This is a genomic window from Nostoc sp. UIC 10607, from assembly GCF_047228265.1.
Taxonomy (GTDB): domain Bacteria; phylum Cyanobacteriota; class Cyanobacteriia; order Cyanobacteriales; family Nostocaceae; genus Nostoc; species Nostoc foliaceum_A.
On sequence record NZ_JBIQNW010000043.1, the window covers coordinates 1 to 55,318 of the forward strand.

Consider the following 55,318-nt stretch of genomic DNA (forward strand, 5'->3'; position numbering starts at 1 on the left):
TATACTATTCAAAATCGTGCAAACAATGGTAATTATTCAGTTGAGCGTTTTATATTTAATCATGTCTAGCTACTTAACTGTTCTTTGAATATTTCAGTTTGTACACCCAGGTGGGTGAGAAATAATTCAGCCACTTGGGTGAGCCAGATGTGCGAGGTTACATTTTGTAAAAAAAGAGATTCTAGTACTAGAGAACATTGATTTTACCTAACTCTAGTGAGAAAAATCCTATGAAACTTACAAAATTAGCTGCCTCTTTCCTAGCTGTTGCTTCCATTGTCCTCTCGGCCGGAATTGCTTCTGCTCAAACAGCTGGTACTAACGGTAACTACATCGGTGCTGGTGTTGCGGCTGGTGCAACCAGTGGCGGACAAGGAAACGATGAAGCACAATTTGGTGGTAATATTCAAGGACGCTACGCCGTTCCCAATGCACCTGTTTCAGTGCGGGGTTCTGTGCTGTATGGTGGTGATGCTGCCGCAATTATGCCCATAGTGACTTACGATGCGCCTATCGCCAGAAACACTAACCTTTACTTCGGTGGTGGTTATTCTTTTGTAACTGATGAAGGTCAAAAAACTCCATTGGGCAATCAGAATGCACCTGTAGTTACCCTTGGTATTGAATCAGAAGTTAGCAACAATGTCATTGCCTATGGCGATACTAAATGGGGCATTGACGCTTACAGAAATAGTGATGCTGATGCCGTCAGCTTTCAAGCCGGATTAGGCTATCGTTTCTAGTGATTCCGAGCTAGAAAACAGCTTATTCGGAAGCTAGGGCGATGATGTTAGCCAGGCGTGAGATTGATTCATTCTGTCATATCTGAGTAACCGTACTCAGATATGAACCCTTTTTCAATCATTTTTATTTATGATTTTAAGAAAAAATTATATTGGTTATTATTGATAGTTTCTCTTAAAGTGAAATGAGCAATTTCAAATACGTCTACGTATAAGATATTACTCATGAAAAATATGAATCCCATTCCAGAAATACTGGGTGAAACCACTGATGTAGAATCTTGGCTGATTCGGGCTGGGCTAAGATTTTCAGACTTAGGTAACGATGCTGCAAGTATTGCAATCCGTAAGCAATGGCGAGAGTATCAAGCCGCAGTTCAAAGATGCTGTGCAACGCTACACCAACCACCATCACGTGTTCAATTATGCGGCAACTATGCCAACCTGAGAATACCTAGTGTAGCCTGTCGAGTTGTGCCAAATCCTTAAACTAGGCAAAAGATAGAAAATCTGTAAACAACAAGTATCAATTGCGGTTAGAGAATTCAAGTGTCGATTAGGGCAACTTATAACTGTTTGACCAAAAATAATTCAGAAGTCAGGAGCCAGAATTCATACTGAATTCTGTGCGCCTGTGTGGCAAATCGAGGTTACAGAGCCAGCAGATTTACCCGTCCAGAAGAATAAATCTTAGTAACTTTATTGAAACCCTGAATTCATTCATGGGGTTATTCTAAATACTGAATTCTGACTCGTTCTCATTAATAATCCTGTTGCACGCCACCTACCACTGGCTTAACTTCAGAAAATGGATCAGTGCCGCCACCCCAGTTAAAATCACTAATTCGGACGCTGAAGCCGCCTAACTCCAGCACCGGATTGTAACGCAAGGTGATGCCATAGGTGCGACGGCTATATTCCAAAATGTAGTCAGTGCTAGTTTCTCTACCAGTATCCAAGTTAACAGAAGTTTGAAAGCCTAAGCGAAAAGGGCCATAGATTTGCTGTGATATCCCAGCGCTCAACACTTTGTTATCAACAGAGCGATCAAACAAAAAGGGTGATAATCCGTTATTTAAGCCTTGAGAATAACTAATATTAAAGGCGGTATAGTCGAAAAAAGGTCGAGAAAAATGACCAATTTGCCCTTGTAAGCCAATTGTACCAGTTAGAGTGCTTTGATTATCACCATTGGTGTAATAACTGGAAGTGCCTGTGAGGCTAGCGATCGCTTGCAAGTAAGGAACTACAGGAGTAGCCGTGTATCGTAATCCCTCACTGGCAGTGGGTGCTAATGGTTTTCCCTGCCACAGCAACAACCCTCTACTGAGGGAAGCACTGCCTTGTAAACGACCTAGTGAGATGCGATCATTTTCCCGCTGCGGTTCTAGCAAGTCTTGGCGATCGGTGTTGGCATTGATATACTGAGCGCCTGCCTGATAGGTGAGGTTGATGCCACTCTTTCCTAAAGGAATCACAGGAGAGGTAATAATACCGCCAAGACTGCTCTGGACGGTTTGAAAGCCGAGAGTACCGTTGTAGAGACGATCACGGTAGTTATATTGCAGATTCAATGTATGGGGAAGAGAAGTCCCTAATATCTGGCGCAATCCCAAATTCACCCGCAAATTTTCTTCCACCTTGTTCAAGTCCAAGCTGGTTAACTCCCCAGTCCCTTCAATTACTGCTCGTGGACTCAAAACAGAATTTATCTTCGTCTTGACAGCAAACAGTGCGCCTAAGTCACCCGTACCTCCTTGCACAGCTTTTTGTACTAGCAACTGAGGCGTGATCGTCCAGCTTGTCCGCTCTGTATCGATCACTGGAAAGCCACGCTCAATATACAAACCACCCCGATCTTCTCCGTCATAGCCGGGGGAGACTATTGCAGGTGTAACGTCCCGCTCCCGACGGTCAATAGTCCGCTGATTCACGGGAATTGGTAAGGAGATTGTTTGATCCAATACCAAACGCTGCCCTTGTGTCCTGATGCGGTCTACCAAGGGTGTCTCTCGCGTCAGAGTTACTGTATCTGCGCGTAATTCTAGTTCTGGGGGCGAAAAAGGATCATTTGTGATGCGGACATCCCTTGCTTGCCACCCTTGTGGATAGAAGTCAATGTTTTCAGCTTCAAACCTGAGCCGATTAACTGCACCCCCTGCTTTCGGTGGTGGGATGTTGCTAGCATCTGACTGACCACCAAATGTCACATCAATTCCTCCAGGGCTGCTCACACCGGAAAGGGGCTGATTGGCTCTAATGCGATCGCTGGGCGGACGTTTTGGAACTCCACCAGCAGTTATACCCGTGGGTGAAAAAGCAAAATCTGTTTGTGCTGAGGGTACGTAAATTTCTCCTCTACCATTTTCCAGTTCCCCATTATCTTGAACAAAGTTATAGGTAAAGCGTTGTCCGCGCAGTACCTGATCGCCCCGTGTTAAAGTTACGTTGCCTTCCCCCGCAGCAATCAAGTTGTCTAAATTGACTTGCAGGCGATCGGCATCCACCACCGCCCCATCAAATCGCACAACTACATTTCCAACAGCTGTAATAATTCGCCGTTGTTCGTCATACTCTTGCCGATCTGAAGTGACTTCTACAATTCTCGGTTTGGTCGGCGGCGTGCTAGCTGGCGCTTGTGGCTGATTGGTGGTGTCTACCTCTGGTGTAGGCGTTGGTGCTTGAGTTTGTTGTTGGACTTGGGAATTGAATTCTACAGTGATGGGCGCAGATAGTTGGTTTGTCGGGTTACGAGACTTGAATTTGATAAAATTTTGTACTGATTGAGAACTCGGTGCAAGATCAGCAGCAGATACAGAGATATTGTCTCTTTCTGAAGACTGTGGTGCAGTAATATCACTTTGCTGTTTTTGCTGGGTTAACTTCTCAGTTAAAATTTCCCTCTTGGACTCGACATTGCTATTTGTGGCACTTGGGGCATTTTGAAGAGGACGCGGAGATTGAGCGACAACGGGACTAGGGGCAACTCTAAAGCTACCAGAGTCCAAAAAGGTTTGTTTTTCTTCACTACTAGAATTGGAATCTGGCGTAGACGCAAAGCAGCTTGTCGTTAGACATCGCTCACCGAGTTTTTGAGAAGATTCACGTTTTACATTTACAGAGGAAGCCTCCGCTCCAACTTTTCTTGGCAACGCAGTGGCTTCTCTTTGCGTCTCCCGTTTGCGTAACGCCGCTCTTAGGACAAGTTCCGAACGCCGAATGCCGATGCTCGAACTTGTCTTTGTGTCTTCTTTATCTTGGCGATTAGAGGTTTTAACCTCCTGCGTGGGATAACCAACGACCAGCGATCGCCCCAAAAGTGCGGCAGATCCAGAATCGCTCAGTGGGGAAGTTTTTGGTGGGAAGGTTTCTGGTGAATCAGGTACAGAGGAAGTTTCGCTAACTACCAAGTCATCCTGAGTTGAGTTGATCGAAGTTGGCAATTGCGGATCACTCTTTGCATTATCCGTAATTGCCAATTGAGCCAAAACCTTGGGCTGCTTGGATTTATCTGTCTTTTCGTTTATTCCAGTATCTACACCTGAAAGAAACCTTATATGACTAGCAGATGAGGCGGGATTTACAGGTTGTAAAGATTCGACGATAGGAGGCGGATCGGGCGGCAGAACTGGATGAAGCATATTTGAGCAAAATCGGGCTAACAAACAGCCAAATGACGAAGGGAAGGATAAACATACATTTTGCCTTCCGACTGTCGCCTTCTGCTACCTACAGCAAGCTACCTGGAGGAAGAAACTTACTAACTTTCGCTTAGTAAGTTTCTGTGGCGTTTAGTATTTTCCGCCTTCCAAAGTCGCGGATAATTTATCGCCCTTTTACTCTAAGTCCCGGCGACCGGGGTTACGAGCGGGATCGTTCGATAAAAATCCGAAGATGAAGATAGTTACGAAGAAGGCAACAACAATATAAACAGCGATTTTTAAAGTCAGCATAGAAATATCTCCAACTGGTAAGACAAAGAAAGCTTTTCTTTCACGATCTGCGATGCAGAAAAGATAGCTACTTTATATTACCCAAATCTTGCCCCTTTTTTAGAGGACTCTAGGGACTTGGGACTGGGGACTTGGAGATTAGGGACTAGCAGTGCCTACCCTACGGTTATTGAGAATGGTGCAAGATGTCAGTTGTCTGACTTTTAGATGACCCTAAGAAATAACTCAGAGGCTGGCTACTCTTGTGACGTTGACTGACGGCAAAAGTTTCTTAAAAAGGGAACATAGTTACTGTCACCTGTTCCCTATCCCCTATTTTTCGGTTTGAACTTTTACTAGGTCTTTGCCAATTCGGTTTTTGATTACTCGTGCAGGTATGCCTACAGCAACAGAAAAAGGAGGAATATCTCTATTGACAACTGCTCCCGCACCAATAACACTGCCTTTACCGATGGTAACCCCATCTAACACCGTTACTCCATGCCCTAGCCAACAGTCATCCTCAATCACAATTCCCTTGCGAGTAACACCTTGGTATTTAATCGGCTTCATCGGATCGGCAAAATTATGATTATTGGCGTATATCCCTGAGTGGGAAGCAATCAAGCAGTGTTTACCAATTTTAATGTCTCCTGGCCCCTCAATACACACGTTGGGAGCAATGAAGGTGTCTTCATCAATATGTATACAGGTATTTTCCAAAGACCCTATATCAACGTTACGCTCAATGGCGACTCTATTTCCTAGATGAATTCTATTATTTTTGTGTCCTCTAGCATCCATCCGCACACCCTTGAAAATATATACTCCACTATCTATCTCAATACAAGGAGTACCGTTAAATTCAACACCATTTTGAATAAAAACTGGGCTGCCTATTCTGGCAAAAATACTACGATATCCCAAATTACGCAACTTTGGACCGAGAATAAGTGTAGGAATATCTCCTAATACAGTAGTTACTAAAAGTTCTTGCACGCGCTGCAATTTTGAAAAATATTTCTGATTATGCATGGCTACATATCTCTTAAGTCAATTTTTGTTGGGAGTCTTGAAAGTTGTTTTCGTTGTATCCTAATCTTCTGCCAGCACCAAAAAATTTTGTATTTATTAATACGTTAAATTTATCTGGCAATATTACCGAATTTACCCATATTTATAGATGGTTTTCCAATATTTGAAAAACCATAGTCTGGCTTTGACTATGTGAGCAATTCTTGAACTTAGATGTGTATAATCACCCAATTGATATGCATAATTGCGTTAAGTCGTTAGAAGCTTTTGTACTATAGGTACGTAAAAATTCGGCTTCTTTTTAACCATAACAATTAACAAAACAATTTCAGTATATTGCAGAGTCAAACCTCAGACTATTAAATTGTCTGATGAGCAAAATTGCTGGTTTAGATAGGCTACTGTTTTGGTTTTCCGGCAAATTTGCAAAGCTTGTTACACAATTAGAGATTGAGTTGTTTACGTTGAAGCTACTTTCTTTCAGGCGGTTTTAGTCTTTTTAAACAACTCAGCTCGACAAGCTATTTTGCAACAAACAATACATTTAACTAGACTATATTCAAAGTTCAGATAAAATTTATGCCTAGCATGACAATGTAATTATTGCTGGATTTTTATGGGAATTTTTCCCAAATTAAACCCAACTAGGGTGGATTATCTCCCACATCAGCCATCACATTGAAGTTAACCATCGGTGCAAACAAGTAAGCGCTTCCCCGACTGCTATGACGGCTTTCTTGCAACGAATTTCTAGAGTATGCTGCTCCAATCATGTTGCACACAGATGATTTACGGACTAACCAATTCATATTTGTAATTACATGAATGGCTTTTAATAACAATTGTTTTTAACGATAACACATTTTATTTTTAGTGGAACAATCTTATTAAATAAGTTTATTTCCCAGTTGGTTGTTGATGAGAATAGAGGAAATCAGTTAATTTTTTTACTGGAGCGATGCCTACGGCGGGCAAAGCCTACGCTACTCTTAAATAATTTTATACATTTAGAAAAAATCCCTTAAGTAGGGAGAGCAGAGAGGGCTGTAGTTCAATCAGTTGAAAAATGCTCTAAGGGGTTAATTGGCACTTTTGTCTATATTTTTCAAGTTGTTTGTGTAAGTAATTTTATAATTAAATGTTAAACTCAGAATGATATCTACTATACTTATGACACCCTCTTTGTTAAAAAGCTAAAAATTTTCCTCTTACCTATTACTTATATCTAAAAATTTGTAAATCACCCATTCGGGTGAGCCAAGCGGGTGATGTGTGCTTGGGACTACTTGTTATAAATTTTATTGAAAGAAAGCTAAAACGCAGTTTAGTTTCCAGGAGAAGTCCCCAAAACAACATCAAATGCCCACATTGAGGTATCGGTTTTAACTCACACACTTGGTTCAAATTATGGCTTTAATTAAAGAAATTGTCCAAGAAGCTCTAACTATCGGCTATCTGAGTGTTGTAGCCGAAGATCAACTGCGATCGCAACTTCAAAGTAATTATGACTCAGAAGACCTAGATGCCTGGATCATTTTACAGCGATCTGTTGTGGCAGGTGATGTCAAACAAGAGTCGCGCCGAAAAAAAGCTTCTCTCTCTCCTAAAGCCAAGGACGCTTCATCGAGTATCAAACTTGCTTATCAAATGGCAGCGGAGATTGCCTATGCAGCAGCTGTAGCTTTGTCGATGACAAAAAATACTAAAGATCAACCTTCACTAGGCGCTTAAAATAACACCTTCGTAAGTTATTTTCCTGGTTTGGCATCAAAATTTATACCAAGTAGTTAGCATAGGCGTAGCCCGCCGCAGGCATCGCTTTTCCTAGTTAACTGCTTGGTGTTGTTTTTACACCAGCCAATTTTAGGCGATGTTTACAACAAGCTATTTGGTGTCTCATGACCTTGAGCTAACCTTGACCGAAGAATTATTATATTAAGTCTTTCTTCTCACACTGTCTCTACACTAGGACAATTTTATTAAAAAATAATTAAAGTTTTAAGTGTTCCTGTAAGCCGCTATGCAGAATTTTCACCCTCAGCCAAGGACTTAGATTGATCCCCGGAATCAATTCTAAAATAAATATAAATTATTTCTTCAAAACTAAATTTTTTTTCAGTTATATATGGCAGTAAATGATTAAATTTTAATATACCAAGTATATGGCTGAGGCTAACGCATAGAATTAGAAACACCTTGGTGTAAACTTTAGCAACGAGGTTAAAAAGAATTCTCAATGCTTAACAAAGTCATCGCTTTTTCACAAACTACTGTATAAAGAATTGGCAACATTGGTAAAGAGAGTAAACAATAACCATAGCTAAACTTGGAGTTTTGCCAACTTATGCAGCCAATTCGCACATTTAACGTATCCCCTTCACTACCGCCACGACTCGAACCACTACGGCGGCTGGCATATAACTTGCACTGGGATTGGAACGTTGACACTAAAGATTTATTCCGTCGCTTAGACTCTGACCTGTGGGAGTCTAGCCATCATAACCCGGTGTTGATGCTCGGTACTATCTCTCAATCGCGGCTTCTGGAAGTTGTCGAAGATGAAGGCTTCCTAGCGCAAATGGATCGATCTGCTCGTCAGTTAGAAGATTATTTGCAAGAGCGCACTTGGTATCAGAAACAACGGGAGCAGAAACCCAAAGAATGCTACGCCTATTTTTCGGCGGAATTTGGACTTGTAGATTGTTTGCCAGTCTATTCAGGGGGTTTGGGCGTTCTGGCGGGGGATCACCTCAAATCTGCCAGTGACTTGGGGCTACCCCTTGTGGGCGTAGGTTTACTGTATCAGCAAGGCTATTTTGCCCAGTATCTCAATGCCGATGGCTGGCAGCAAGAACGCTACCTGCTCAACGATTTCTACAATATGCCCTTGCATTTAGAGCGCAATGCCGATGGTTCAGAACTGCGGATTGCGGTAGATTATCCAGGACGCAAGGTGTATGCCAGAGTTTGGCGCGTACAGGTAGGAACGGTTCCCCTGTATTTGATGGACACTAACATTGAACCCAACAACACTTACGATCACGACATCACAGATCAGCTGTACGGTGGCGACATCGATATGCGTATCCACCAGGAAATCATGCTGGGGATCGGTGGTGTGCAAATGCTCAAAGCTTTGGGGCTGAAAGTTACCGCCTACCACATGAATGAAGGCCACGCCGCCTTCTCTGCCTTAGAACGCATCCGCTTGCTGATTCAGGAAGAAGGACTGAATTATGCCCAAGCTAAACAGGTAGTGGCTTCCAGTAACATCTTTACTACCCACACGCCAGTACCGGCAGGAATTGACTTGTTCGCTCCTGACAAAATGCTGCATTACTTGGGGTACTATGCAGAGATATTTGGGTTGCCCAAAGAGCAATTTTTAGGGCTGGGGCGCGAGAATACAGGTGATTTGTCTGGGCCTTTCAGTATGGCGGTGCTGGCGCTGAAGATGGCAACATTTTCTAATGGTGTCGCACAACTGCATGGTGTGGTATCGCGGCAAATGTTCCAGGGCTTGTGGCAGAAAGTGCCAGTAGAAGAAGTGCCGATCGCAGCAATTACCAACGGTGTCCATGCTCGGAGTTGTGTGGCTAAATCGACTCAAGAATTGTACGATCGCTACCTCGGCCCAAATTGGTCATCAGCACCACCAGATAGCCCATTGTGGGATCGGATGGACGCCATACCCGATGAAGAATTGTGGCGCAATCATGAACGCTGCCGTTTGGATATGATTTTGTATGTGCGGGAGCATTTAGTTAAGCATTTAACCGATCGCGGCGCTTCGGCTTCCGAAATTGTCCAAGCCCAAGAAGTTTTAGATCCTTACGCTTTCACCATTGGCTTTGCTCGTCGCTTTGCCACCTACAAACGCGCCACCCTCTGGATGCGTGATTTGGATCGCATTAAGCGGCTTTTACTAGCTAACAAAGACCGGAAAGTGCAATTTGTGATTGCTGGTAAGGCACATCCTAAGGATATTCCCGGTAAAGAACTGATCCGCGAGATAAATCACTTTATCCGCGAACAACATTTAGAAAAACAGGTAGTGTTTGTTCCCAATTACGACATTCACATATCCCGGTTGATGGTTGCGGGTTGCGATATCTGGTTAAATACACCGCGTCGTCCACGAGAAGCCTCTGGTACTAGTGGCATGAAAGCCGCAATGAATGGCTTGCCGAATTTAAGTGTACTAGATGGTTGGTGGGATGAAGCTGATTACGTCCGCACGGGCTGGGCAATTGGACATGGAGAGAATTACGACGATCCTAACTACCAAGATGAAGTAGAAGCAAATGCTCTTTACGAGTTGTTAGAGAAGGAAGTTGTACCGCTATTTTACGAACATCGTGATAGTGATGGCTTACCCCGTCCGTGGGTTGCCAAAATGAAGGATGCAATTCGGTTGAATTGTCCGTTCTTTAATACAGCGCGGATGGTAGGAGAATATGCACAAAGAGCTTATTTCCCGGCTAGCGATCGCTATCATACTCTGACTGTTGATAACTATGCCCCAGCAAAAGAACTAGCTGCTTGGAAAGAAAAACTAAGCGAACACTGGTTCAACATCAGAATCAAAGATGTTGATGTATCGGCAGCTTCAGACATTGAAGTTAACCAAACCGTTGCTGTCAAAGCCAAGGTTGACTTAGCAACTTTGACAAATGATGATGTGCAGGTGGAATTATATCAAGGTGCGATCGATGCCAATGGTGAGATTGTCAACGCTATACCAGTGGTGATGGATTACCAAGGCGAAGATGCACAGCAATTGAGCATTTACACGGGTAATATTACTTATACCGCTTCTGGTTTGCAAGGCTTATCGTTGCGTGTATTGCCGAAAAATCCACACCTGGCTAATCCTTATGAACCAAGGTTGATTGCTTGGGCAGAGTAAGAGTGCTGGGTAGTTATTGAATACTCAAGAAAAGGCGTTGCTGATTTAGGTTTAGCAACGCCTTTTATTTTACAAGTTTTCAGGTAGATAATTAATATCTACTAGCTGTTCTAAGGTATAAGTACAATATTGAGGCAACTTATATAGTTTGCCTTCGGTTTTCTCAATTACATATCCTAAAGCATCATCATAAATTGATACTAGTTCATTTTCTAAATATTGATATAAGTTCGTTGTCAAATTACGTTTTAATGGATTTCTAAAACTTCTAATTTCTGCTTTCCAATGTCCAGAATTATATTGAGATTTTTCTGTACAATATTGCAGCAATAAAAGATGTCTAATAATTTGTTCTAATAAACTAGCAACCTGGGCTTTGTCTCTACGACCCAAATTTTCTAGCTCCTCAATTAAATTTTCTAAATCTAATTTTTCTAAATGTTTAGCTTTCAATAGCTTGATTGTTTCCTCTAACCAGAGATGATCATCAATTTCATAAAGATCTTTTAAACTCAAGTTAGAACTAACTCCTTGCATAAAACCTCCTGGACTTAAATCTTAGGATATTACAATTTTAGGATAATATTCTCTGGGGAATGATAATGTAGCCAGTGGTGCGATCGCCTAATACTAAATTACGTTGTTCTCCCCAATACCACCAATAAGCGGCAACATAGGCGCAAATTAAGCTATCTAGTTTATCTTCAACTGCTTTGAGGGCTGCGCCTGTCGTGGGGATTTCAAGAAGAAACGAAGCGCAGAGGTGCAGAGGAGGAGAGAAGGAGGGGAGAATATCGAGAAGATAATTTTGGAGTTTGATTAGTTCTAAGCGGCGTTCACTGATGCGTCCTTTTTTGTATTTGAGGATGCGTTCTAAGTTAAATAGATTAACGATTGCTGGGTGGGGAAAAACTTCTATTTGATATCTGCTGAGTTTTTGCGGTTCAATGGTGGGTGCATGTGCAAAACCACGGGATTCTAATTCTAAACCAAAGTTGAGGGTGCGCTCTGCGAAGGGTAGGTTTTGATTAGCTGGGTAGCATCCCGCATGATATTTACCAAAGTACTTATGGCTGAGTTTGTCGGGGAGGCGACTCCCGCTAGCGTTGGGTATGAGGGTAGGTGCATCTACGGCGATGATGGCTGGTTCGTCTGGTTGTACACTTTGATCGATCCAGGTGAGAATGTCTGCAATGGCTTCTTTGCGGTCTAGATCAAGTAGTTGCAGTTGTCCGTCTATCCATTCTAAGCAGCATAGTCCACTTGGTTGAGATTTCCAGCCAAAATCAATGCCAATAAATTTCATGGTCATAACACGAATTTGCGATTATTTTCGCATTTTCGGGTAACCATTTATCTAAATTTACTTGCTAAAAATCGTGATAAATAATCTTATAATCTTAAGCAGCTTGCCTTAATTTATTTTATCTCGCAATAAATTAATCAAGATTATTCCAATGAAAATTTTATTTTTACATCCCAATTTTCCCTCGCAATTTCGCAACCTAGCGACAGTTTTAGGTAAAGATCCTAATCACAAAGTCGTCTTTGGGACAAATCGTCGTGAAGGGGAAATACCTGGCGTTTATAAAGTTATTTACACTCCTTCTCGTGAAGCTGCTCCCCAAACTCACCACTATGTTCGCAACCTGGAAAATGCTGTTCTTACCGCTCAGGCTGTCTATCGCGTAGCAGAAAAATTAAAAGCCGAAGGTTTCGTTCCAGATATAGTTTATGGCCATTCTGGTTGGGGGCCGACTTTGTTTATGAAAGATGTTTTCCCCAAAGCAGAATTATTGTGTTATTTTGAGTGGTTTTACCATGCTCACGGTTCAGATGCAGATTTTGATCCCAATGAACCACTTAATGCTGATGATGAATGCCGCATCCGCGTCAAAAATGCGCCGATTTTGACTGATTTATATAGCTGCGATCGCGGTCTTTCTCCGACGAATTGGCAGCGTCAGCAGTTTCCCAGAGAATATCATAGCAAACTCACTGTAATTCACGATGGTGTTGATACCAAATATTTTGTTCCCAAACCAGATGCAAAGTTAGTTTTACCAAGAATAAATCTTGACCTTTCCCATGTGGAAGAGTTAGTAACTTACGTGGGACGGGGAATGGAACCTTATAGAGGTTTTCCGCAGTTTATGGAAACGGTAGCGCTACTTCAGCAGCGACGACCTAAGTGTCATGTGGTAGTTGTGGGAGAAGATAGGGTTGCTTATGGTAAAAATCTCCCCGATGGTAAGACTTATAAACAATTAATGCTAGAAAAATTATCTTTGGATTTATCTAGACTGCACTTTACAGATAGGCTTCCTTATAATGAGTACCTTCAGGTTTTGCAAGCTTCTTCTGCTCATATTTATTTAACCCGTCCTTTTGTTCTATCCTGGTCAATGTTGGAAGTAATGGCAGCAGGATGTTTACTAGTCGCTTCTAAGACTCCACCAGTATTGGAAGTCGTACAGGATGGAGTGAATGGACTGCTGGTAGATTTCTTTTCTCCTCAGAATATTGCTAATAGAGTTGAAGAAGCGCTGAATCATCCTCAGGAGATGAACGCTATTCGTGCAAAGGCGCGAGAGACAATTCTGAAGCGTTATGATTTGGCGAAACTGTTACCACAGCATTTGCAATGGATGTTGGCTGGTAAAAGTTCTGACAGTTTGAAAAAGCGCCCACATCCTAAAGGATTTGGCATAAATTAGATGTCATTAGTCATTAATTATTAGTCATTAGTTACAACCAACAAAGGACAAATGACAGAGAAGTATCAAAGCGATATTTAAAATGCGAATTATTTTTACTATTGCCCATTTTTTTAAACCTAGCAGTGAGGGTCGCCATGCTTCCCAATGCAAAGACCCCCAACCACGCTTGCAGGCTTTAGCTAAAAGCCTTGTCGCTTTACACCAATTATTTGGTAAATCTCAAAGTATCATCAACATTGCTCAACGAATAGCTTTTCCTGCCAACCAACCACAGTCTCACGAACTAGATATTGTTATTTGTACAACCAAAGATAATCATCTTTTGAATCAGCTTCCTTTACCATCATCTTTATATAAGCATCATTCTACTAATGTAGAACCTCTGCTTTTGGGTTTTGAGTGTCAAGCTGTTCTGCAAAGTTGTCTCGGCCAATATGATTACTATTGCTTTTTGGAAGATGACCTAATTATCCATGATCCTTGGTTTTTTATAAAATTAAACTGGTTTACTCAACAAGCAGGTGATTTAAATTTGCTCCAGCCAAATCGTTATGAAGTCTCCCCTTACGGTTTGGTTAATAAAGCTTACATTGATGGGGATTTGGCTTTACGAGTAACGGCTCCCTTTCAAAATGTGCAGGAGCAACAGGAACTCAAAGGTACAATTATGAATGCACCAATTACCTTTTGTCGTGCCCTCAATCCTCACGCAGGCTGCTATTTTTTGAATGAAAATCAGATGACTCATTGGGCTAATCAAACTTCTTTCCTTGACCGGGATATTAGCTTTGTTGGGCCTTTAGAAAGTGCTGCAACCTTGGGAATTATGAAGACATTTCGGATTTATAAAACCTCATCAGAGCAAGCAAGTTTTTTGGAGATTCAGCACTCTGGAACAGGATTTTTGGGGCTAATTGGTGGACAGGTGGGTTTAGCAGAGAGGTAAATCGAATTTAAAAGTTTGGTTTTTGTGAATAAAATTAATGCGATCGCTATTTATAAAAACACATTAGCGATCGCTCGACAATCAACTAATACCAATTCAATTAATGGTTGCAACACGTCCTTGGGTAAAGACGCGATGAATCGCGTCTCTACAAATAGACCATTTGCCGCATTATTATTTCAAATTGGTATAATCTCAAATTGTGACTAATGGTTGTTCAACAGGGATAGGCGTGGTCAGCGGATCAAATCCTAATTGCTCAGTAATGCGCTCTCTGGCTAAAAGGCGGTATTCCCAAAAATGCTCACCAGCAGCACATAAACCCAAATACATATTCACGAATTGGGGCTTGGTACGGAGAATAGCCCAAAGCTGTTGCCAAAATTGACCCCGAATTTCCTGCCGTTGCCAGCCTTGTCGCCAGAGCAAGTGTGCAAGTAGTCGCAGTCCTTTACCAGGAGGAAAATACATTGTCTGCTGTAGTTGCGGATTAGGTGTAATCTTCAGACATTGTTCAAAACAACGTCGGAGATAGTTTTTGGGTTCGTATATTTTCCAAATTGCCTCTAAATATTCTTTAGCAACTTCAGCCATCGGCCGGGTAGGAACAAAATTCATTAAGGAATTCTGATCCCCCACCTCCAAACCTCCAAATCCTTCTAATAATCGCTCCTCTCGTTTTAGTCTTTCCCAAAGGGCAGTATTGGGAAGGGCTTGTAGTATACCGAGCATCGGTTGAGGAATGCTGGTTTCTTCAATAAAAGCTTGAATTCGCTCTCCAGCGCCAGACTTTTCGCCATCAAAACCAATGATAAATCCTGCATAGATCAACAATCCAGCTTCATTGATGGTACGACAGGCTTCTAACAGGGGATTGCGGGTATTTTGAAACTTGCGGGTGACTTGCAGGCTGTCTTGATCTGGTGTTTCAATACCCAAAAAGACTGCGTAGAAGCCAGCTTTAGCCATTAGTTCTAATAGCTCAGGATCTTCTGCTAGGTTGACGGAAGCTTCAGTCAGGAAGGTGAAGGGATAATTGCGTTCTTGCATCCAGGGGATTAATTCTTGTAAGAGGCGTTTCACATTGCGTTTATTGCCAATGAAGTTATCATCTACTACGAACAGAGATCCACGCCAGCCTAAATCATAGAGGGTTTGCAGTTCTGCTAGAGTTTGACTGGGTTCTTTGGTACGTGGTTTGCGACCGTATAGATTGATAATGTCACAGAATTCGCATTCAAAAGGACAACCGCGAGAAAACTGGATTGCCATCATTAAGTAATCATCTCGTTTGAGTAAATCAAAGCGAGGTATGGGGCTTTGGGTGACATCTGGTTTTTCAAGAGCGCGAAATGTTCCTTGTTCTTCACCTTTAGCGATCGCATCTAAAAATTGCGGAACTGTAATCTCCCCTTCATCTAAAATCAAATAGTTAGCTCCTGCTTTTTGGGCAGGTTCTGGTACTGAGGTCGGATAAGGGCCACCCACAGCAACTTTTTTTCCCAGTTGCGCTGCTTTGTGAATTTGGGCGAGAAAATCTTCTTTCTGTGCAAGCATCGCTGAAAGAATCACGATGTCGCACCATTGCCAATCAGCATCTGTTTCTTGATTAACATTGCGGTCATAAAACCGAACTTCCCAGTCTGTTGGTAGCATAGCGGCAACAGTTAGAATCCCTAACGGTGGGATAAATGCTTTAAGCCCCGCTATTTTCATGAATTCGTCGTAAGACCAAAACGTTTTAGGAAAGCGAGGGTAAAGTAAGAGTACTTTCATTGCTGTAGTCCTCTAATTAAATTTTGGTTGGAAAATTTTTACTTTTGATCAATCCGTGTTTTGGATGCTGATTGCAGAGATGATGCTACGATCCCATTACCCCTATTCTTTATCTATCTGTCTTTAGATAGACATTTGCAGATGCAAATGTAATTTTTAATTAATTAGCAGGATTACCGCCGTTGTAATAAAACGTCGAAATCATGTTTAATTGCGGCGTTTTGCGATTTAGTATTTGTATTGCCGTGTTATGTAAACGCAACCTCTTGCAATGCAATTGTATTGACTAACAATGTGATTGTATTGAATAACAATGCGATTGTATTGACTAACAATGCGATTGTATCGACCAACAATGCCATTGCATCAACTAACAATGCGATTGTATTGACTAACAATGCGATTGTATCGACCAACAATGCCATTGCATCGACCAACAATGCCATTGCATCGACTTCAACAGACTACAGTAAAGCATTGCAATGCCCCACTCAACAAGCTGTGGTTAACACACTAAGTTATCGTTTTCTTTCGTGAAGAGTTTTTATAGCAATCCGAGTTGAGTTAAAATCTCTCATCCCACAACGGCGAGTTGACCTGGAAAATGTCAAAATTAAATGAGTTTTGCGTAGGCGCAAGCGACTTGTCGCCAGACATCGCCATTTTACTAGCGCGGATTTGAGATAATTAAATTGGAATTTATGGGCAAGCAACGTGTTCTTTCTGGAGTTCAACCAACGGGCAATTACCATCTAGGTAACTACTTGGGAGCCATTCGCAACTGGGTAGAAGGTCAGAGCGAATACGAAAATTACCTTTTTGTGGCTGATTTGCACGCGATTACAGTGCCACACGACCCAACACAGTTGGCAGCTGATACCTACACTCTTGCTGCTCTCTATCTAGCCTGTGGTCTTGATTTAAATCACTCCACCATCTTTGTACAATCCCACGTTTCGGCCCACAGTGAACTCACTTGGTTGCTCAACTGCATTACACCTCTAAACTGGCTGCAAGACATGATCCAGTTCAAGGAAAAGGCTGTTAAACAAGGAGAAAATGTGAGTGCAGGTTTATTAGATTACCCTGTGCTAATGGCAGCTGATATCTTGCTTTACCAAGCGGATAAAGTGCCAGTGGGTGAAGATCAAAAGCAACACTTGGAATTGACACGAGATATTGCAGCTCGGTTAAATCACCAATTTGGTAAACCAGATCAACCAGTTCTGAAGTTACCAGACCCTTTGATTCGCAAGGAAGGGGCAAGGGTGATGAGTTTAGCGGACGGTACACGTAAAATGTCGAAGTCTGATCCTTCGGAGTTAAGCCGAATCAGTTTGCTAGATTCACCAGAACAGATTCAATACAAAATTAAGCGTTGTAAAACTGATCCGATTCGGGGGCTGACTTTCGATGATCCAGCGCGTCCAGAGTGTAATAATTTGTTAACGCTGTATACATTGCTTTCTGGGAAGAGAAAGGAAGATGTCGCAGTTGAGTGTCAGGATATGGGCTGGGGGCAATTCAAGCCATTGTTGACGGACACAATTATTGAGTCCCTGAAACCAATTCAAGAAAAATATCACTCGATAACAGAGGATAAAAGCTATTTAGAGTCTGTGTTGCGGGATGGAGGGGAAAAAGCTAGAGCGATCGCAAATCAAACTTTATCACAAGTAAAAGCTGCTTTAGGCTACTCTCTTCCTCTATAAGTTTTCCCTTTTCGGTGTGACTTGCTATACCATTTAAGAAATTGAAATTCTTAATGTTATGCATCACACCCATAGCCACACAGCCTTCCGCAGAGCTGTACAAGCAGGTGAATTTCTAGTTACTGCTGAGGTAGCACCGCCAAAAGGGGGAGATCCAGCGCACATGATTCAAATGGCGGCGACTCTTAAGGGAAGGGTTCATGCTGTCAATGTTACTGATGGTAGCCGCGCAGTATTACGGATGTCTTCGTTAATGGCATCAGTGATTTTGTTACAAAACGGTATAGAGCCGATTTGTCAAATTGCTTGCCGCGATCGCAACCGCATTGGTTTACAAGCTGACCTGATGGGCGCTCATGCTTTAGGTATCCGTAATATTTTAGCTTTGACTGGCGACCCAGTTAAAGCAGGTGATCATCCAGATGCCAAAGCAGTGTTTGACTTGGAAGCTGTGCGACTGCTGCAACTGATTCGGAAGATGAATCAAGGCGTTGATTGTAATGAAAAACCCTTGACTGATGGAGCATTAGATTTATTTGTTGGTGCAGCAGTAGATCCACAATGTAAGAGTTGGTCGGGTTTGCAAAGTCGATTTGAACGCAAAATTGAAGCTGGAGCGCAGTTTTTTCAAAGTCAGTTGATTACCGATTTTGAGCGGCTAGAAAAGTTTATGGATAACATTGCCGCTGGTTATAAAAAACCGATTTTGGCAGGAATTTTTCTGTTGAAATCGGCAAAAAATGCCCAGTTTATTAATAGATGTGTTCCGGGGGTAAATATTCCCCAACATATTATTGATAGATTGGCAAAAGCCAAAGACCCTTTTGAGGAAGGGATAAAAATTGCCGCCGAGCAAGTGCAGATAGCGCGGCAATTATGTCAAGGGGTTCACATGATGGCGGTGAAGCGTGAAGATGCGATCGCGCCAATTTTAGATTTGGCTGGGGTTGCTCCAGTTAATCAGTTAGTATCCAAGTAAAGAAGATAACGAATCTTTTATTAAAGCAGATGGTTTTCCCCATCTGCTTTTTTATACTGAAACAGACGCGTTTACACTATTTTTGATAGACTTTCAATATCCAATGTTCCTTTGACTAAATCTAGGTGCAAACTGACAAAATATTTTATAGCTTATTTCAAGCTTTTCCTAGCATATTTTTTGCCATAATTGGCGACATGACTACCAATGTCAACGCCTATGAATTTGTTTCAGTTGAGCTAAAAGAAACTGCTTTTAGGATTGATGGGGTATTCATCCCCACAAGTGAAACCACAAACCAACCACTTTACTTTGTTGAAGTTCAGTTTCAATTAGACTCAAATTTTTATAGACGCTTCTTTGCCGAAATCTTTCTTTACTTGCGTCAAAACGAATCAGTCAATTTTTGGCGTGCTGTTGTCATCTATCCGCAACGAAGTTTAGATCCGCAAGACCAACAGCCGTATCAGTTGCTGCTAAACAGTTCACAAGTGCAACGCATTTATCTAGATGAATTAGATTCAGAAGACAACTCACTTCAAGTTGCGATCGTTAAATTAATTATAGAAAGGGAAGAGACAGCCATTGACAAAGGTAGAGAATTGATTTTACAAGCAAGACAAGAACTGGCAGATGAAGCTACCACCAAGCAAATTGTAGAATTGATAGAGACTATTCTGTTGTACAAATTTACCCGGTTAAGCCGAGAGGAGTTAGCAGAAATGTTAGGTATAGACGATGAATTCAAAAAAACAAGGATGTATCAATCAATCAAGGAAGACGGCTTAGAAGAAGGTCGCCAGGAAGGTCGCCAGGAAGGTCGCCAAGAGGCTAAGTTAGAAGCTATTCCCCGGTTGTTAGCATTAGGATTGAGTGTAGAACAATTGGCGGTGGCTCTCGATTTAACGGTGGCGCAAGTACAGCAAGCAGCCCAGAATCAGCCTAGCTCATAGTGGGCACTGCTTGCGTCTAATGTCATCAGCAAGTGCGATTGCTTCTGGTTTAGTGAAACTAAACATAAAAGAAGCGATGTCTACGACGGGCTAGGCCTACGCACTTAAATTAAAACCTGGGTTACATCTTACCGTGTTGCATCACTTCTTGTAGATGCCGACGAACCTCTTGTGCTTGCTCAAGATCAGATTGGCGCAATTTTTGGAATAACTCTACACAAGGCTGGGAACCTACTTGCTCTGCATCTTTGATGTAAATATCGTAAGCTTTAACGGCTTCAGCCTTGTTGTGCAAAACGGTGACGAAATCATACTCCAAATTGCTAATTACTTCTTGAGACTGTCCATTACCTGTATTTGTAGTCATGGCTTGACCCTCTTTTAGAATTTCTAATTAACTTTATACTCACCCTTAAAGAGGGATTCATCTTCCAAAAAGAGTATATTTCAATACGTCGGAAGTACCTTGCAAGGTTAGACTATACCATTTTAGATTTTAGATGCGTCAAACTACTTGAGGCATAGTCAGCAAAGGAGCATAGAGTAAGAAAATACTTTTTCCCCACTCCCTACTCCCGACTCCCCACTGCCTATTTTCATAAGAATTTATCCAAGAGGTTGATTTTCATCACATTGACGTGAATACTGTAATTCCAAATCATTTTGCCGTTCCCTACCTCCTCTATACACAACCGGACAAAACTTAGTGTTAGCGCTCATACAATCCATGTGTGGTGTCTTAGCACAGACCACGAGTAGTCCACCCAGAACAAACAACAAACCACAAATTGCAAGCGTATTAACCCAAGAAATTTCCAGCGCTCCGTGAACTACTACCTCTCGCAGTAGAGATACAATTGTTACCTCAACTGCCACTCCTACAGAGATACTATGTTCTTGCAAATAGACCATTAATAGTCGAAATAACTCGACTAAAATCAACACAAATAGTATTTTTGCAGTCACATGTTTATAGTCTAGTGGCTGCGTGAGGGCGATAGCTATCCCCCACAATTGGATTAGCATGACGGCGAACAAACCCAAACACAAAACAATCACAATTAAGTCTTGAAAGGCTTCCATGTTGCGAACAATTGATTGCCGATCAAGCCAGCGATCGCTAAATAAAAATCGACTCTTCGGGCGCTTTTGCATGTACGTTTTTTCCAATCGGGACAAGTTCAGACAACACCAGCGAGTCAACCCAATAGTTTTATGTTATGCAATATTAAGTTTTTGCGCATCAGCGAGGTTGGTAATTTAAATTTTGTGCTTGTTGCAACAATTGTTCGGCATTTTTCGCCCACTGAGGATTACCCTGAGCATTATATAAATCTCTAGCAAATTGCAATACTTGTACTGCATCTCCATATTGCTGTAACTGCATAAAAACTAACCCTGCACCATAATAAGCATTAGGATAGTTAGAGTTAGCTTCGGCTGATTTTCTAAAAGCCTCTAATGCTTCTTGTGATTTGCGTTGCTGAAACCAAATTGAACCGAGATTGTAGTAAGCTTCGGGGTACTTCGGATTAATTTTTATTGCCTGATTAAAAGCATCTTTGGCTTGATCGAGTTTGCCTTGTTGGAGATAACACATCCCCATATGATAAGGAGGCTCTGGTGCATTTTTGCTATATTCTATGGCTTTTTTAAAAGATGCGATCGCTCGCTCACAATCTCGTTGCTGTTCTTGTACTAATCCCAAGTTATAGTGGGCAAATCCGAGTTTGGGATCAAGTTCTAACGAGCGTTGCAAATAATCGTTAGCTAACTGTAAATTATTGCCTTCTAACAACGCACCACCTAAATTCGCAAAAGCTGGAGCAAATTTGGGATCGGCTTGCGTCGCTCGATAAAATGCATCCGCAGAGGGTTGCAATTGTCCTGTTTGTCGGAATGCTAGCCCTAAATTATAGTGCGCTGGTGCTAATGCTGGATCTAATTGGGTTGCTTGTTTAAAGGCTGCGATCGCATCTTGTACCCTTCCCGCTTGAATTGCCTGTAAGCCTTGGTTTAACCAGTCTATGGCAGTTTTAGGATTAGATTGTGCCAGCTTTAAGGCAACAGGAGGAGCTAGAGAAAGAGAGGGAAAGGAAATACTAACAACGAGCAGAGTCAAACTTGCTAACCCGGCTATGCGATATTTAAAGAATGATAATGCCATTGATTTTCTGACTCGCAACACTTTCAGTTAAATTTACTTCATCAAAACTTTTTTACAAATATTTTTAATTTGCCATAAAAATTTGTATTTATTAACTTTTCTTAAGCTATATCTTACGACAGGCTACAATTTTTTTAACTTTCGATTAAAGGGAGGATAATAGCAAATTAAAGAAGGGGTAATTTTGACTCCAGAGAACCATTTTTTATCCCTGATATATACAGAATCGTGCGGTTAGGAAAAACTTACCGCAAGGGAGGTTTTATGAACGAAAAAGTAAAATCGGGTTCGCGGAATGTTGCAATTGTCGGGCCTTATTTAAGTGGAAAAACCACTTTACTAGAAAGCTTGTTATTTGTCACAGGGGCAATCTCTCGCAAAGGGAGTGTTAAGGACAGCAATACAGTAGGAGATAGTTCTGCCGAGTCGCGCGATCGCCACATGAGTGTAGAAGTCAGCGCCGCTAGCACTGAGTATAACGACATACGCTTTACCTTTATTGACTGTCCGGGAAGTGTAGAATTTGCCCAAGAAACGTACAATGCCTTAATAGGAGTGGATGCGGCAATTGTAGTTTGCGAACCCATCCGCGATCGCGTCCTCACCCTCGCCCCTCTATTTAAATTCCTTGACGATTGGGAAATTCCCCACCTCATCTTCGTCAACAAAATGGATCGGGCAAATATTCACGTTTTGGAAACTTTGCACGCTCTGAAAGCAGTATCTAGCCGTCCCCTGGTAGCGCATCAATATCCCATCATGAACGGGGAACAACTCACCGGCTTTATCGATATGGTGAGTGAACAGGCATATCAATATCATCCAGGCGCACCTGCTGACCCCATCCCCTTTCCCGAAAGTTTAAAAGAAGAAGAACATATAGCACGGGCAGAAATGCTCGAAGCCTTAGCAAATTTTGACGATCATTTACTTGAAGAACTTTTAGAAGACATCGAACCACCCCAAGAGGAAATCCTCAAAGATTTAAAAATGGAATTAGGGGCAGATTTGGTAGTGCCCGTTTTCTTTGGTGTAGCAGAACAAGATTATGGTGTTAGACCTCTATTAGAAGCTTTGTTACGGGAAGCCCCCGAACCAGAAACCACAGCAGAACGTCGTTTAAAAAACATAAAAGGTGATACACCTCTAGCGCAGGTATTAAAAACTTACTACACTCCCCAAGGTGGCAAACTCTCTCTCGTGCGTGTTTGGCGGGGCAAATTAACTGATGGCATTGTCCTCAATGGCATTCGCACTGGTGGAATTTACCGCCTCATGGGTCAACAACAGCAGTCAGTTAACCAAGTTAGTGCTGGTGAAATTGTCGCATTGAGCCGTTTAGAAGGAATCAAGACAGGCGATACAATCTCTATAGAACAGCAGTCGGCAATAAAATTACCCAAAGCTGTAGAGTTGGAACCAGTGTATGCTCTCGCCATTACACCAGAAAAGCGCAACGATGAAGTTAAACTCAGCGGTGCCATCACCAAGTTATTAGAAGAAGACTGTTCACTTACTTGGGAACAACATGGCGATACCCACGAAGTTATCTTGTGGGGTCAAGGCGAGATTCATTTACAAGTTGCCCTAGACAGACTGCGCCGCAAGTATAACTTGCCAATGACAACCCACTTGCCGCAAGTGCCTTATAAAGAAACCATCCGCAAAACAGTAGCTTCAGTTCATGGACGCTATAAGCACCAAAGTGGTGGTCACGGACAGTTTGGTGATGTTTTTCTCGACATCAAACCCCTACCACGTGGTACAGGTTTTAACTTTAATGAAACCATTGTCGGCGGCGTGGTTCCCAAACAGTACATTCCTGGAGTGGAAATGGGCGTGCGGGAATTTCTGACACATGGGCCTTTAGGCTTCCCAATAGTTGATGTAGCGGTAACTCTGACTAATGGTTCATACCACAACGTTGATAGTTCCGAACAAGCCTTTAAGCAAGCCGCCCGATTGGCAATGCAAACGGGGATACCCCAAGCGGAACCTACCCTATTAGAACCGATTTTGCGGGTGGAAGTGACCACACCTAGCGAATTTACCTCCAAAGTGCTGCAACTTTTGAGTGGTAGGCGGGGGCAAATTTTAGGCTATGAGGGCAGAAATGATTGGCAAGGCTGGGATAATGTAGCTGCATTCTTGCCACAAGCAGAGATGCAGAATTTTATTGTAGAGCTGCGATCGCTCACCTTGGGCGTTGGTTCCTTCCACTGGGAATACGACCATCTCCAGGAAGTGCCGGAAAAGCTTGCCGAACGTGTCATTCACAGCAATGGTAATGGTGGTAACGGCAACGGTAAGTAATTTTGGATTTGGAATTAATCTAAAGTAGCGTAGGCTTTGCCCACCGTAGGCATCGCTCCAAGGCTGAGATTCCTGACTTCTGAGAGAAATCGGGAATCTTTTTTACATCTGTAAAAGGATTCGTAAACCTCTAACTTGTCTGAAATGATATGAGTTTCATAAAAGCGTTTGGGAATTATGTGATTAAGTATATTCGTCTTAACTACACAGAAAAAACTCATGGGCTTTATAGTCTCTCTTGTCACTAGCCTAATTGCAATTCTCGTCTATCTCAATACACATAGCATCTCTGGTGAAAGGTCACGTTTAGCTATACGCACAATTATGATGTTGATTGGCAGTATTGCAGTACTGAATTCTTTTTCTAGACTTTTGGTGATTGTCCCACCTGGTAATGTCGGTGTCGTCAATTTATTTGGTGAGGTTCCCGAAACTACTCTTAATCCTGGTGTCCACTTGCTTAACCCCTTTAGCAAGGTGCTGAATTTTTCTACTCGTCTTAAAGATATAAAGGAAAATGTAGATGCAACATCTCAAGAAGGTTTGAGCCTAAATCTTGATGTCAGTCTTCAATACAAGCTCGATCCGCAAAAGGCAGCTACAGTCTATAAAACAATTGGAACTGATGAAACACAACTGGTAATTTCCAGATTCCGCTCTACTGTCCGCGCCATCACGGCAAACTACCCAGCCAATGCTATTTACTCTACCAAACGCCAAGAAATCGCCCAAAAAATTGACCAACAACTTACCCAAGAGATACCGGCTTTGGGTTTCATCGTTGAGGAAGCTCTTTTACGAAACATAAAAATGCCTGATACTCTACAAGCTGCAATTCAAAACAAACTCAAAACAGAGCAAGAAAATCAGCAGATGAAATTTGTTTTAGAGAAGGAGCGTCAAGAGGCAGAACGAAAGCTTATTGAAGCGCGAGGTATAGCTGATTCCCAAAAAATTCTCTCTGGTGGACTTAACAACCAAGTGCTACAATTACGAGCGATTGAAGCCACAGAAAAGCTAGCTCAATCTAATAATTCTAAGCTTGTAATTATTGGTTCTGAAAAAAGTGCAGTGCCTATTATGATCCAGCCATAAACAGGAACCTCAAAGCCTTAAAATTTTCTGATCGGTTCAATGACTTGACAAATAATCTTTGCTTGAGTTTATGAGGAAAAATCACAACTTTATCAACGTTTTGGTGAAGGCAAAGCCCCTCTGAAATCTCCACCTTCCCACAAAAAACCATCAATCCAGCTATCATCTTCAGCATCCCACAGTAAATAATAGGCAAGCAATAGAGTATTTATAAATTTCTCCAGTGGTATCATCCAATGTTATGCCATCATATTTAATATCTCTATTGTTGTCGAGCTTGATGATGCAAAATGTTGCTGTATATCATCGTGGCTACAATAATATCCGGCAATGAATTTATCGAAGTATAGTTTATACTTTTCTACCGGATAGGGCTTTTTAAAGTTAGTGAAACAGACTTTATCTGCAAAAAAAATCCAATTTTAGACCAGCATCAAATCCTTGAGAGTCTTCACCATAAATATAGTAATAAAGGGAAGTACCTGGATTATTAAAACTATGTTTAGCATAAATAGCTCTGGGAAGGATAACTTCATTACTCTAAAACTCTGCGAGAACATCCGGTATCGACATAAAAATTATGTATAATTGCCCTGCGGTTTGACTATAGAATTCGGCTTCCCTGCTAGTTAAATGATACAGTATGAGCGTTGCTAGAAACTGATGACTATGAGCGGTGAAATTGTCGAAAAACTGAAGGAAGCTAGTACTGGCTTGTTAATGATGAGCGAGTCGGATTACCCTTTTGAGGTTGTTCAGTGGAAAGGTGCTGCACCTGCAACCCAGGAGAAAATTTTACAGCTAACAGGTTCTCAAGACCTGCCAGTAGAAGTAGTAGACTTGGACTACCTTTTTCGTAATTGTGGATTTGAGCAAGAGTGGCACAATGAATTACAGAAAAAAGATGTTAAAAAATTTCAAACACTTATCCAAACACTTAAAGATAATCTTAGTGACATCAGCGTTTATCGTGTTGGACAAATAAATATTGACGCTTATATCATAGGACAAACTAAAGACGGTGACTTAGCTGGAGTAGTAACAAAATTGGTTGAAACCTAGTAAGCAGTTGGGAAATTTATTTAAATAAAAGCCTAGCTATCTGTGCAGCTAGGCTTTCTCGTTTTTAAAATTATCCCAACTTATAAATTATCTACTTGCGCTTCTATGACAGACTGAATAGATGTTGAAACTTGCGAGAGAAAATTGTATCCAGTTAGGGATTCTAATGAGTCAACGCTAACCCGATAGTTTCTCCAATTCGCTGTTCGCACCCCTTGAGCGTTGGGAATATTGACAGCAATAACTCTCGTACTGGTTGTCACGCCACCAAGACCTGAACCGGGAGTATTTAATACAACAATAATTTTCCAGGTTCTGTTAGGGACTTGAACCCGTCCATTGGACTTGAACCCGTCCATTAGCTATTGTATAGAACGTTCCGTTAGAACCAGTACCGCCCATCCCATATCCACCAGATATGATGTAGAGTTCTTTACCCTGTCCTACTAGAGTTCTGGCATAATCCTCTAGGTTTGCCCAAATTCCCTGATTGTTATCTGGCGCTTGAGCAATCATATTGCTCATCAAAAAAGTGGCAGAATTATTAGTAACATTACTAGTCCTGTCAGCACTAGGTGTCATGTGACCACGATCAAACCCACTTCCACTAAAATCGGTAGATTGAACTTGATAACACCCAGAAGGAAGTGTTGTATCAGCCCGAAAAGTATCTTGCCTCGGTGTGCTACCTAACCAACTACTATTCAACTGCCAAGACACCCAATTTGGTCTACCTGTTCCGCAGTTGTAGCCAATTACATACTGTGGTTTTACCAACAAGTAGTTATTTTGGCTAGAAGTTCCAGCGTTGCTGGGGTTGCCAAGGGTTAGGTGAACACTTACTGATGACTGGGCTGGTACAATCTGTGCCAACCCAACTATGAATAAAAATACCGTCACAAATGGCAGTAGAAATTTGAAAATCTTGATTTTTTTCACGTTTTTGTACTCTTGATGACAAAAACAGTGTCCAAGTTCTTCGCTTCAATATCAAGCATTCAGTGATACAAAAATAAAGATTTTTCTAATGATAAATATGTAGTGACACAATAGCCGGAAATCTCGATTCGGCAAGAGTTAACAATCAAAAAACTTACTTTCTTGATGAGCGATAGCTTAAAATTAGGACTTACGCATAGGTCACGGAGGAATGAGAGTTTGAGAGGATTTTTGCATAAGTCCTGAAAATTTTGCATCTCTATACTAAGATTCATGCATCTAATCAGCAACGCCAATATTTTCTCTGAGAGGAAATTTAATTGATGGGATAAATGAGGGCGATCTAGTGCGATCGCCTTTTCCTCTGAAATATTCACACACCAGCATATAGAAACTTGAACGCCAGCAGTTAATGATGAAGGTTATCGGTATCTATTGCCTTAATATCTAATTTTCTGGTTGCGGTGGCTATTTAATTTCCTCAAAATTCTCAATTGTGAGATATATTTCTTCATCAGCTATCTGGCTGTTGTAATCGATCTCAATTTGGGTTGGATAGCCAAGTCCAGGGCTGTAACTCACATTCAGGCTGAAGGCTTGACGGTTGATAGCATCTTGAATCACATTAAACAGCTTAGGAATTGTTTTGTAGTTTTGAAAGAATTCTGGATTAACTACTTGACCTGTAGCTACAGAAGTGATGGAAGTTGTTTGACCATTACGGACTTCAATGACTACTGGCCCCCTAGCGTCGGGTATACAAAAGCATCCATTACTAAATGTATAGCGATAGTTGGAAATATTTTGCTGATTCCACAAATGGCGATTAAATTGTAATCGCCTTAAATCCAAGTTATTATTTTTTGTTGGCGATTGTGCTATCTCTATGGGAGATTTGGACATTACTGGTAGGTTAAGACCGAAAGATAGCAATAATCCGGCACTGATAATGATAGGTAAACGCATATCAATTCACTTAATTTTAAAAGTGTTATATACATTAATTCATCTACTTGTTTAAATACACTTTATCTTTTGATTAAAATTCATTAGTAGTTAGCCAAGGACAAATAACAAATTTATGACTGTAGTTATTTTTCCACTGTGGTAAACTACCCAATGCACCAAAACAAAATCAAAAATTCTGTAGAAAAGCGAAACCTTGCGTTTCCATATAATCAATCATCCTGGAGAATTAATTGGTCTACAGGATGATGATATGCTGCTTGGCGTGAAACGAATTTGCACCAGCCAAAAAGCTCTAGTAACGATATTCTGTCAGTAGAGAAAATTCTACGCCGTTACAAGAGCTATGTCTAAATCATATCCAAATGACTTTGGCAATTAACTTCGGTGCGATCGCATCTGTGCGAAAATCTTCTATCTATGCCGTAAAATTTTTACAGTAAAAAAATTTTTTATTTCAAGCATGAATGAACCACAAACTTGGTATATTGTCAAATATTCTGCTGGTAACTGCGAAATCTTCCCCAGCGACAAAGTTGCAGACGATGATCTAGAAACTATAGAACAGTGGGGGCCTTTTAGTTCGCAAGGAGAAGCGATCGCTCGGCGTGTCGGACTTATTAGGTCTGGAAAGTGCCAACCAGTATAAGTTAGGAGTTAGCAATAAAATGCATCATTGCTAACTCCTAACTATTCACTCCTAACTTTATTCCTAACTTTTCATTTTTCTGCTGTGGCTGTGCCTTTAACAGCAATTTTTTTACCTATCACTTCCACTGCTTTAGCGAATTGGGGGTCTGCGAGGGTAGCGAGTTTATCACGTTCGTTGAGCCACAAATCTTGTCGCTGGGCATCTGTCAAATCTACCTTTATATCTGGATCAATACCGTGCTTATTAATATCTCTATCATTGGGCGTATGGTATTTAGCAATTGTCACTGCTAATCCTGAACCATCTTCTAGGGGACGCACCGATTGCACTAATCCCTTACCAAAGGTTTGAGTTCCTACCAAAGTTGCACGTTTGTTGTCCTGCAACGCTCCGGAAAGGATTTCGCTGGCACTGGCTGAACCTTTATCCACTAATATTACCAACGGTTTATTTGTTAGAGCACGTCCGTTTGCCACTTCTCGCTCTCGCTCACCTTGGCGGTCAATGGTGGAAACAATTGTGCCTTTATTCAGCCACATCCGGGCAATATCTATACTAGAGAAAAGTAAGCCGCCTGGATTTCCACGTAGATCAAGGATATATCCAGCTACCCGTTTGCTTTCTAAATCTTTGATGGCGCTTTGCATTTCTTTACTAGCATTGGCGCTGAACTGGTTCAGGCGAATGTAGCCAAGGTTACCTGCTGGAGTTTTCTTTTGGGAATATTTAACTGGATGGATTTCAATCCGCGCCCGTTTGATGTCAAATTGTTTTGTCTGACCATTGCGCTGAATCGTTAAGCTGACTTGCGATCCTGCTTCACCTCGAATCAGGGATACTGCCTGATTGGTATCCATCCCCTTGGTGCTTTTGTTGTCGATTTTAAGGATGACATCTTTTGCCAATACACCAGCTTTAAATGCTGGTGTATCTTCGATTGGCGCAATTACAACCAATTGCTTGGTTTTTTCATCCTGACTGATCGTAATCCCAATCCCTGTGAGTTCTCCAGAGGTATCCACTTGCATATTTTTGAATTCCGCTGGGTCCATAAACCGGGTGTATGGGTCTTCTAGCTTTTTGAGCATTTCCCGAATGGACTTATACGCTTCCTGCGGATTACTGTAGGACTTGCTTAAGTACTCCTTACGAACAGCCTGCCAATCTACCTGATTAAAAGTACCGTCTACATATTGGCGTTGAACAATTTGCCAAACTTCATCTACCAATTCTTTGGGACTTGCTTTAAATAAAGCCTGACCTCGCGAATGAATGCCAAGGCTAGTAACAGCGATCGTGGAGAGTGTCACTGCCGTAGCACCCAAAACAAGCCTACTTTTTGTAATCACCATAATGACAGCTGCGTCAGAGGGAAAATATATAGTCAGTATGCTCAATCTAACACAGGCTACCACTGTACAGGCCGAGCATGTATTCCTAATTTAAACAAAATACTTGACAATCCGGCGACCTTAGTGATTTAAAGATACAAAATTTTTGAGCATGGGGCATTGGTTATTCTGCTTGTTTTCCCCTGCCCCCACTCCCTTTAAGGTTCTACCCAGCGTTCATCAGCTTTAATGAGGTTAATTAATTCCTCTACACCTTTATCTTCTGGGACTTTTTTTATTTCTTCTCGACCACGATACAAAGAAATGTAACCAGGTGTTTTGCCAACATAACCATAGTCAGCATCCGCCATTTCTCCAGGACCATTGACAATGCAACCCATAACCGCTATATCAAGACCAGTTAAGTGTTTAGTGGCCTCCCGGACTTTGTGCAGCACTTCCTCTAGGTTAAACAAAGTGCGTCCACAGGAAGGACAAGCGACGTATTCCACCATCGTTTTTCGCAATCCCAAAGCTTGGAGAATGCTATAACAAACGGGAATTTCTTTTTCTGGTGCTTCTGTAAGTGAGACGCGAATTGTATCGCCAATGCCATCAGCAAGTAAGGTAGCAATACCAGCCGTGGATTTAATTCGCCCGTATTCGCCATCACCGGCTTCCGTAACGCCTAAATGTAGCGGATAATCCATACCCAGTTCATCCATGCGTTTGGCTATCAGGCGATAGGCGGCTAGCATCACCGGTACTCGTGAGGCTTTCATGGAAATTACCAAGTTGCGGAAATCCAAAGATTCACAAATACGAATGAATTCTATGGCAGATTCCACCATGCCTTCTGGGGTGTCACCGTAGGTAAATAGCATCCTTTCAGCAAGGGAACCGTGATTTACCCCAATTCGCATCGATTTACCTTGGTCGCGCAAAGAAACTACCAGAGGTTCTAAGGTTTCACGGATTTTTTCGCCAATTTCTTCAAATTCTGATTGAGTATACTCGGTTCGATTGACGTTGGGTTTTTCAAAAACATACAACCCCGGATTAATCCGCACTTTTTCTATGTGCTTGGAGACTTCCAGAGCGATTTTTAGCCCATTGTGATGGACATCAGCCACAATGGGCACGTCTTGGTAAGTTTTTATTAATTTTTGTTTAATTTCTGCTAAAGCTTTGGCATGAGCCATACTCGGCACTGTGACGCGGACAATTTCGCAGCCAATTTCGTGCAGACGACGAATACCAGCCACGGAACCATCAATATCAAGAGTGTCTTCGTTAATCATCGACTGCACTACAACGGGGTAGCCACCGCCAATGGTGACATTTCCCACCTTAACGGGACGGGTTTTACGCCGCTTGATAGTTGTATCAAAGCTAGGTTGACTGGATGTAGTATTTGAAGTATCTACTATGGGCAGAGTTTGCATAACCTGATTAGGTAAATTTGCTGTCACTAAAATATTAGATTTGATAAATCTCTGTTTCCCAGATTGCCACAGCTACGACTTTTTTGGACAATTTAGGTAGAAAAAAAATGGAGAATGAGACAGGCAAAGAAATAAAGAGCAATTTAAAGATATGCTGCTTAAAAGCTCTTCTAAGTGAGTAGTGTTAGCGATCGCGGAGCGTCTCATAGAGAAGCTGAACGTTCGTGCAGCGTCTCGTAGAGAAGTTATCGCTCTTTTGCTGAGTTATAAATACTATCAGCAACACGACAATTGTATGGAGCAATCTTTTATACCTGTAATTCGCTCAATTCTTACTGGTGCAGCTTGAATTACCACTGTACTCCGTGACTATCCGATTCTTCCGGCTCATCGCTGTAAGTTATACAAGCGAGGGCTAAACGATACTTATCTAGTCGAAGCTGAGAGAAAAAAGTATATTTTGCGGGTTTATCGGCGTGGCTGGAGAAATAAAGAAGAGAAAACCTCTTCACATATTCGGACACCCTGGCATGTTATCTCCAAGCAGCAACCGTGCCAGACTGGGTAAAGCTTCACCATAGGTGGGATGGATGTGAACTGATCGCTCTAATAAATGCCAAGTTGCTCCTGCTTCCATCAGGGATAAAAATACATGCACCAGTTCAGCAGTTTCGTACCCCACCAGGGTTGCTCCCAGGATTTTGTCTGTATCGCTGTCAATCACCATACGATAAAATCCAAGGTCATGCCCCCACTCGATCGCACGGGCAATTTGGCTCATGGGTAAGGTGACAGCACACGCATTGATGCCTTGTTTCTGAGCCTGTTCTAACGTCATACCCACTCGTCCAACCTGGGGTTCTGTATAGATCGCATAGCCAAGGACGCGATCGCTCCGTGTCCGGTTTTCTCCACACAAAATTGCTTTTAAGCGGCGATAGTCCTCCCACGACACATGCGTAAAGGCAGGCTGTTTGGCAGCATCCCCGATCGCATAGACTCCAGAACAGGTGGTATGGAACTGGTCGTCAATTTTAATAAACCCTCGATCGTCTAGCTCAATTCCGCTGGTGGCTGTATTTAATGCACTTGTATTGGGTTTCCGTCCAATCGCAACCAGCAACGCTTCTCCTTGAAGTTGTTCGCCACTGCTCAGGGTCAGCCTAAACACATTATTCTCATGGGCAACGTGATTTACATTAACTCCAAAATGGAGCTTAATCCCATCCAGCTTTAATGCTTCTGCTAAGACCTCACTGACATCAGACTCTTCCTGCCCAAGGACGCGATCGCCACGGACAATTAAGTGGGTCTGACTGCCCAAACGCGCGAGTCCTTGTCCCAATTCCAAGCCAATATAGCCGGCTCCAATTACCAATAAACGGTCTGGCAAGGTGTTCAAGTCAAAGAAGTTGCGGTTGGTCAGGTAGGGAGTTCCTACAAGTCCGGGAATGTCAGGAATCAGTGATGACGTACCCGTGTTAATGATTACCAGAGGAGCTTGAATGGTGACATCCCCACCTTTAACCGTCCGTTCTCCCACAAAAGAAGCTTCGGCACAAATGACTTTGACACCCGCAGTCTCCAATCGCTTGCGAATCCCTTGATTAAAGCTGCTGCGGATTCCCCGAACTCGCTCCATGACAGCGGGAAAATCCACTTCAATCTCCGTGTGGATGCCTAACTTCTTGCCCTGGCGCGATCGCCCTGCTGTATGAGCCGCTGCTAAGAACGCTTTAGACGGAGTGCAGCCATAGTTGATGCAACTGCCGCCTAAAGCATCCCGCTCAAACAAGACAACCTTACGTCCCTCATTGGCAAAATCAGCCGCCAGTGGAATGCCTCCTTGACCACTGCCGATCACAATGACATCTGCTGTTTCCATCAGCGCTAAACTCCTTGGAGATAGTTTGCTTTCATAACACTCTCACACTCAAAGTTAACGCTGTTTTATGACTCTCACGAGATAAAAATCAGAAACCAATGTTTCTGATTTGTTTTTATAAATCTAGGCGTAGTAGCGCGGCAAGCTTAAAATATTTTATTTTTTCAGGGTAATAAAAGAGCGCTAATATCAATTCTTATGTTTGTGAAAGCTGCTCATATTTGGTTTATGGGAATTAACACAAATGCGGTTGGCGATGTTTTGCCTTATGGTTGGTTTACAGATGAGTGGTTAGATGAACGATTGGTGATGTTGCGGAGTTTAGATGAGAGCGCTAGCTAAATTTATATTTTAGCAATATTGATTATCGTAATCTAATTTTATTTAAATTTGTTACAAATTATGAATCAGGAGAGGAAGAAATTTTGTTGCTCACTTTAGGTTCCCATAATGAGGTTTTCTAAGTAAAGCATTATATTATATTTAACTAAGGGCAAGCTTAATAATTACAACATAAATACAGAATTATATGAATACCCAAACAACAACCCAACTACCAATTCCCCCACATTTTAACTCCAATAAGGTAGGAGAAGTATGGCGCGTACCTTACCAAGAATGTGCAACAGCAGGCGAAATATGGGCACAAAAACACGACATCAAACCAGCATCTTTAGATAAAACCAGGATTTGTTTACTATTAATTGATGTCCAAAATACCTTCTGTATCCCAGGATTTGAATTATTTGTAGGTGGAAAATCTGGGAAAGGGGCAGTGGATGATAACGTCAGATTGTGTGAATTTATATATCGGAATTTGGGAGTAATTACACAAATTGTACCCACCCTGGACACCCACACAGCAACGCAAATCTTTCATCCCATCTTTTGGGTGAACGCCGCCGGAGAACATCCTACTCCAGCAGCGACTAACATCACCCTAACAGATATCGAACAAGGAATCTGGAGAGTTAACCCAGCAGTTGCTGACAGTGTTACTAATGGAAATTATGAATTATTAGAAAAACATACTTACCATTACGTTAAAAAACTAAGCCAAGACGGTAAATATCCCCTCACAATTTGGCCTTATCATTCTATGTTGGGCGGCATTGGTCATGCTTTAGTTTCTTCAGTAGAAGAAGCAATATTTTTTCACGGCATTGCTCGTCAGAGTCAGACGCAATTTGAAATAAAAGGTGAGAACCCATTAACAGAAAACTATTCCATCTTACGTCCAGAAGTGTTGGAAGATTTTGAACAACGTCCACTTGCTCAAAAGAACACGCGCCTGATTAAGCAACTTTTAGAATTTGATGCTGTAATTATTGGTGGGCAAGCTAAAAGTCATTGTGTCGCGTGGACAATTGACGATTTATTAACAGAAATTAAACAGGTAGATGCTACCCTTGCTCAAAAAATCTATTTACTAGAAGATTGCACTTCCCCCGTTGTCGTTCTAGATATTGTGGACTACACAGAACAGGCAGATGCGGCATTTACAAGATTTTCAGAGGCAGGAATGCACATCGTAAAATCTAGCGAATCAATAGCATTTGGGCATGGGGCATAGGGCATGGTTATTCTATCCCCTTGTCTCCCTATCTCCTCTTGCTTGCTCATCCCCCACTCCCTAATCCCTAATCCCTCATTTCTTCAAATAACCTTTTGGATCTTGTGCTACCCAACCGAGAGATGAGCTAGAACGCACTTCAAAATGGAGATGCGATTGACTGGAGGTTGGTTTTCCACTAGTGCCTACTGTTCCCAGTAAGTCTCCTTTGCTCACTTGCTGACCGACAGTAACCTTGATACTGTCAAGCTGGGCATAGCGGCTTTGAAGTCCGCCACTATGGTTAATAATTACCAACTTGCCATAGGAACCTTGGTCATTAGCAAAAGCTACAGTTCCAGGTGCGATCGCTAGCACATCTGTACCAACTGGTGCTAACAAATCAACACCACTATGAAAGAAAACTTCACCTGTAGCAGGATTAATTTGCCAGCCGTAAGGTAATCCCACAGTTACTACTTCTGCCAAGGGGTATCCAGACAGGGATGCACGATTTGGCGTACCTGCATCAGTAGGTAAAGGGGACTTAGTTACAACACCATTGGGTGACCAATTTACTCCCGGAACAAACACAACTCTGGGGTCTTGTTGGCAGCCATTCACCTCAAAAAGGCTATCAGCACGAACTTTGTATTGTGCCGCTACTTGTCGCCAAGTTTGACCACGAGGCACTTCGACTACAATCCCATTGTAGGGAGGAATTTGAAGTACACTACCAACGGCTACGTAGGTGGAACGCGCCGTAGACATCGCACCATTCTGTAAAGCTGGATTCATGCCAATAATAGTTGTAGGCATAAGATTGTAGCGCTGCGCTATGCTCTCCAAAGTTTCGCCACGAACAACTTTATGGCGTTGGAAGCGAGATAGAGCTGGAGTTGGACAACCACCCACAGCAGCGTTGGCGCTGTTGGTGTTTGGCAGTATGGATACTAGGCTCAAGGCGCTAACTAAGCTACAGAGAAACAGTTGACGAAAGGGTAAAGTCATGTATAAAGGTCAAGAGCGCATTAACTTTAGATTTTAGATGGAGAGTGTGAGAAGTGGGGAGCAGAGGGAGACAAGGAGAAGAATCAATGCTTAATACTTCTCTATGAGAGGCTGCGCCCTAAGCGTAGCTATGCCGCAGGCTTGACGGCAACGCTCAGTACAAATCCCCTATACCCCATGCCCTATGACCAATTCATCGTAAATTGATCTGTCCACTTACCGTTAGCTTGACTACACTTAGAAATTAGCAACTGCATTGTTGTCCTTAAGCAGAATGATTATGAAGTTATCTTTAAAGCAACTGGGCGTTTATGTGTTCTTACTGGTGTTCGGCTGTGGTGCAGGTTTATTTGGTAGTCGCTATCTCCTGCTACAAAATCCCTCGTTCCGACAGTTAAAAAATGTAACAATGGCTTCGCCTCCAGAATCGGTAGTGCCAAATTCTTCTAACGGAGCGATTGGTGCTACTGGGGGCGATAATGTGAATTTTATTGCGACGGCAGTGCAAAAAGTTGGCCCAGCTGTGGTAAGAATTAACGCCACTCGCAAAGTCGCCAATCCCATCTCTGATGCATTGAAAAATCCCCTCTTGCGGCGATTCTTTGGAGAGGATGAGCAACCAATTCCCCAAGAACGCATTGAGCGCGGTACAGGTTCGGGATTTATTTTGAGCGAAGATGGAGAATTACTCACCAATGCTCATGTAGTGGCAGATACAGATACAGTACAAGTCACCCTCAAAGATGGTCGCAGTCTAGAGGGGAAGGTGGTAGGAGTTGATTCTGTTACAGATGTGGCAGTAGTGAAAATAAAAGCGAGTCATTTACCGACAGTAAAGTTGGGCAATTCGCAAAACTTAATACCAGGACAATGGGCGATCGCTATTGGCAATCCTCTGGGTTTAGATAATACTGTCACTATTGGCATCATCAGTGCTACAGATCGCACCAGCACTCAAGTTGGTGTCCCAGATAAGCGAGTCAGCTTTATCCAAACTGATGCCGCAATTAACCCTGGTAATTCTGGTGGTCCCTTGTTAAACGCCCAAGGCGAAGTAATTGGTGTTAACACTGCCATCCGCGCTGATGCTCAAGGACTCGGTTTTGCTATCCCCATTGAAACCGCCGCCCGCATCGCCAATGAACTTTTTACCAAAGGGCGTGTAGAACATCCGTTCTTGGGAATTGAAATGGCAGACCTTTCTCCCACCAGAAAACAACAGATTAATCAAGAAAATCAACTGAACATTCAGCAGGAAGCTGGAATTGTAATTAAAGGAGTCACAGAGGATTCCCCAGCCAAGCGTGGAGGACTGCTTCCTGGAGATGTGATTCAAAAAGTTAACGGTAAACCAGTCAAAACCTCAGCCCAAGTTCAGAAGTTCGTAGAGTCCAGCACAGTTGGGGACATAATAGCTATGGAAGTCAACCGCAGCGGTAAAATTCAAACCTTCAGAGTACAGTCAGGAGCTTATCCCAAAAGGAAATAGTCAAAACAATTCGTAATTGATAATGACGCTGGCGGACTCCCTCGCGCTGCGCTAACGTAATTCGTAATTGATAATGACGCTGGAAAAATTGCTACCGCTACGCTCTCAGTGGAAGCTTGAACTCTCCACAAATGTCTTGTTGACACTGAATTTTTAATTCAGCGTGGGCTGCTATACCCTCTTTAATTACGAATTACGAATTACGAACTAGTAATTATTTGGTCAATAGTCCCAGAATATTTGACTACTGACTATTGATTATTGACCATTAGACAAATGCTCTAACTGCATTCTTTGTTCCATCTGGCGCAGAAAATACCCCGTCATCATGGCCGACGCTAGAAGCCCAGCTAAGTTCTCCCGATCTGTTGTGATTTGCACGTTGAAATTTTCTGCCGGGAGCATTCCCACTAGCCCTTGGACATTTTGCGAGATAATTTGTTTAATTTCGGGGCTGGCGGACTGAGCAATCCTAGCTAAAACATCAGGAGACTGATGTTGTAGATATTTGAGTAACTGATTAGGGTATTCCTCAGAGTGGTCGGAAAGAAGTTGATTAGGGTGTTCCTCAGAGTTGTCATTCAAAAAGTCAGGATTAAACACCATTGGCAGTTTTATTTAGCTTAATTGCTAACTCTACTTTAAACCATAGTACAAGGGTAGCGCATTCACCACGGGTATAAGTCAAGAGGAGAGGAATGGGGAATGGGGAAGGGGGAATGGGGAAGGGGAAATAGTTTACTGTTTATTCTCCTTCTTTCCTTCATCACTCTACTCCCTACTCGCCACTCCCTTGAGTTCTAGTTCTAGTTCTAGTTGTTCTTCCTTTTGGCTGGTGGAAAGTATTTGCGGGAGTTGTTCTATTTGGAAATACTGATGAAACTTCGGGGTTACTTGCAGTGAATAAGAGCGAGAATCGCTGTCTCGACGCTTTCGGATGAAACCAAGTTCGACGAGTTCGGGAACGTGTTGATATACTCCTGAACCGCGTAGGTTAATCAAGTCGCTCTGAAGTATGGGACTATTAAGGGCGATCGCAGCTAAAGTCCGCAATGCACCTACACCCAATTCTACTGGTATCATCGTTTGCACCAAATCATGAAAATCAGACCGGAGTTGCAAACTGTAACCATCTGGAGTTTCTACTACCTCTAGGGCGCTATCTCGGTGGGCATAGTTGTCCATGAGTTCAATTATGCCTTCTTTGACACTGGCGCGATCGCACGCGGCATACTCGGCGATTTCGCCGAGCGACAAGGGTTTACCTTTTAAATAGAGAATTGCTTCTATCTTCGTCGCTGTGGCTGTAATCATTTAGTTACTAGTCATTGGTTATTAGTCATTGGTCATTAGTACATGACAACTAACAATCAACAAGTGTGTGGCATTATATCGTAAATTGTCAAAATATTGTTTGAAACTCTGAAATTGGACATGGGGCATTGGGGAATCATTTTCCTCAAAAGCCTCTAGTTGTGAGAATAAATTCTGCGATCGCTAAATCTTGTGGAGTTGTGACTTTTAAATTTGTCTCCTCTCCCTCGACAATTCGGACTTCAATACCGCACTTTTCAAACAAAGCGGCATCGTCAGTTACTTCCCAACCTTGACGGACACCTTCAGCGTGGCACTGTTTCAACAACTTGACATCAAATCCTTGGGGAGTTTGTGCTGCCCACAATTTTCGTCTGTCGGGTGTTTCTTGAATTATGCCTTGTTCATCGACAACTTTGATAGTGTCTTTGACCGATACACCAGCAATTAAACCGGGACAGTGACGAATGGCTTGGGCACAAGAGTTAAATAAATCTGGTGTGGCTAGGCATCTGGCCCCATCATGAATCAAAACTTGTTCTGCGGCTACTGGCAGGGACTGCAAACCATTGTAAACAGATTCTTGGCGGGTGGAACCGCCTTGTATCAATTCCACTGGTTTAGTCAGCTTCAGATCGGCGATAATTGCGTTGAAGTCTGGCCAATCAGTAGGCTGAGAAATAATCCCAATCCAACTGATTGTATTAGCGGCTTCTGCGGCTAATAGAGTCCAAGCAATAATTGGTTGCGATCGCACTTTCAGAAGGAGTTTATTACGGTTACTCCCCATTCTTTTTCCGATTCCCGCAGCTGGAATTAGTAAATACACAGAATTCCTCAATCTTTAAGCTATATATTTTCCCCTAAAATAGGGAGCGAGTAAGCGTCAATAAATATTATGCGAGTAGTAGCCCTTGTACCTGGCGGAATTGGCGACCAAATTCTCTTCTTTCCGACTCTAGATGACCTGAAGCGCCATTACCCTAACGCTCAGATAGATGTCGTTGTTGAACCCCGGTCAAAGGCTGCCTACCGAGTGAGCAAGTCAGTTCACGAGGTACTGACCTTTGATTTTCAAGACCGTAATAGTCTGGCAGATTGGGGTAACTTGGTGGGGACAATTCGCGATCGCGAATACGATGTCGTCATTGCTGTTAAGCAAATTTGGTTGCTTGGTCTTTTACTTTGGTTGACGGGAATTCCCATACGTATTGGCTACAAAGGCAAAGGTTCGGTTTTTCTGACCCACGCTGTGCCATTCAAACCATCCCAGTATGCGGCGGCAGTATATCACGATTTACTGCAACCATTGGAAATAAATAGTCCTGTCCCAGAGTTAGCGGTAAATGTGCCAAAACCAGATATTGAGTGGGCACAAAAGGAACAAAAACGCTTAGGGGTGAATGAAACAGGCTATATCTTGATTCATGGCGGTTTTGACCAGTTATCCCAGGCTAAAGAACTGGATAAAATCTACCCTGTCGAAAGTTGGCATCAAATTATTCAAGGCTTCCAAGACAAGCAGCCGGATCTGCCTGTGGTGGTCGTTAAGGGAACTGATGATGAGCAGTTTGTGCGATCGCTTCTGGGGTCTTCTCCAGATATCAAGGTGACTGCCCCTGATGATATTGGCAAGTTAACTGCTATGATTGCCGGGGCAAATTTGATGTTGTCTACTGATAGTGCGGCACTACAACTGAGTGTTGCAGTCCAAACCTATACCATCGCCTTATTTGGGCCCACTAATCCAGCTAAGTTGTTGCCGAAAAACGATAAATTCCTGGCCATTGCATCTCCCACGGGAAAAACGGCGGATGTTTCACCAAACGCCGTTTTAGAGAAAATCTGGGGTGGCTAAACCAGCACTTTGTCGCAATTTCTGCAATCAATTTATTGGATATCCAATGTAGTTATGCGTTTGTGAATGACCGCAAGACCTGGTTGTGACAGCTAGATTTTGCGGTTATTTCAGTATTTAAAACCAGGCTAAAAACCAATACGGTTGGGTTAAGTGTAGATAATTGGTCTTTGAAGACGCGATCAATCGCGTCTCTACAAAAACTAGATCAATGCTTTGTGCTTATTTGCGATCGCGCCTTCCCCGTCCACCGGCCCAAGGGGGTGGCCCTCCCGCATCGCGGATACGAATAACTTTTCCGTTACTGCGAGTGATGCTAAACGCATCAAAATCATAGTCGTCGTATTCTCCTACGACAGTTACTTTTTCACCCTGGCGCAAATTTAGCTGATGATGCCAACGTGGCCCCGCATCGACAATAATCTGTCCAGTGCCGTCCTCTAAGATAAATTCATTGCCAACAACACTGCGAATTTCACCAGAAACGCTGACTCCTGGATCGCGCTGCAAATCACGGATTGGGATCTGTGCTTGAGCGGTGGGAATAACTACCGCTAACAGTGCAGATGTAAAGGTCATAGCAACAGTGGATTTCATAAGAATTTATTGGTTTGAACTTCACTGCATAAACTGTAAACAGGAAGTATGGCCAAAAAATGACCACAATTTATTCGGTTTTGTGCGTCAAAAGTCAATACAGTTCAGATAAGACCAAAACACTTGTAGAGACGGCGATTTATCGCGTCTTCTAGAGATGGCTATTTATCGCGTCTCGAAAACCCACAATTTTGTACAATTAGCCCTTAACCCAAGCGTATTGGGTCAAAAGTGGCAGGGTAATTTGAAAGGTTGAGCCTTGATCAAGAGTGCTGGTGACACTGATTTGTCCCCCGTGAACCTGAACAATTTGCTGGGCGATCGCTAATCCTAGTCCAAATCCACCAGATGTTCTAGAACGTTTTGGATCGGCTCGGTAAAACCTTTCAAATACATGAGGTAATGCATGGCTGGGAATACCAATCCCGGTATCTATAACCTGAATTAAGGCTTGTTCTGCTTGCCGAATCAGGCGCAGTTCAATGGTTCCACCAGCTGTTGTATAGCGACAGGCATTGCTGAGGAGATTAGCGATCGCCTGTTGTAACAAGTTTGCATCACCCTGAACTACAACAGCCGTATCGGGTAACTGGCTGGTGAGTTCTAAAGAATGGATTTTTGCCTGTGACAACCATTCAGTACACATACTCCCTAAAAGCTCTGTTAGATTCACAGATTCCATCGAGTCAGGAGCCAATAATCCTTCGTGTCGCGCCAGAAATAACAAATCACCCACCAATGTACTCATCTGTTTGGTAAGGCTGATAATCTTCTCAATGCGCTTTCGCAGTTTCATTGGTGAGTCGTCTAACTCATCTAAATCCATTAGCCCAACTTGGGCATTGCTCATGATTGCTGCTAAAGGTGCCCGGAGTTCGTGAGAAGCATTGGCAGTAAATCGCTGGAGTTGATCGCAGACTATTTCTAAACGCTGATTGGTTTCTCGCAGATTGATTTCTCGGTTGGCTAATTCTCGCTCCAGTTGATAGAAAAGATGAACTGCAAACAAAGCTGCGATCGTCCCAAATACAACAGAAATACACAATACAATCCAGGTAATTTGCCGATAAAAATCTTGATGTTGTATGCGTTGTACTAATAATTCTTCCTCGGTTTGAGCGAAGCGATCTATTTGTTGACGCGCCTGATCCATCGTTAATTTCCCTTCTTCTAACCACTCATAAAGAGACGCTACGGGAATCAAGGTATCGGTTTGTCCACGAATTCGTTTCAGTTCTCGCTGTAAGGTTAATTTTTGCTGAAAGATTTCTAAATTATCATCAACCAGTGTGCGAATTTTTTGAATTTGCTGGGTTTGTTGGGCATTGTCTTGTACCAGTTTTTCTAATCGATTCAAGGATGGGGGAATAATTGTCTGAGCTTGCTTATAAGGAGCTAAAAATTCCTCCCGTTGAGTTAGCCCATAACCTCGAACTCCAGTTTCAGCATCAATCAAGGCGTTGAGAAGCTGTTTTGTTTCTAGGCGTACCGTTTGAGTATGCTGCACCCAGGTTTCATCTTCTACCAGACTGGCTTTTAGCCAAGCAAAAGCTGATAGAGCCATAAACAAACAGGTTATGGGAATGGCAACGATCGCTGTTCCCCGCACTCGAATTGGCAAAGTTTGCCAGCGTTGATAGAGCCGTTGAACCCGATAAGCCATAGATTACCTCGCAGGAGGTTCTAAACGATAGCCAGTGCCATAAACGGTTTCAATCCAAGTTTCTACACCAATCTCGCGCAGTCGTTGACGCAAGCGTTTAATGCGAGCAACTACAGCATTACTCTCAGGTTCTTGTCCCCATTCCCAGAGTGCCTGTTCGATCTGATCGTGGGTGAGAATTTGGCGAGGATGGCGCATCATGTACTCTAGTAGCTGAAAGTCACGGCTTTTCAGTTTCAGGCTACTGCTTCCCCATTCCAGGCGCATGGTGTCGAGATGGAGCGATAGCCCGTTGACTTGCAACGCATCACCACACCACAGGGGCGATCGCCGCCGCAATGCTCGCACCCGTGCCAGTAATTCTTCAATATCTACAGGTTTGACAAGGTAATCATCGGCTCCGGCATCTAGCCCCATCACTTTATCGACAGTGGTATCTTTTGCTGTCAACATCAGAATTGGAGCCGCTTTTCCTGCTTGACGATATTGTTGGCACAGAAAGATACCATCTTCATCGGGCAACATCCAGTCAAAAATCAGCAAATCATAATCTTTTTCACCCATCAGCCATTGAGCTGTTGCCCCATCTTCTACGGCATCTACAATATGCCCTGAACGAGTCAGGGCGGCATGGAGTGGTTCAATTTGCTCCGGATCGTCTTCTACTAGCAAAATCCGCATTGTTCAATTGCAGCTAGTTGGAAAATCAGGGGGTAGGCCAATACGCATAAGGGTTTTAGCCTAGTTCCTTTTTCTTCACCGAGTTAAAATATCTCAAAAAAAGCATCATCTAATTCATAACCCAGCATTTGGGCCATAGACTTTAGCCGCGAGAGGCTGGGAATGTCTTGCTGTTTGAGCCAATCACCCAAAATGAAGATTTTATGCATCAAAAATATTTCTAAGGCTTCAGGATTGTACTGAATGCCTTCTTGGGAACTGAACTGGTGTGGTACAAGCATGGCGGCGTAACGAGCAAATTCTCCAGCTTTCCAATCTAGTAAAAATGGTAACCAAGGGTATTTGGCATCTAGGCGCACAAACCACAGCCGCACCTCTGGAATTTCTGAGAGTTCCCGTGGATCGCCTGGTTCGAGATCGTAATTGAGATCAAAGCGTAGCTGCTGTTCATGGGACGCGACCCCATCTTGCAGCAGTTGTTCAATCACGGTTGACGCAGGCGACAGATCCAGATTGGTAATGAAGTCATTATTGAGTGCGATCGCAATTGTCATTGATTCAGCAGCCACTTTCTTGATGCTCAACTGTAGGATCGAGAATATACAGTAGCAGCTTTCAGGGATTGACGCTACATTGATCTTTATAAATCAATTGGTATTTACTAATACTTTTTTATTGATAATTGGTCAAACTATACAAGATTTATACACAAATCTGACCTGCTCAAATTGATTTAATACTTTTGCTTAGTTTTCGCTGGTTATCACAAATATATATCTAATGGCTAGCGTTGATATCAGCCTCTGGCGATGCTTGCGGTTTTTCCTAGCCTACACCACTCACATACACCAAATTTTTCTCCACTTAAATGTTTCTTTACTAATTGCGAAAATACTCACATTTAACTAATAAATTACTACACGACTTACATAGAATCAGCCTAATTGGGCAAGGCAACGCTTGCCCCAAGGTGGACATTTACAGCAATTTTAAGTTAAAGTTGTAATGAGTTTGTTTTAGATTAAGGTCTGAGAAACTAGCCGTCAACAAGCAAAAAAAATAATTATCGCCACCTGTCTTTTGCAGCATCAAAAGCCAAAACACAAGTACAGGTAGAACAGCGGTGTGCAATATTATTGCATATATTAAATAACCAATAAACATTTAAATGGGAAAATTCCCCCCAACAGTTAACAAGCTGTAATATGCAAAAACAAACAATTTCTCCAAAACCAATTCGTTCTCTAGAAGATGCGCTGGATCGGTGTCAAATCCTGGGTATGCGCGTCAGTCGTCAGCGTCGCTTTATTCTGGAATTACTTTGGCAAGCAAATGAACATCTTTCTGCTAGAGAGATTTACGATCGCTTGAACCAACTAGGTAAAGAGATCGGTCATACTTCTGTTTATCAAAATTTAGAAGCATTATCTAGTCAGGGCATCATTGAATGTATTGAACGCTGTGATGGGCGTTTGTACGGCAATATCAGTGACTCTCACAGTCATATAAACTGTGTGGATACAAATCAAATTCTTGATGTTCATGTGGAACTACCAGAAGATTTGATCCGCAAAATTGAAGAAGAAACAGGAGTGCGGATTACTGACTACAGTATTAACTTTGTTGGTTACCGCAACCCGCAAGAAAGCTGATGGTAGTTAGGAGTCATTCAATTTTAGATTTTTTCTTCAATCCAAAATCTAAAATTGACGGCTTCCCTAGCTAATAAAAACTAATAATAATTAGTCTCATCAATGGAGTTCTTGCCAAAAACTGTCTCATCATCGGCATCATCATCATATAAATCTACTGGTACAATTGTGCCTTCGCAGCTTTCAATTAGTCCGATCGCCGGGAGTTTGTTCCAATTATTATCTGGGTTTATCAGAATTTGGACGGTATTTAAGAAGGGTTGCTGCGATGCCTGCGGCGGTAAACTACGCAAATGTTTCAGTCTTTGAAACGATTCTTTGGAGAACAAGGCACCATTATCAGCGGCCAATTTTTTATCTGCCTCAGTAAGGATGGCATCAAATAAGCAGGCGTTGGTGAGATTCGCTGAATTAAGATTCGTCCCCATAAGATTAGCCTGTTGCAGGTTTGCGCCTGTCAAGTTTGCCTGTTGGAGATTTGCGCCTGCGAGGTTTGCCTGTTGAAGGTTTGCACCGGTGAGGTTTGCTTGTTGAAGGTTGGCTCCAGCTAAATTTGCCCCCATTAACTCTGCATTGGATAAGTTTGTCTGCTCAAGATTTACCCCAGTTAACATCACTTGTAAAAAAGAGGCTCCCGATAAATTTAGTCCAGCCAGAGACTTGATTTGGGTTGCGAAGGCACCCTTTTGCAAAAGGGTTGTTCTAGCAATCAGCGCACTTAAGGCCTCTGGATTGAATTCTGCCAAATTGGCTGGATTCCCACAAGGCCAAAAAGGAATCTTTGTTTCTCGGTAGCAAGCACAAAGCAATAAAAACACATTCAGTCCCACCGCAGCATTCACTTGCTCAACATTCACCGGGTTTTGCAGTGCGTGGAAATGAGTCAAAGCTTTGTGAGCTATCCCTTCATCCAACCAATAGCCTTGACAGTAAGCACGCCAGAAAGACAAAAGCCGTTGGAACAAAACTTCAAAAGAAAACTTGTGCTTTTGCTCCCGGCGCAAAATTGCGATCGCCAGTTCCTCAATTTCCTGGCTAAGTATCCCGTAACCCAGTAAATTGTAGATATGCTGGGCAAAGCTACTGGCATCAAGCACAAAGGTGAGCGTGCCATAAACCTCATCTTGGTACTGAGTAAGCAATTTCAACTCAGCAGTCACAGCCTCAGCACAAAGATATTCTCCTAATTTGACATGCGAAAACTCAATTAAACTCCTCTGCACGGCAGTCGCTACAACGGGGGAAATTCCCGCAACGCACTGCTTGGCTGTGCGTGAGGTATCCGAACCCTGAATTTTAAAATAAAAAGCTGGTAAATTATTTGTATTTACTTCCTCAGCCAAATTAATTTGATGACGTTGGGAGTGTAAGATTTTCAGAGCGATCGCTTGCATCTGCTCAAATAAATCTTGGGGATGATGACCAGCGAGTAAATTAGCGATCGCTTCTGGAGTTCGGTGGATATGAGCCGATCCTGAACGCAGGAGCATAGTTTTGATCCCACCAATTAGCGGATAACCCAACAACCATCGACTCAGGCGATGATAAATTTCCCATAACAGAGAAGACTTTGGGGTATTAGCAGCTAATTGTAATACTTCATCATCTAGCAGTCCGTCGCGGTGCAAAATGCCCAACAAATGCAGCATTAGGGGTTGACGAACAAGAGGAGATAATTCTCTTAACTTTGATTGGCTGGCAAATAACCCTGTCTGTTTTAAGAATGTAAAGAAATTTTGAGCGATCGCCAACGATTGCACTTTTGCCCATTGCTGAAACCATTGTTTGAGTTCCTCCACATCCAACGGCTGAATGATAATTCGCTTCAATGGCAGAGGTATCTCTGGGGCAATTTTCTGTAATGTTGTTGATCGACTCGTTAACAAAATTTTGTGTCGGTACTGAGAATGAAAGTTCAGTAATTGCTGAATAAAAATTGCTTGTGCCCTTATACCCTGACTAGAAGGGGGTAGTTCATCCAAACCATCCAGCAGCAACAGACAAGGGAGATTTTCTTGCTCTAACCAAGCTGAAAGATTAACAGGAAAGGCAGAATTTAGGGTTTCGATGAAAGTTTTGCCATATTTTACATCCCGTAACTTAATTACTATAGGCATCCAGGTAGGGTAAAATTCTTGTGCTATTTGTGCTGCCCAAAGTTGGCAAAAACTAGTTTTTCCATAACCAGGTTCTGACTCAATGACAGCGATCGTTTCTAAATCAGCTAGCTGTTGCTGGGCCCATATATTTAAATCAACTGGTTTAACAATTTTATTATCCTGCTCAGAAATAATTGCCTCTATTGGTAAGCCTTTTTGTGGTACATAGATATCCTTAAGGGCAAAGGATTCCATGAGTAAAGGCATACTGAGGTTTTTAATCAAACTTGCACGGTAATGTTCTCGCTGCAAATCAATTTTCTCACTGACTGTAGAACCAACTTCTGGGGCGATCAAATTGGGAGATAATGATATCCCCAAACGGAAAAATTTTTGCAGTTGGGCTAGAGGTGCGGCATTTTCGGTAACGACTACCAGTAAGTGCCCAGGAAGTGAGTTGATTAAACGTTGTGTTAGGAGTTTAGCTTCAGGTTCCTCTGCGCCATTGGCAACTAACCAAGCCATAGCAGCGTTGTTTATTTGTTGCACCAGTAATGAATCTGCAACCAAAGACAATGCTTGTTCAGCTTGAGTGTCAGTCAATTTACCTGGGCTGAGAGTTTTCAGCAATCCTTGCAGTTGCGGATCTTGGAGAATCAGTTTACCTACATTCTCTTTAAGTATTTGTGATTGGATAGGTATACTTGCCCGGTCTAGCCACGGTCTTTGTAAGCTTGCTTCCTGCTCTAGAATTGCTTGCAAAGCCTGGAGATAGGCAATTTGAAATGCTAGCCATGTACCTTCGTTACGTTTTAATGGTTTTTTTTGGCTGAGGCTACGCAACAAGTTTTCTGTTAACTGGGAAATAGCACTGATTTCTTGCCAAACAAGACCTAAAGGTAGTTCTAAGACCTCTACTAAGGTACAGATGTCAAAAGGCATGAGGCTTTTGACTTCCATATCCTGAACAATCCGGTAGGCAATACCTGCCAATTGCCCCGCTGAAAATCCTTTGATTTGATTGATTGCGATATAGCGTTCTGCCAACCAGTGCCGAATACTCAAGTTCATTTAATTACACAGTGACGGCTGCCTATGGCAATTATGATCGATTTATCAGTTTGCGAAAACAGGTAACAATGGGTAAGACAAAGTTTTGTATCAAAGCTGTTTTCTAATTGGTAAAAACATTGCTTGTGTAATTGAGTAGACTATGAGCGATCGCCTTCTAAAATTATTGTTAATCGACCAAGACCCGATTTTTCGTCTGGGATTACGGGTAGCTCTAGAAGCAATTCCTAACCTGGAAGTAATAGCAGTGGTAGAAAGTGATACCGCTGCCTTGCAGATTTTAACAGAAATTGCCCAAGAAGACCCTAACCAGGTAAATCTGGTGGTTTTGGAACTAGGTAATGGTCGCTCCACCACTAGTCAGCAGCTAGGTTTGCAATTCTGCCGACAACTCAAAGCTTTATATCCCAATCTGCCAATTTTGCTTCTCAGTTCTGTCCAAGAACAAGGACTGCTATTGGCTGCAAAATCTATTGGTGTAAATGGCTACTGCCCCAAAGGCACACCACTTGCTGAGTTAGTCGCCGCCATGCAAGAAGTTGCCGATGGTAGTTCCTATTGGTTTCGGGAGACGGAAGCAATCACAACTCCTCACTCTTCACTCCCTAGTACAGACGCGATTAATCGCATCTCTCCCCACTCCCCACTCCCTTTTTCTAGACTGCGAAATAATTTACGTTTGTCAGGAATTGCTCACATTGAGGCAACCCTCGCCGCAGTAACAGCACAATTACAAGTTCCGGGACTACCAGTATTAGATCGAGCAATTCTAGCTGGACAGCGGCGAGAACTGCTAGCGGCTCGTTGGTTGCTAAATCGGTTGTTGGTTTCACCGCAAGAAAGGCAAGAGGAACATATTCCCGTTGCCGATGAGGCGCTTATCACTCCTTCGTTGAGTAGTGCCATTCAGCAAAGGCAAACTGTGTCACCTTTACTTAGTCCAGGAGCGCTACAATCTGCCTTGTTTGCGTCTTGCATAACCAAACTTCAATTTCCTTTACAAAATGTCACAGATGTCCCTTTAGAAATTGACATCTTTCGTGAAGAGAAAAAACGGGAATTACTTTATCTTATCCTGCAAAAATTAGCTCAACAGTTGGATGAACTGCGTGCTTCTCAAATCGAGATGAATCAATTACATGAGGTGAAAAGTACTTTGTTACGTGATTTATGGCAAGCAGCGATTACAGATTTTTTTGGAAAATTCTCTCGAATAAAAATAGGGGAGCAAAATATAGAAATTGTTAATTTATTACTACAAAACACAGAAATTGTGCAGGCAGATATTCTCAATAAAATTCCGCTAGTTTTTGAGTTGTATTCTTATCTACTATTTCAAACAGAATTGTATATTGATAATGGTTCTTATCCAGCAGTTAGCAATGAAGCCAAGTCCCAAGCATTAATGATTTTAGAGAACTTGTTGATTCAGGTAGCGAATGGCGTAGTGCAACCACTACTCAACTCTTTAGCAGATGTGGAAGCGATTAAGCAAAAGTTATATAGTCGCCAATTTATTTCTACAAGAGAAATCGAACGATTTAGAAACGATTTATCATGGAAATATCGGTTAAAAAATTATATAAATGAGCCAAAAGCAGTTTTTGAAAGTCGCTACGATCTATTTGTAATTGCGCCTCGCGGTATTGCCAATACTTCAGTTTATGCCCCTCGAAATCAGGAGTTAGGCAAACTTTCTAATATTCCTTTAGTCGTGACATTATTTTTAGAATTTAGTGATGCGATCGCACCGCGTTTAAAATCACTATTAGCTATTGTAGGTAGCGGTATAGTCTTCATTCTCACCCAAATAATTGGTCGAGGTTTAGGTTTAATCGGTCGTGGTATTCTTCAAGGTATTGGTAGTGTTTCGTTAATAGAAAAGAACTTTAGACGAAATAGCGATCGGACTAAATGAATAAGCAAGGGAGTAGAAGGCACAAGGGAAGAATGACTAATAACCAATGACCAATGACCAATGACTAATAACTAATGACCAACAATGATTTTATCGGGCTGGCAATTTCTTATGTTTACGCTATCGGTCTGCTTGTCATTGGCGAGGGACTGCGTAGGCTGTTGGGTGTAAAGCCGGATTTGACACGCAAAGTAATCCATATTGGTGCAGGGATGTGGGTTTTCGGCATCCTGCTACTGTTTAAACACTGCGAAATCGGAATTATACCATTTGCTACCTTTATCGGACTCAACTACCTGTTTTACCGCTACCGAATCATCGGCGCAATGGATACCCAGGATAGCTCACCCGGCACAGTTTATTTCGCTATCTCAGTAACGCTGCTGTTCGGGCTACTGTGGCGACCGGACGGGCCAGTAGATAGTGTCCCAATCGCCGTAGCTGGGGTAATGGCAATGACTTGGGGGGATGCACTAGCAGCATTAATTGGTAGACGCTTTGGAGAGCATAAATACCAAGTGGGAAATTCTGTGCGATCTTGGGAAGGTTCGGCAGCAATGTTTGTAACGAGTACAGTGGTGATTTTCTTAGTGCTGTTGCTGCTACCTGGTTCGTCGCTGAGTCCTCTAGCAAAACCTTTTAGTTTGGCATGGGCCTTATTGACTGCGGTGGTAACTGCTACTTTTGCCACCCTAGCAGAGGCTGTCTCACCCCACGGTACTGATAACCTCAGCGTGCCTCTAGTAGCTGCGGGAGTAGTTTGGATTGTCATGCAGGGTTTTTAAGGCACTCCCAATAACCTCTCCTAACTCCTAACTCCTAACTCCTAACTTATAAATTCCAATTGCGGCGGAAATGGAAGAAGCCTTCTAAAAACTCTTGCAAAGCAATATTGCTATTTAACTTTTGCTTACTCCACTCTCTTGCAGTTTTTTCCAGAATTTCTGAAAAACTCGGATAGACGGGAGATAGATTTGCTAAATCTTTGACTTTAATTTTTTGGGACATTGCCAAGGCAATCAAATTAATTAATTCTCCAGCTTCTGCCCCCAATATCGAAGCTCCCAAAATTTCGCCGTTACGTAGCACAATTAATTTACACATACCAGTGGTTTCATCCCGAAGTTGGGCTGCTGCCACTGTTTTAAAATACTGTCGTAAAACTAAAACTTCATCTCGACTAAATAGGCGTTTTGCCTGTGCCTCTGTCAAACCTACTTGCGCCACCATCGGCACAGAAAACATTGCCCAAGGAATAGAGCGATAATCTACTCGTAACCTGGGGAAAAATAGTGCATTTTTCAGGGCAATTTTTGCTTCATAATTAGCGATATTGGCAAAGTCGTAACCACCAATTACATCACCACAAGCGTAAATGCGCTGGTTAGTGGTTTGCAGTTTATCATTTACCACTAAGCTACGCCGATGCCATTTCACACCTACTGTTGCCAAATTTAGAGATTCAATATTCGGCTGTTGTCCAGTCACTACTAAAATTTCATCAGTTTCAATAGCTTTATCTCCTGCTTGAACCCACTTTTTATCCTCAATTAGCCTCACCTGAGTTACTGGTCTTTCGGTGAGGACGCGCACACCTTCGACTTCCAACTGTGCCTGAAGAAATATGGCTATCTCAGGGTCAATATTGGGTAGAAGATAAGGGTGCTTGACTACCAGCGTCACACTGCAACCAAACCGGGCTAAAGTTTGAGCAATTTCAATACTTTGGGGAATTCCGCCGATAATTACCCAATTTTTTGCTAATGTCCCTCGCTGTAAGGATTGCCAAATATTAGATAGGGTTAGGTAGCCAGTGCTTTGCAATCCCTCAATCTCTGGAATTTCTGGACATGAACCACTGGCTAGCAAATAGGTACGAGCGCGTAGTAGGCGATTGTTAACGGCAAAAGCCAGTTGGGATGAAGATTGAAATTGACCACTGCCAACTATGATATCTACCCCCAGCGCGGCTAGGATGCTTGGGGAATGCTGTTCTTTGAGATTTGAGGCTACGCATTGAGAATACAGCATAGCTTCTTGCCATGCCATAGATATGTGGCATTCTTCTGAAGTACCAGTGTGTGTGGCATGAATACCAAAACTAGCAGCATCATTCAAATTCTGCGCCAGTTTACCGATTTCGGTAAGAGCATGGTGATGAGTAAACCCGTAGTCTACTTTGGGTTCCACCAGGGCAACTGTAGCACGTAGTTGGGTTGCAGCAAGGGCAGCGTAGTATCCAGCAAGACTGCCGCCAATAATTACAACATCGTAGTCAACGGTCACTTGAATTAAGAGTTAGGAATTAGGAGTTAGGAATTAAGAGTTAGGAATTAAGAGTTAGGAATTAGGAATTAAAACCCTTCTTCAATTTATAACTCCTAACTTATAACTTATAACTCCTAACTCTCTTTTAACGCTGTTAGTAAGCGTTGGTTATCGGAGTCGGAACGTATAGCAACCCGGAAAAAGCGATCGCCTAGTTCTTTAAAACTAAGGCAATCGCGGATTAAAATCTGGTGATGCTTGAGTAATTGTTGCTGTAACTGCGAAGTAGACTCTTGGGACTTAACCAGTAAAAAGTTAGCAGCACTTACTTGGGGTTGCAATCCTGATATTTCAGCCAAACCCTGAAAGAGTTGGTTTCGTGCAGGTGGTAGCCATGCCCAGGTTTGCTGGTGAAACTCCGTATCCTGGAGTGCCGCAATTGCCGCCGCCGCCGCTAGCGTGTTTACGGGCCAGGGGTCACGCCATAGCTGCCATTTAGCTAGGCAGTCGGGGTGTGCGATCGCATATCCTAATCGCAGCCCTGGGAGACTGTAAAATTTGGTCAGCGATCGCAATACTACTAAATTCGGATATTCCTGTACCACCGGAATCAGGCTTTGTTCATCATTGGGTGGTACAAAATCCATAAATGCTTCATCTACCACAACCAAAGCAAATTGCTCCAGATAGGGCAAAATAGAGTCCCGCGAAAATAGTTTTCCGGTTGGATTGTGGGGATTATTCAGCAATAATCCTTTGTCGTTTGTCCTGTCTCCTGTGTCAAGAAATAATGACCAATGACCAGTGACCCTTTGGGTTCGCAGTTGCTCATGGGGGAAACCCCCAGACGCTCGATAACTCGCTAACGCTGCGCTATCGCCCTTGGCGTCTCCCCTTGGGAGAAGACCGCACTGACTCACTAATGACAAAGGACACTCCAGCACATTAGCGTTGTACGCCCTCAGGGTTCGGTAGTAATCGCCAAAGGCTGGAGTTATTAAAATTGTCGCGGCTAATTCAGCTAATTCCCTGCCTATGAGAGTGAGTAATTCTGCGGAGCCGTTACCCGGCAGAATCCACTCAGGAGGCAATTGATGGAAGTGACTGAGAGCTAGTCTCAGTTCACTATAGTTTGGGTCTGGATAGTGCTTAAGATTACCAATTTGGGACTGTATAGCAGCGATCGCGCTGTTTGGAGGCCCCAACGGGCTGATGCTAGCAGAAAAATCCAGAATAGCATCAGGGGGACAGCCAGCCAGTGCTGCTGCCCAGGCTAAATTTCCCCCGTGTGCAGGTTGCCGCATTAAAAAATGGTTCCCGAAGACAGAACCTATGCTTTTGGGGGTGCTACCTTTTCTCTAAACAGTTTTCCTGCCGAGAAGGCAGGAACCCTCGTCGCTGGAATTTCCATCTTTTCATTTGTTTTCGGGTTGCGACCTTCGCGGGCTTTACGTTCCCGTGATTCAAATGAGCCAAATCCTACCAACGTTACCTTATCACCAGAGGAAACCGCTTCAATAATCGTTTCCAAAGCGGCAGTTAAGACTGCATCCGCTTGTTTCTTGGTAACACTAGCTTTTTCAGCTACGGCATCAACTAATTCACCTTTGTTCATGTCAAACTCCTGAAGGTTTACTTGAGATTTTTTACGGATGCACCCTGATGCATCTGTACTGAAATCTCTGTTCGCAGAAATACAAAAATCATCCTTTGGGAGTATTTTTACTCAAAACGGCTGTACATCCCATCGGCTCGACTTTTCAATGAATCATTCTAAGGTGTTGTAGCCTGATGTGGATAGATGAAACCATTAATTTATATAGATTTCAGGATTTTTTGTAATTTTAGGGTAGTTGTTTCACTAAAAACTACCCCAAAAGTAGGAAAAAATACCTAGTAAATACCCCTATTGCCAATAAAACAGAGGAGTGGAGAGGTGGAAGATGGTCAGCGTTTGTTGGGATTAATTACCGTTGTTGAAGAGTTATTGCTGAGATTAACCAATTTTTATGGAAATCGAAGGCTCAGGTTCCCGATTTCTCTAAAAAATCGGGGATTTTGATCACTTTTCACGTTATGTGGAAAAACCAACGCGAAATTTAATCCCCTAGCAAGCTTCTCTAGCAGGAAAAAAGAAAAAATTAAAACCTCTCCCCTAGAAGGCTATCCATTAGCTACATCTTTCTTAACATTTATGATGGCGATCGCTATCATAAATTCTTTTCTGCGTTCGCGCAGCGTGTCGCAGACAGACGCTACACGCAGCTTACTTCTCCATAGGGGTATGACAGTCCATAGCTGCTAAACCATACTGAGAAGCAATTTGGTAAGCCTCTTGAACAATATGAGTCAAATCACTCGCTCAGTAGGTAACATCACTAAAAAATTCTTCATAAAAATTGAGCTTCTTCGGTTTGCCTGTTAAAAACCGCTTTTGGACTTAGGGACTTCCAGAAATTAAATTATCCAATTTCTGGACTTCACTACGACTATCCCTCCCCCTGCTCCCCTGACAGGTGTAGGTTTTTTACACAGGTGTGAGTATTCATTAGTATTGCTGTAAAGATAGGTATGAAACCAGGGTC

General features: G+C 42.5%; 50 protein-coding genes. 21 read left to right on the forward strand and 29 right to left on the reverse strand.

All coding sequences use genetic code 11. The features are described 5' to 3' along the window. The first annotated feature begins 230 nt into the window (after positions 1 to 230). Positions 231 to 743 carry an outer membrane beta-barrel protein gene (locus ACEYW6_RS26015; protein ID WP_190897017.1) on the forward strand — a complete coding sequence of 171 codons (513 nt, stop codon included), beginning with the start codon at positions 231 to 233 and terminating at the stop codon, positions 741 to 743. Positions 744 to 968: 225 nt separating this feature from the next. Then, positions 969 to 1,232, forward strand: coding sequence for a hypothetical protein (locus ACEYW6_RS26020; RefSeq protein WP_412982032.1), 264 nt, complete (start codon positions 969 to 971; stop codon positions 1,230 to 1,232). A 272-nt stretch (positions 1,233 to 1,504) separates the two neighbouring features. Here the strand turns inward: ACEYW6_RS26020 and ACEYW6_RS26025 are convergent, their stop codons facing one another. From ACEYW6_RS26025 to ACEYW6_RS26040, 4 genes are all read right to left on the reverse strand, one after another. Continuing rightward, positions 1,505 to 4,384 carry a DUF3769 domain-containing protein gene (locus ACEYW6_RS26025; protein WP_412982033.1) on the reverse strand — a complete coding sequence of 960 codons (2,880 nt, stop codon included), beginning with the start codon at positions 4,382 to 4,384 and terminating at the stop codon, positions 1,505 to 1,507. A 195-nt stretch (positions 4,385 to 4,579) separates the two neighbouring features. Continuing rightward, a complete protein-coding gene (locus tag ACEYW6_RS26030) occupies positions 4,580 to 4,696 on the reverse strand; it encodes a photosystem II reaction center protein I (protein WP_041566417.1) in 117 nt (38 codons plus the stop codon). A 312-nt stretch (positions 4,697 to 5,008) separates the two neighbouring features. Then, positions 5,009 to 5,710 carry an acyltransferase gene (locus ACEYW6_RS26035; RefSeq protein WP_412982034.1) on the reverse strand — a complete coding sequence of 234 codons (702 nt, stop codon included), beginning with the start codon at positions 5,708 to 5,710 and terminating at the stop codon, positions 5,009 to 5,011. A gap of 644 nt (positions 5,711 to 6,354) precedes the next feature. Then, entirely contained in the window at positions 6,355 to 6,519 is a 165-nt protein-coding gene (locus ACEYW6_RS26040; protein ID WP_190897083.1) for a hypothetical protein, read from the reverse strand. A 598-nt stretch (positions 6,520 to 7,117) separates the two neighbouring features. Between ACEYW6_RS26040 and ACEYW6_RS26045 the strand changes: the two genes are divergently transcribed. Together ACEYW6_RS26045 and glgP are read left to right on the forward strand one after the other, a co-directional pair. Continuing rightward, positions 7,118 to 7,441: a hypothetical protein gene (locus ACEYW6_RS26045; protein ID WP_412982035.1), complete on the forward strand. Its 324-nt coding sequence runs from the start codon at positions 7,118 to 7,120 to the stop codon at positions 7,439 to 7,441. A 613-nt stretch (positions 7,442 to 8,054) separates the two neighbouring features. Further along, the gene (glgP, locus tag ACEYW6_RS26050) at positions 8,055 to 10,619 is read left to right on the forward strand and encodes an alpha-glucan family phosphorylase (protein WP_412982036.1); all 2,565 of its coding nucleotides are present in this window, start codon (positions 8,055 to 8,057) and stop codon (positions 10,617 to 10,619) included. Between the two features lie 69 nt (positions 10,620 to 10,688). On the opposite strand, the gene ACEYW6_RS26055 is transcribed toward glgP, so the two are convergent. Then, positions 10,689 to 11,156 (reverse strand): DUF29 domain-containing protein, encoded by a 468-nt coding sequence (locus ACEYW6_RS26055; protein WP_412982037.1) that lies wholly within the window; start codon positions 11,154 to 11,156, stop codon positions 10,689 to 10,691. A gap of 37 nt (positions 11,157 to 11,193) precedes the next feature. Beyond that, on the reverse strand, positions 11,194 to 11,925 hold the full coding sequence (locus ACEYW6_RS26060) for a DUF429 domain-containing protein (protein ID WP_412982067.1): 732 nt from the start codon (positions 11,923 to 11,925) through the stop codon (positions 11,194 to 11,196). A 151-nt stretch (positions 11,926 to 12,076) separates the two neighbouring features. On the opposite strand from ACEYW6_RS26060, the gene ACEYW6_RS26065 reads away from it, so the two are divergent. The 3 genes from ACEYW6_RS26065 (at position 12,077) to ACEYW6_RS26075 (ending at position 14,495) form a co-directional block, all read left to right on the forward strand. Continuing rightward, entirely contained in the window at positions 12,077 to 13,336 is a 1,260-nt protein-coding gene (locus ACEYW6_RS26065; protein WP_412982038.1) for a glycosyltransferase family 4 protein, read from the forward strand. An 82-nt stretch (positions 13,337 to 13,418) separates the two neighbouring features. Beyond that, positions 13,419 to 14,285, forward strand: a complete 867-nt coding sequence (locus tag ACEYW6_RS26070) for a calcium-binding protein (protein WP_412982039.1) — start codon at positions 13,419 to 13,421, stop codon at positions 14,283 to 14,285. A 24-nt stretch (positions 14,286 to 14,309) separates the two neighbouring features. Further along, positions 14,310 to 14,495 carry a hypothetical protein gene (locus tag ACEYW6_RS26075; RefSeq protein WP_412982040.1) on the forward strand — a complete coding sequence of 62 codons (186 nt, stop codon included), beginning with the start codon at positions 14,310 to 14,312 and terminating at the stop codon, positions 14,493 to 14,495. Here ACEYW6_RS26075 and ACEYW6_RS26080 read toward each other — a convergent pair. Together ACEYW6_RS26080 and ACEYW6_RS26085 are read right to left on the reverse strand one after the other, a co-directional pair. After that, a complete protein-coding gene (locus ACEYW6_RS26080) occupies positions 14,481 to 16,061 on the reverse strand; it encodes a B12-binding domain-containing radical SAM protein (RefSeq protein ID WP_412982041.1) in 1,581 nt (526 codons plus the stop codon). The two genes, ACEYW6_RS26075 and ACEYW6_RS26080, sit on opposite strands and share 15 nt — an antisense overlap. Positions 16,062 to 16,309: 248 nt before the next feature. Further along, positions 16,310 to 16,507, reverse strand: coding sequence for a hypothetical protein (locus tag ACEYW6_RS26085; protein ID WP_412982042.1), 198 nt, complete (start codon positions 16,505 to 16,507; stop codon positions 16,310 to 16,312). A 255-nt stretch (positions 16,508 to 16,762) separates the two neighbouring features. On the opposite strand from ACEYW6_RS26085, the gene trpS reads away from it, so the two are divergent. The 3 genes from trpS (at position 16,763) to ACEYW6_RS26100 (ending at position 19,705) form a co-directional block, all read left to right on the forward strand. Next, the gene (gene trpS, locus ACEYW6_RS26090; protein WP_196509264.1) at positions 16,763 to 17,773 is read left to right on the forward strand and encodes a tryptophan--tRNA ligase; all 1,011 of its coding nucleotides are present in this window, start codon (positions 16,763 to 16,765) and stop codon (positions 17,771 to 17,773) included. 58 nt (positions 17,774 to 17,831) lie between these two features. Beyond that, the gene (locus ACEYW6_RS26095; RefSeq protein ID WP_412982043.1) at positions 17,832 to 18,752 is read left to right on the forward strand and encodes a methylenetetrahydrofolate reductase; all 921 of its coding nucleotides are present in this window, start codon (positions 17,832 to 17,834) and stop codon (positions 18,750 to 18,752) included. A gap of 125 nt (positions 18,753 to 18,877) precedes the next feature. Next, on the forward strand, positions 18,878 to 19,705 hold the full coding sequence (locus ACEYW6_RS26100; protein ID WP_412982044.1) for an Rpn family recombination-promoting nuclease/putative transposase: 828 nt from the start codon (positions 18,878 to 18,880) through the stop codon (positions 19,703 to 19,705). Between the two features lie 121 nt (positions 19,706 to 19,826). Here the strand turns inward: ACEYW6_RS26100 and ACEYW6_RS26105 are convergent, their stop codons facing one another. The 3 genes from ACEYW6_RS26105 to ACEYW6_RS26115 all read right to left on the reverse strand — a co-directional run bounded on the left by ACEYW6_RS26105 (position 19,827) and on the right by ACEYW6_RS26115 (position 21,872). After that, positions 19,827 to 20,072 carry a hypothetical protein gene (locus tag ACEYW6_RS26105; RefSeq protein ID WP_229461715.1) on the reverse strand — a complete coding sequence of 82 codons (246 nt, stop codon included), beginning with the start codon at positions 20,070 to 20,072 and terminating at the stop codon, positions 19,827 to 19,829. Positions 20,073 to 20,311: 239 nt separating this feature from the next. Continuing rightward, positions 20,312 to 20,860, reverse strand: a complete 549-nt coding sequence (locus ACEYW6_RS26110) for a phosphate-starvation-inducible PsiE family protein (RefSeq protein ID WP_190897048.1) — start codon at positions 20,858 to 20,860, stop codon at positions 20,312 to 20,314. Positions 20,861 to 20,948: 88 nt separating this feature from the next. Continuing rightward, on the reverse strand, positions 20,949 to 21,872 hold the full coding sequence (locus ACEYW6_RS26115) for a tetratricopeptide repeat protein (protein WP_412982045.1): 924 nt from the start codon (positions 21,870 to 21,872) through the stop codon (positions 20,949 to 20,951). Between the two features lie 264 nt (positions 21,873 to 22,136). On the opposite strand from ACEYW6_RS26115, the gene ACEYW6_RS26120 reads away from it, so the two are divergent. The 3 genes from ACEYW6_RS26120 to ACEYW6_RS26130 all read left to right on the forward strand — a co-directional run bounded on the left by ACEYW6_RS26120 (position 22,137) and on the right by ACEYW6_RS26130 (position 26,342). After that, positions 22,137 to 24,185, forward strand: a complete 2,049-nt coding sequence (locus ACEYW6_RS26120; RefSeq protein ID WP_412982046.1) for an elongation factor G — start codon at positions 22,137 to 22,139, stop codon at positions 24,183 to 24,185. A gap of 219 nt (positions 24,186 to 24,404) precedes the next feature. Then, the gene (locus ACEYW6_RS26125; protein ID WP_412982047.1) at positions 24,405 to 25,280 is read left to right on the forward strand and encodes a prohibitin family protein; all 876 of its coding nucleotides are present in this window, start codon (positions 24,405 to 24,407) and stop codon (positions 25,278 to 25,280) included. Positions 25,281 to 25,949: 669 nt separating this feature from the next. Further along, complete coding sequence (locus ACEYW6_RS26130) at positions 25,950 to 26,342, forward strand: nuclease A inhibitor family protein (protein ID WP_412982048.1); 393 nt, start codon at positions 25,950 to 25,952, stop codon at positions 26,340 to 26,342. 80 nt (positions 26,343 to 26,422) lie between these two features. On the opposite strand, the gene ACEYW6_RS26135 is transcribed toward ACEYW6_RS26130, so the two are convergent. The 3 genes from ACEYW6_RS26135 to ACEYW6_RS26145 form a co-directional block, all read right to left on the reverse strand. Next, complete coding sequence (locus tag ACEYW6_RS26135) at positions 26,423 to 26,701, reverse strand: DNA/RNA non-specific endonuclease (RefSeq protein ID WP_412982049.1); 279 nt, start codon at positions 26,699 to 26,701, stop codon at positions 26,423 to 26,425. Then, a complete protein-coding gene (locus ACEYW6_RS26140) occupies positions 26,661 to 27,281 on the reverse strand; it encodes a DNA/RNA non-specific endonuclease (RefSeq protein ID WP_412982050.1) in 621 nt (206 codons plus the stop codon). Before ACEYW6_RS26140 ends, ACEYW6_RS26135 begins: the two co-directional genes overlap by 41 nt. Before the next feature lie 468 nt (positions 27,282 to 27,749). Further along, complete coding sequence (locus tag ACEYW6_RS26145; RefSeq protein ID WP_412982051.1) at positions 27,750 to 28,247, reverse strand: DUF6174 domain-containing protein; 498 nt, start codon at positions 28,245 to 28,247, stop codon at positions 27,750 to 27,752. Positions 28,248 to 28,710: 463 nt separating this feature from the next. On the opposite strand from ACEYW6_RS26145, the gene ACEYW6_RS26150 reads away from it, so the two are divergent. Next, positions 28,711 to 28,896 (forward strand): DDE transposase family protein, encoded by a 186-nt coding sequence (locus tag ACEYW6_RS26150; RefSeq protein WP_412982052.1) that lies wholly within the window; start codon positions 28,711 to 28,713, stop codon positions 28,894 to 28,896. 71 nt (positions 28,897 to 28,967) lie between these two features. Here the strand turns inward: ACEYW6_RS26150 and ctpC are convergent, their stop codons facing one another. From ctpC to ACEYW6_RS26165, 3 genes are all read right to left on the reverse strand, one after another. Beyond that, positions 28,968 to 30,251, reverse strand: a complete 1,284-nt coding sequence (ctpC, locus tag ACEYW6_RS26155) for a carboxyl-terminal processing protease CtpC (RefSeq protein ID WP_412982053.1) — start codon at positions 30,249 to 30,251, stop codon at positions 28,968 to 28,970. 197 nt (positions 30,252 to 30,448) lie between these two features. Next, positions 30,449 to 31,675, reverse strand: a complete 1,227-nt coding sequence (gene ispG / locus ACEYW6_RS26160) for a (E)-4-hydroxy-3-methylbut-2-enyl-diphosphate synthase (protein WP_196509316.1) — start codon at positions 31,673 to 31,675, stop codon at positions 30,449 to 30,451. A gap of 508 nt (positions 31,676 to 32,183) precedes the next feature. Continuing rightward, on the reverse strand, positions 32,184 to 33,560 hold the full coding sequence (locus ACEYW6_RS26165; protein ID WP_412982054.1) for a dihydrolipoyl dehydrogenase family protein: 1,377 nt from the start codon (positions 33,558 to 33,560) through the stop codon (positions 32,184 to 32,186). A 198-nt stretch (positions 33,561 to 33,758) separates the two neighbouring features. Between ACEYW6_RS26165 and ACEYW6_RS26170 the strand changes: the two genes are divergently transcribed. Together ACEYW6_RS26170 and ACEYW6_RS26175 are read left to right on the forward strand one after the other, a co-directional pair. Beyond that, positions 33,759 to 33,902, forward strand: a complete 144-nt coding sequence (locus tag ACEYW6_RS26170) for a hypothetical protein (protein WP_190897071.1) — start codon at positions 33,759 to 33,761, stop codon at positions 33,900 to 33,902. Positions 33,903 to 34,089: 187 nt separating this feature from the next. Beyond that, positions 34,090 to 35,133, forward strand: a complete 1,044-nt coding sequence (locus ACEYW6_RS26175) for an isochorismatase (RefSeq protein WP_412982055.1) — start codon at positions 34,090 to 34,092, stop codon at positions 35,131 to 35,133. 75 nt (positions 35,134 to 35,208) lie between these two features. Here the strand turns inward: ACEYW6_RS26175 and ACEYW6_RS26180 are convergent, their stop codons facing one another. Continuing rightward, the gene (locus ACEYW6_RS26180; protein ID WP_412982056.1) at positions 35,209 to 36,123 is read right to left on the reverse strand and encodes a peptidoglycan DD-metalloendopeptidase family protein; all 915 of its coding nucleotides are present in this window, start codon (positions 36,121 to 36,123) and stop codon (positions 35,209 to 35,211) included. A 280-nt stretch (positions 36,124 to 36,403) separates the two neighbouring features. Here ACEYW6_RS26180 and ACEYW6_RS26185 point away from each other — a divergent pair, with 280 nt between their 5' ends. Continuing rightward, positions 36,404 to 37,612, forward strand: a complete 1,209-nt coding sequence (locus tag ACEYW6_RS26185) for an HhoA/HhoB/HtrA family serine endopeptidase (RefSeq protein ID WP_190899373.1) — start codon at positions 36,404 to 36,406, stop codon at positions 37,610 to 37,612. Positions 37,613 to 37,870: 258 nt separating this feature from the next. On the opposite strand, the gene ACEYW6_RS26190 is transcribed toward ACEYW6_RS26185, so the two are convergent. From ACEYW6_RS26190 to ispD, 3 genes are all read right to left on the reverse strand, one after another. Further along, positions 37,871 to 38,218, reverse strand: a complete 348-nt coding sequence (locus tag ACEYW6_RS26190; protein WP_104908394.1) for a DUF760 domain-containing protein — start codon at positions 38,216 to 38,218, stop codon at positions 37,871 to 37,873. 165 nt (positions 38,219 to 38,383) lie between these two features. Beyond that, complete coding sequence (gene scpB, locus ACEYW6_RS26195; RefSeq protein WP_412982057.1) at positions 38,384 to 38,926, reverse strand: SMC-Scp complex subunit ScpB; 543 nt, start codon at positions 38,924 to 38,926, stop codon at positions 38,384 to 38,386. 145 nt (positions 38,927 to 39,071) lie between these two features. Beyond that, complete coding sequence (gene ispD, locus ACEYW6_RS26200) at positions 39,072 to 39,755, reverse strand: 2-C-methyl-D-erythritol 4-phosphate cytidylyltransferase (RefSeq protein ID WP_190899368.1); 684 nt, start codon at positions 39,753 to 39,755, stop codon at positions 39,072 to 39,074. A gap of 69 nt (positions 39,756 to 39,824) precedes the next feature. Between ispD and ACEYW6_RS26205 the strand changes: the two genes are divergently transcribed. Continuing rightward, on the forward strand, positions 39,825 to 40,784 hold the full coding sequence (locus ACEYW6_RS26205) for a glycosyltransferase family 9 protein (RefSeq protein ID WP_412982058.1): 960 nt from the start codon (positions 39,825 to 39,827) through the stop codon (positions 40,782 to 40,784). Positions 40,785 to 41,006: 222 nt separating this feature from the next. Here ACEYW6_RS26205 and ACEYW6_RS26210 read toward each other — a convergent pair whose 3' ends face one another. The 4 genes from ACEYW6_RS26210 to ACEYW6_RS26225 all read right to left on the reverse strand — a co-directional run bounded on the left by ACEYW6_RS26210 (position 41,007) and on the right by ACEYW6_RS26225 (position 44,279). Further along, positions 41,007 to 41,381: a DNA-binding protein gene (locus ACEYW6_RS26210; RefSeq protein WP_412982059.1), complete on the reverse strand. Its 375-nt coding sequence runs from the start codon at positions 41,379 to 41,381 to the stop codon at positions 41,007 to 41,009. A gap of 199 nt (positions 41,382 to 41,580) precedes the next feature. After that, positions 41,581 to 43,044, reverse strand: coding sequence for a sensor histidine kinase (locus ACEYW6_RS26215; RefSeq protein WP_412982060.1), 1,464 nt, complete (start codon positions 43,042 to 43,044; stop codon positions 41,581 to 41,583). A gap of 3 nt (positions 43,045 to 43,047) precedes the next feature. After that, on the reverse strand, positions 43,048 to 43,725 hold the full coding sequence (gene rppA / locus ACEYW6_RS26220) for a two-component system response regulator RppA (RefSeq protein ID WP_412982061.1): 678 nt from the start codon (positions 43,723 to 43,725) through the stop codon (positions 43,048 to 43,050). An 83-nt stretch (positions 43,726 to 43,808) separates the two neighbouring features. Next, positions 43,809 to 44,279 (reverse strand): CRR6 family NdhI maturation factor, encoded by a 471-nt coding sequence (locus ACEYW6_RS26225; protein ID WP_412982068.1) that lies wholly within the window; start codon positions 44,277 to 44,279, stop codon positions 43,809 to 43,811. A 651-nt stretch (positions 44,280 to 44,930) separates the two neighbouring features. On the opposite strand from ACEYW6_RS26225, the gene ACEYW6_RS26230 reads away from it, so the two are divergent. Next, the gene (locus ACEYW6_RS26230) at positions 44,931 to 45,377 is read left to right on the forward strand and encodes a Fur family transcriptional regulator (RefSeq protein ID WP_190899382.1); all 447 of its coding nucleotides are present in this window, start codon (positions 44,931 to 44,933) and stop codon (positions 45,375 to 45,377) included. 80 nt (positions 45,378 to 45,457) lie between these two features. On the opposite strand, the gene ACEYW6_RS26235 is transcribed toward ACEYW6_RS26230, so the two are convergent. Then, the gene (locus ACEYW6_RS26235; RefSeq protein ID WP_412982062.1) at positions 45,458 to 48,547 is read right to left on the reverse strand and encodes a pentapeptide repeat-containing protein; all 3,090 of its coding nucleotides are present in this window, start codon (positions 48,545 to 48,547) and stop codon (positions 45,458 to 45,460) included. Positions 48,548 to 48,689: 142 nt separating this feature from the next. Here ACEYW6_RS26235 and ACEYW6_RS26240 point away from each other — a divergent pair, with 142 nt between their 5' ends. Beyond that, a complete protein-coding gene (locus ACEYW6_RS26240) occupies positions 48,690 to 50,465 on the forward strand; it encodes a DUF3685 domain-containing protein (protein ID WP_412982063.1) in 1,776 nt (591 codons plus the stop codon). Positions 50,466 to 50,539: 74 nt separating this feature from the next. Beyond that, positions 50,540 to 51,250, forward strand: coding sequence for a diacylglycerol/polyprenol kinase family protein (locus ACEYW6_RS26245; RefSeq protein ID WP_412982064.1), 711 nt, complete (start codon positions 50,540 to 50,542; stop codon positions 51,248 to 51,250). A gap of 46 nt (positions 51,251 to 51,296) precedes the next feature. Here the strand turns inward: ACEYW6_RS26245 and ACEYW6_RS26250 are convergent, their stop codons facing one another. From ACEYW6_RS26250 to ACEYW6_RS26260, 3 genes are all read right to left on the reverse strand, one after another. Continuing rightward, positions 51,297 to 52,751 carry a dihydrolipoyl dehydrogenase family protein gene (locus ACEYW6_RS26250; RefSeq protein ID WP_412982065.1) on the reverse strand — a complete coding sequence of 485 codons (1,455 nt, stop codon included), beginning with the start codon at positions 52,749 to 52,751 and terminating at the stop codon, positions 51,297 to 51,299. A 116-nt stretch (positions 52,752 to 52,867) separates the two neighbouring features. Next, complete coding sequence (gene cobD / locus ACEYW6_RS26255) at positions 52,868 to 54,037, reverse strand: threonine-phosphate decarboxylase CobD (protein WP_412982066.1); 1,170 nt, start codon at positions 54,035 to 54,037, stop codon at positions 52,868 to 52,870. A 26-nt stretch (positions 54,038 to 54,063) separates the two neighbouring features. Next, on the reverse strand, positions 54,064 to 54,348 hold the full coding sequence (locus ACEYW6_RS26260; RefSeq protein WP_010998076.1) for an HU family DNA-binding protein: 285 nt from the start codon (positions 54,346 to 54,348) through the stop codon (positions 54,064 to 54,066). Positions 54,349 to 55,318: the final 970 nt, after the last annotated feature.

Excerpts from the sequence above, each read along its gene's own strand:
- ACEYW6_RS26015 (WP_190897017.1), top strand. The coding sequence starts at position 231 with ATGAAACTTACAAAATTAGCTGCCTCTTTCCTAGCTGTTGCTTCCATT.
- ACEYW6_RS26020 (WP_412982032.1), top strand. The coding sequence starts at position 969 with ATGAAAAATATGAATCCCATTCCAGAAATACTGGGTGAAACCACTGAT.
- ACEYW6_RS26025 (WP_412982033.1), bottom strand. The coding sequence starts at position 4,384 with ATGCTTCATCCAGTTCTGCCGCCCGATCCGCCTCCTATCGTCGAATCT.
- ACEYW6_RS26030 (WP_041566417.1), bottom strand. The coding sequence starts at position 4,696 with ATGCTGACTTTAAAAATCGCTGTTTATATTGTTGTTGCCTTCTTCGTA.
- ACEYW6_RS26035 (WP_412982034.1), bottom strand. The coding sequence starts at position 5,710 with ATGCATAATCAGAAATATTTTTCAAAATTGCAGCGCGTGCAAGAACTT.
- ACEYW6_RS26040 (WP_190897083.1), bottom strand. The coding sequence starts at position 6,519 with ATGAATTGGTTAGTCCGTAAATCATCTGTGTGCAACATGATTGGAGCA.
- ACEYW6_RS26045 (WP_412982035.1), top strand. The coding sequence starts at position 7,118 with ATGGCTTTAATTAAAGAAATTGTCCAAGAAGCTCTAACTATCGGCTAT.
- glgP (WP_412982036.1), top strand. The coding sequence starts at position 8,055 with ATGCAGCCAATTCGCACATTTAACGTATCCCCTTCACTACCGCCACGA.
- ACEYW6_RS26055 (WP_412982037.1), bottom strand. The coding sequence starts at position 11,156 with ATGCAAGGAGTTAGTTCTAACTTGAGTTTAAAAGATCTTTATGAAATT.
- ACEYW6_RS26060 (WP_412982067.1), bottom strand. The coding sequence starts at position 11,925 with ATGAAATTTATTGGCATTGATTTTGGCTGGAAATCTCAACCAAGTGGA.
- ACEYW6_RS26065 (WP_412982038.1), top strand. The coding sequence starts at position 12,077 with ATGAAAATTTTATTTTTACATCCCAATTTTCCCTCGCAATTTCGCAAC.
- ACEYW6_RS26070 (WP_412982039.1), top strand. The coding sequence starts at position 13,419 with ATGCGAATTATTTTTACTATTGCCCATTTTTTTAAACCTAGCAGTGAG.
- ACEYW6_RS26080 (WP_412982041.1), bottom strand. The coding sequence starts at position 16,061 with ATGAAAGTACTCTTACTTTACCCTCGCTTTCCTAAAACGTTTTGGTCT.
- ACEYW6_RS26085 (WP_412982042.1), bottom strand. The coding sequence starts at position 16,507 with ATGGCATTGTTGGTCGATGCAATGGCATTGTTGGTCGATACAATCGCA.
- trpS (WP_196509264.1), top strand. The coding sequence starts at position 16,763 with ATGGGCAAGCAACGTGTTCTTTCTGGAGTTCAACCAACGGGCAATTAC.
- ACEYW6_RS26095 (WP_412982043.1), top strand. The coding sequence starts at position 17,832 with ATGCATCACACCCATAGCCACACAGCCTTCCGCAGAGCTGTACAAGCA.
- ACEYW6_RS26105 (WP_229461715.1), bottom strand. The coding sequence starts at position 20,072 with ATGACTACAAATACAGGTAATGGACAGTCTCAAGAAGTAATTAGCAAT.
- ACEYW6_RS26110 (WP_190897048.1), bottom strand. The coding sequence starts at position 20,860 with ATGCAAAAGCGCCCGAAGAGTCGATTTTTATTTAGCGATCGCTGGCTT.
- ACEYW6_RS26115 (WP_412982045.1), bottom strand. The coding sequence starts at position 21,872 with ATGGCATTATCATTCTTTAAATATCGCATAGCCGGGTTAGCAAGTTTG.
- ACEYW6_RS26120 (WP_412982046.1), top strand. The coding sequence starts at position 22,137 with ATGAACGAAAAAGTAAAATCGGGTTCGCGGAATGTTGCAATTGTCGGG.
- ACEYW6_RS26125 (WP_412982047.1), top strand. The coding sequence starts at position 24,405 with ATGGGCTTTATAGTCTCTCTTGTCACTAGCCTAATTGCAATTCTCGTC.
- ACEYW6_RS26130 (WP_412982048.1), top strand. The coding sequence starts at position 25,950 with ATGAGCGGTGAAATTGTCGAAAAACTGAAGGAAGCTAGTACTGGCTTG.
- ACEYW6_RS26135 (WP_412982049.1), bottom strand. The coding sequence starts at position 26,701 with ATGGACGGGTTCAAGTCCAATGGACGGGTTCAAGTCCCTAACAGAACC.
- ACEYW6_RS26145 (WP_412982051.1), bottom strand. The coding sequence starts at position 28,247 with ATGCGTTTACCTATCATTATCAGTGCCGGATTATTGCTATCTTTCGGT.
- ACEYW6_RS26150 (WP_412982052.1), top strand. The coding sequence starts at position 28,711 with ATGAATGAACCACAAACTTGGTATATTGTCAAATATTCTGCTGGTAAC.
- ctpC (WP_412982053.1), bottom strand. The coding sequence starts at position 30,251 with ATGGTGATTACAAAAAGTAGGCTTGTTTTGGGTGCTACGGCAGTGACA.
- ispG (WP_196509316.1), bottom strand. The coding sequence starts at position 31,675 with ATGCAAACTCTGCCCATAGTAGATACTTCAAATACTACATCCAGTCAA.
- ACEYW6_RS26165 (WP_412982054.1), bottom strand. The coding sequence starts at position 33,560 with ATGGAAACAGCAGATGTCATTGTGATCGGCAGTGGTCAAGGAGGCATT.
- ACEYW6_RS26170 (WP_190897071.1), top strand. The coding sequence starts at position 33,759 with ATGTTTGTGAAAGCTGCTCATATTTGGTTTATGGGAATTAACACAAAT.
- ACEYW6_RS26175 (WP_412982055.1), top strand. The coding sequence starts at position 34,090 with ATGAATACCCAAACAACAACCCAACTACCAATTCCCCCACATTTTAAC.
- ACEYW6_RS26180 (WP_412982056.1), bottom strand. The coding sequence starts at position 36,123 with ATGACTTTACCCTTTCGTCAACTGTTTCTCTGTAGCTTAGTTAGCGCC.
- ACEYW6_RS26185 (WP_190899373.1), top strand. The coding sequence starts at position 36,404 with ATGAAGTTATCTTTAAAGCAACTGGGCGTTTATGTGTTCTTACTGGTG.
- ACEYW6_RS26190 (WP_104908394.1), bottom strand. The coding sequence starts at position 38,218 with ATGGTGTTTAATCCTGACTTTTTGAATGACAACTCTGAGGAACACCCT.
- scpB (WP_412982057.1), bottom strand. The coding sequence starts at position 38,926 with ATGATTACAGCCACAGCGACGAAGATAGAAGCAATTCTCTATTTAAAA.
- ACEYW6_RS26205 (WP_412982058.1), top strand. The coding sequence starts at position 39,825 with ATGCGAGTAGTAGCCCTTGTACCTGGCGGAATTGGCGACCAAATTCTC.
- ACEYW6_RS26210 (WP_412982059.1), bottom strand. The coding sequence starts at position 41,381 with ATGAAATCCACTGTTGCTATGACCTTTACATCTGCACTGTTAGCGGTA.
- ACEYW6_RS26215 (WP_412982060.1), bottom strand. The coding sequence starts at position 43,044 with ATGGCTTATCGGGTTCAACGGCTCTATCAACGCTGGCAAACTTTGCCA.
- rppA (WP_412982061.1), bottom strand. The coding sequence starts at position 43,725 with ATGCGGATTTTGCTAGTAGAAGACGATCCGGAGCAAATTGAACCACTC.
- ACEYW6_RS26225 (WP_412982068.1), bottom strand. The coding sequence starts at position 44,279 with ATGACAATTGCGATCGCACTCAATAATGACTTCATTACCAATCTGGAT.
- ACEYW6_RS26230 (WP_190899382.1), top strand. The coding sequence starts at position 44,931 with ATGCAAAAACAAACAATTTCTCCAAAACCAATTCGTTCTCTAGAAGAT.
- ACEYW6_RS26235 (WP_412982062.1), bottom strand. The coding sequence starts at position 48,547 with ATGAACTTGAGTATTCGGCACTGGTTGGCAGAACGCTATATCGCAATC.
- ACEYW6_RS26240 (WP_412982063.1), top strand. The coding sequence starts at position 48,690 with ATGAGCGATCGCCTTCTAAAATTATTGTTAATCGACCAAGACCCGATT.
- ACEYW6_RS26245 (WP_412982064.1), top strand. The coding sequence starts at position 50,540 with ATGACCAACAATGATTTTATCGGGCTGGCAATTTCTTATGTTTACGCT.
- cobD (WP_412982066.1), bottom strand. The coding sequence starts at position 54,037 with ATGCGGCAACCTGCACACGGGGGAAATTTAGCCTGGGCAGCAGCACTG.
- ACEYW6_RS26260 (WP_010998076.1), bottom strand. The coding sequence starts at position 54,348 with ATGAACAAAGGTGAATTAGTTGATGCCGTAGCTGAAAAAGCTAGTGTT.